Raw genomic sequence first — 53,940 nt, 5'->3', positions numbered from 1 at the left:
GCTTCTTCGCCATCATCATCGGAACCTGGCTCGGGATGGGGCAGGCCTCCTTCGGCGAGGGTGTGTGGCCCGTCATCGCAGCGATCCCCTACTGGGGCCTACCGGTCGCGTTCCTCATGATCATCGCGCTCCTGACGATGAGCTTCATCCGAAAGGGCCGCGCGTCTTCGCGTTCCTGAGGCCTCTGCCATGAGTACTCACGCGCGACCGCTGGCGGATTGGCTGGCCGCGGCGAGCGACGATGACCTCCGCCACCTCCTCGGCGCACGAAGCGTGCGACCGGATGCCGCGTGGCAAGACTTCTTCGATGCCGCTGAGGCACTGCTGGATCCGGTGTCGCTGGGTCGCGTCCTCCCGTCGCTGACGGCGTCCGAGGCCACAGCGCTGCTCGCTGCTGTGTCGGGCGAAGCGACCGGGCGCGAACTGCAGCAGCTGACGGCACTCGCTCTGCTGCGGCCTGACGGCACGCCCTACCCTCCAGTGGTGGCGGCGATCGCCGGACGCGCAGCACCCGTTACGCCCGTGGAGACCCCTGCGTCCCCGTCATCGGAGACCGCGTCGGCGCATGCCGCAGAGCGCGCTTTCACCACCGTCGCCGTCCTCGCGGATCTACTCCTGATAGCCAGGGAGAGCCCGTTCGCACTGCTCACAGGCGGCGGCGTCAGCGCCGGTGAGAAGCGTCAGCTCGCGGATGCGGGAGTTGCCGCAGAGATCGTCGACACCCTCGCCGCGGTCGCGCTCCAAGCCGGACTCGCCGTGGCCGCAGACCGCCGGCTGCGCTCGAGTCAGTCGGCAGAGGACTGGCTGCGCTCCTCCGCCGGGGATCGATGGTCGCTGCTGGCGACCTCGTTCCGCGACGCGCTCCCACGCGGCATCCGCTCGGCTTCCGGCGGATGGATCCCCCCGCAAGCGTGGGCTCTCGCGCACCCGTGGGACCCGGCGTGGCCGGACCGCTCGCGCACCTTGTACGAGGCTGCCCGACTCCTCGGCCTGATCGCCGAAGACGGGACCGAGCCCGAATGGGCTGTTGGCCTGCGCCGAGGGGAACAGGCCGCCGCCGCGAGCCTGGTTCGGCTGCTGCCGACCGAAGTCGACCGGATCTTCCTGCAGAACGACCTGACGGCGATCGCACCGGGCCCCCTGGAGCCCGCGCTGGATGTGCGGCTGCGCACGATCGCCGCCCGAGAGTCCGCGGCCCAGGCCTCCTCCTATCGCTTCACCTCGGAATCCGTCGCGCATGCGTTCGTCGCAGGTGAGACAGAGCAATCGATCCTCGACTTCCTGACCTCCGTCTCGCTCACCGGCATCCCCCAGCCCCTCAGCTACCTGATCGCGCAGACGGCCCAGCGACACGGACTGGTCCGGGTCTCCACCGATGAGGAGACCGGTCGTACCCGGATCGAGAGCACCGACACGCACCTCATCCAAGCGATGGCGGTGGACCAGTCGCTGCGTCCGCTCGCACTCACCGCGCACGTCGAGTCGCTCACGACCCGGGTCAGCCGAGAGACGGTCTACTGGGCGCTCACCGACGCACGGTACCCGGCGACCCTCGTGGGAGCCGACGGCGCCCTCCCCGTGCGCGAGAGGCACCCGGCACCCCCCGCCCCGATGCCGAGCGCGGATTCCACCGACCTCATGCCCCTGATCTCACGGCTCCGCTCGCACCAGGGTCCGGATGCCGACGCCGCGTGGCTCGACCGAGAGCTCGAAGCCGCCGTACGGGCGAAGTCCGTTCTCCAGGTCACCGTCGGGATGCCGGACGGGTCCACCAGAGAGCTCCTCCTCGAAGCGACCGGGATCGGCGGGGGCAGGCTTCGAGGACGAGACCGCGCTGCCGATGTGGAGCGCACGCTGCCGGTGTCGAGCATTCTGAACGCGACGATCGTCGCGCCGTAGGCCGAGCCCCTCATCCGACCGCTAAACTGGTGAGCTATGTCTGATGGCCCACTGATCGTCCAGAGCGATCGCACCGTGCTGCTCGAAGTCGCCCACGCCGACGCCGAGAGCGCCCGTCACGAGCTGGCGATCTTCGCCGAACTGGAACGCGCTCCCGAGCACATCCACACGTATCGGATCACTCGCCTCGGGCTGTGGAACGCCCGAGCTGCGGGGCACACCGCCGAAGACATGCTCGAGACACTCGACCGCTGGTCGCGCTTCCCCGTTCCGCCGTCGGTCTCGGTCGATCTGCGTGAGACCGTGAACCGCTACGGGCGGCTGGTCATCGAACGTGACGACGAGGGAACGCTGATCCTACGTTCTTCCGACCCCGCTGTCCTGGCGCAGGTCGCGAACAACAAGCGCATCCAACCGCTGCTCATCGGGCACCCTTCGCCTGAGACGTTCGTCGTAGACGCGTGGGCGCGCGGGCAGATCAAGCAGGAACTGCTGAAGATCGGCTGGCCTGCCGAAGACCTCGCCGGGTACACCCCGGGAACCCCGCACGAGATCGCCCTCGCCGAAGACGGCTGGCACATCCGCCCCTACCAGCAGGATGCCGTCGACGCCTTCTCGAAAGACGGCTCCGGCGTCGTGGTGCTCCCCTGTGGCGCAGGCAAGACGATCGTCGGCGCCGGCGCGATGGCCGCGACCAAGACGACCACGCTGATCCTCGTCACGAACACCGTGTCGGCGAGGCAGTGGCGCGACGAGCTGCTCAAGCGCACCAGCCTCACCCCCGAGGAGATCGGCGAGTATTCGGGACAGGCCAAGGAGGTCAAGCCGGTCACGATCGCGACCTACCAGATCCTCACAGCCAAGCGGAAGGGCGAGTACGCGCATCTGGCGCTGCTGGATGCTCTCGACTGGGGCCTCATCGTCTACGACGAGGTGCACCTGCTTCCGGCACCGGTGTTCAAGCTCACCGCCGATCTGCAAGCTCGACGCCGCATCGGACTCACCGCGACCCTGGTGCGCGAGGACGGGCGCGAAGGCGACGTCTTCAGCCTGATCGGGCCCAAGCGGTTCGACGCCCCCTGGAAGCAGATCGAGGCGCAGGGCTTCATCTCCCCCGCTGCCTGCTACGAGGTGCGCATCGACCTTCCGCCGAGCGACCGGCTCGAGTACGCCGCAGCGACGGACGACGAACGCTATCGGCTCGCGGCGTCCGCGCCCGCCAAGGTCCAGGCCGTGCGGGAGCTCATCGCGAAGCACGAAGGCGAGCGCATCCTCGTGATCGGACAGTACCTCGATCAGCTGGAGTCGCTGTCGACAGCCCTGAACGCGCCCCAGATCACGGGGGCCACCCCGATCGACGAGCGCGAAGAGCTGTACCGTGCGTTCCGTGAGGGCGACATCTCGCTGCTCGTGGTCTCGAAGGTGGCGAACTTCTCGATCGACCTCCCGGAGGCGTCCGTCGCCATCCAGGTGTCCGGTTCCTTCGGTTCACGTCAGGAAGAGGCTCAGCGTCTGGGTCGTCTGCTGCGACCGAAGCAGTCGGGGCATACCGCGAGCTTCTACACGCTGGTCGCCCGTGACACGATCGACCAGGACTACGCCCAGAACCGCCAGCGGTTCCTGGCCGAGCAGGGGTACAGCTACACGATCATGGACTCCGACGCGATCGCCGCCTGAGCACGCGGGACGCAGCCGTTCCGCTCAGCCGTGCAGAACGCGACCCAGATCATGGGTGCCGTTCGCTGCGCCCGTGACGCTCGCAGCGCGCGCTGTCCGTGCGATCCCGAGCTTTCCGGCCCAACGGTCGGCGAGCACGGCGTAGACGATCATCGCAAGAGCCGAGCCGATCAGATCGACGGGTGTTCCCGAGGTCGCGTTGGCGTCGACCAGGGTGACGGAGCCGAGCAGGAAGATCAGCACGTTGTTGACGATGTGCAGCGAGATCGCAGCTTCCAGACCGCCCGTGCGCCAGGTCAGCCAAGCGGCGACGATCGCGAACAGCCCCACACTCACCGCGCCCCAGATGTCGTACCCGTGACCGAGGACGAACAGCGGCACGGGCAGGAGGATCGCGAAGGCCGGATGACGAAGCCAGCTGCCGACCAGCTGCATCAAGTATCCGCGGAACACATACTCCTCGGCCGCGGCCTGGAACGGGATGAGCAGCAAGACGAGCAGCACCATGACCCACAGCCGGGGGTGGGAGAAGTCTGCGGCCACCGCCCCTCCGCTGAGGGCGGACCATCCCAGCAGCACGGCGAAGTAGACGATGAATACCCCGAGCGCCAGCAGCAGACTCTGCCCGAGCCATGCCATCCGCAGTCTCCCGGTGACGGATGAGAGCAGGCCGACCCCGCGGCCCTCGACGATGCGCGATGCCAGCAGCAGCGCGGGGATCATCAGGATCAGTGGCAGCACGAGCGCGACCAGGAGCCAGGGGCGGTCGAGGTCGAAATACTGCTGCGTCGTGAGGAGCGCCTGTGTCTCGACACCCCACGCAGGAACGAACATCGACACGATGATCAGCGGCACGAGCACGACCAGCAGGATCCCGATGTAGAGCGCTACCGCGAGGAGTCCCGTCAGCAGCATCCGCCACCAGCGATAGCGCGGCCGCAGGCGCGCCAGCCGGTGGTAGGCGATGTGCTCGGCGCGCAGCGGCGCCACGGGGGCGATGACAAATGCGGGGGCGGCGGTGTCGTCCTCGTTCGAACTCATGCATCGATCCTTCCGTGCACAGCTATGCAGCGCATCCGACTGCGGGGGGATCTCTGCGTCAGGATGCCGCACGAACCCGGTTGTGACCCGCCGTCGAGGGGTCGACTCCACGCCGTTCCGCACAATAGTCAGCATCCACATGGCCGAAGTCACCATAATGGGGACATGACTGCTCCGCGCATCCTGGTCGTCGACGACGAACCCAACATCCGCGACCTGCTCTCGACGGGTCTCAGCTTCGCCGGATTCCAGGTGAAGACGGTCGCCAACGGCGCCGCAACGATCTCGGCTGTCCTCGAAGAGGAGCCAGACCTCATCATCCTGGATGTCATGCTCCCCGACATGAACGGGTTCAGCGTGACCAAGCGCCTTCGCGGCGCAGGATTCACCGCTCCGATTCTCTTCCTCACGGCGAAGGACGGCACCGAGGACAAGATCGAGGGCCTCAACGCCGGCGGTGACGACTACGTCACCAAGCCCTTCAGCCTCGACGAGATCGTCGCCAGGGCGCAGGCGATCCTCCGCCGCACGATGCAGGCCGACGAAGAGTCGATCATCCGTGCCGGCGAACTGTCGATGGACCAGGACACGCATGACGTCCACGTCGGCAAGGAGCCGATCGAGCTGAGCCCGACCGAGTTCAAGCTGCTGCGCTACCTGATGCTCAACCCGAACCGCGTGCTGTCGAAGGCCCAGATCCTCGACCACGTGTGGGAGTACGACTTCAACGGCGACGCCGGCATCGTCGAGAGTTACATCTCCTACCTCCGCCGCAAGATCGACCCGCACACCGAGGAGTCGCTGATCCAGACCAAGCGCGGCTTCGGCTACATGCTCAAGGTCGGCAAGACGGTCTGACGACCACCGCACCACCATCGACGCCGCCCCGCGGCAGATTCGCCGCACCAGGGAGGGCCGCATGGCGCACAAGCCCGATGCGGTCACCAGCTGGTGGCGCCGCATCAGCCTTCGGGCGAAGGTCACCGGGGTCACGGTCGCGGTGCTCGCGCTCGGCCTGCTCGTCGCGGGCATCGGAACGGTGCCGATTCTGCGCAACGCCCTCGTCGCGAACATCGACGCGCAGCTGCCGGCACTGGTCTCCAGCGATCTGGTGGAGCGCTACTTCGACACCGCGACGGTCGACGGTGTCACCACCTACACCCCCCGCGAGGAGCAGCCTCGCGACTTCTCGTTCGCCATCTACGATGCGACAGGTGAGCTTCGTGCGACCGCGCGGGGAACCTCGGGCCAGGCACCCCTGTTCCCCGCTCAGTACTCCCTCGCGAAAGCGACCGCCAACACCGATCAGATCCCGCTCGAGATGATGGGGGCTGACGGCGAGGTATTCCACGCCGCTGTCGCGGTGGTTCCGGGAGAGGGCGGCGTCCTGCGCATCCAGCTGGTCGCCTTGCCGCTCGCTCCAGCCGATCGCATCATCAGCCAGTACTTCGGCATCTACATCACGATCGCACTGATCACCATCCTGATCGCCGCGCTCCTCACCCGCGGACTCGTCACCCTCACGTTCCGAAGACTCGGTCAGGTCGAAGCCACCGCGATGTCGATCGCTGCCGGCGATTTCCGGCAGCGACTCACCGACCTCGAACCGACCACGGAAGTCGGCCGCCTGAACGCCGCGATCAACACGATGCTCGACCGCGTGGACCGCTCGCTCGCGCAACGCGACCGCACTGTCCAGCACATGCGGCGATTCATCGGCGATGCCAGCCACGAACTGCGAACTCCCCTGGTCAGCGTCCGCGGCTACGCGGAGCTGTACCGGATGGGCGCGATCAAGGGCGAGGAAGACACGGCGCGAGCCATGGAGCGTATCGAGAAGGAAGCCATCAGAATGGGCGTCCTGGTGGAAGACCTCCTCGCCCTGGCGCGCCTGGATGAGGAACGCGAGCCCGAGATCGTGCCGCTCGATCTGAGGCCGATCGCGAGGGACGCAGCCCTCGATCTGCGTGCCGCGGCCCCCGGCAGGACGGTGACGGTGATCGACCGCACCGCGGACAGCAAGACCACGATCCCCGTGTACGAGGTGGCTCCCGTACAGCCGACGCCCCCTGCCCCGCGAGGGCTGTCGCGTGCCGCGCTCTCACGGCTGCGCCGACGCCCCCGACAGGCGGAACAGGCGCCGGCCATCGACTTCACCGAGGTGCCTGATCTTCCCGTGCGCACTCCACCGATCGTGCTCGGCGAAGAGAACAAGGTGCGTCAGGTGGTCACGAATCTGCTGGGCAACGCCCGCCGGTTCTCTCCCGAAGACGGCCCGATCGAGATCGTCGTCGACTCCGACAGGGTCAGCGGCACCGGGAGCATCGCGATCGTCGATCATGGCGAGGGCATCCCCCCGCAGATCCGGGAGCAGATCTTCGAACGCTTCTGGCGTGCCGACACCTCACGCGCACGCGAGACCGGTGGCTCCGGTCTCGGGCTCGCGATCGTGGCGTCGATCCTGAAGGCACTCCACGGCGGCGTCGATGTGACGGAGACCCCGGGCGGGGGTGCGACCTTCACGGTCACGCTCCCCCTCGCACCCGCCCGCGCCACCCCCGCGCATCTCCTCGAAGACACTCAGCCCCTGGACCGGCTCGATCTGCCCTAGGAAGGCCCGCTCCATGAGGCTCGTGACCTCGCTCGAGCTCCACGAGCGACGGGTGCTCATTCCTACGGCCGCTCGTAACTGCGTGCTGCACAGCGGGCTCAGGATGCAAGTTGCGCACAGCACGCGGCGCCCCTTGAGGCCACGTAAGACGCAGGCCTCGGCATCCGCCTAGCCTCGGAACCCCTACGAGAAGGAGTTCCCATGTCAGTCTTCACCGTCGACACCGAAGCCGTTCATGCAGCCAACGGAGCGACACGTGCCACCATCGAGCGGCTTCAGGGCGAGTCTGCGACGCTCATGACGCAGCTCCGGCAGCTGCAGTCGACTTGGTCCGGCACGGCGTCCAACGCCTTCCAAAGCTGCGCAGAGCAGTGGCAGGGCGCACAGCTTCATGTGGAGCAGGTGCTCGAATCGATCGGCACCTCACTCGGCTCTGTCGCCACTCAGTACGCAGATGCCGACCAGTACTCAGCCAGCCTGTTCCGCTGACACGTCCGAGGTGTCAACGCAGAACGCCCCCGGCCGGAGCCGGGGGCGTTCTGTCAGGAGGGTTGGATCAGAAGTCCATGCCGCCCGACGGGTCACCCATCGGAGCTGCAGCCTTCTCCGGCTTGTCAGCGACGACGACCTCGGTGGTGAGGAAGAGTGCCGCGATCGATGCTGCGTTCTGCAGCGCAGAGCGCGTCACCTTCGCCGGGTCGATGATTCCCGCAGCGAACATGTCGACGTACTCGCCCGTTGCCGCGTTGAGGCCCTGGCCCGAGGGAAGCTCGGAGACCTTGTTCGCGACGACGCCGGGCTCGAGACCCGCGTTCAGCGCGATCTGCTTGAGCGGAGCTTCGATCGCGACGCGAACGATGTTCGCGCCCGTCGCCTCGTCGCCCGTGAGCGACAGCGCGTCGAGAGCCTTGGTGCCCGACTGGATGAGCGCGACGCCACCGCCGGGGACGATGCCCTCTTCGACGGCTGCCTTCGCGTTGCGGACGGCGTCTTCGATGCGGTGCTTGCGCTCCTTGAGCTCGACCTCAGTGGCCGCGCCAGCCTTGATGACGGCGACGCCACCCGCGAGCTTCGCGAGGCGCTCCTGGAGCTTCTCGCGGTCGTAGTCGCTGTCGGTGTTCTCGATCTCGCGACGGATCTGGGTCACGCGACCCTCGATCTGCTCGGCCTCGCCTGCACCCTCGACGATCGTGGTCTCGTCCTTGGTGACGATGACCTTGCGGGCACGACCCAGAAGGTCGAGCGTGGCGTTCTCGAGCTTGAGGCCGACCTCTTCGGTGATGACCTGGCCGCCGGTGAGGATCGCGATGTCCTGCAGCTGCGCCTTGCGGCGGTCGCCGAAGCCGGGAGCCTTGACGGCGACCGACTTGAAGATGCCCTTGAGCTTGTTCAGCACGAGGGTGGCGAGAGCCTCGCCCTCGACGTCCTCGGCGATGATGACGAGTTCCTTGCCATCCTGGATCACCTTGTCGACGATCGGCAGAAGGTCCTTGATGCTGGAGATCTTCTGGTTCGCGATGAGGATGTACGCGTCCTCGAAGACCGCCTCCTGGCGCTCCGGGTCGGTGACGAAGTACGGGTTCAGGTAGCCCTTGTCGAAGCGCATGCCCTCGGTGAGCTCGAGCTCGGTGCCGAACGTCTGCGACTCCTCGACGGTGACGACGCCTTCCTTGCCGACCTTGTCGATCGCCTCGGCGATGAGCTCGCCGATCGCGGGGTCTGCAGCGGAGATGGATGCCGTGGCGGCGATCTGCTCCTTCGAGTCGATCTCCTTGGCGCTCGCGAGGAGCTCCTCGGTGATCGCTGCGACGGCCTTCTCGATGCCGCGCTTGAGCGAGATCGGGTCGGCGCCGGCTGCGACGTTGCGCAGACCCTCGCGGACCAGAGCCTGAGCGAGGACCGTGGCGGTGGTGGTGCCGTCACCCGCGACGTCGTCGGTCTTCTTGGCGACCTCCTTGACGAGCTCCGCGCCGATCTTCTCGTACGGGTCGTCCAGCTCGATCTCCTTGGCGATGGAGACACCGTCGTTCGTGATCGTGGGGGCTCCCCACTTCTTCTCGAGAACGACGTTGCGGCCGCGCGGGCCGAGGGTCACCTTGACCGCGTCGGCGAGAATGTTCAGGCCGCGCTCGAGGCCGCGGCGGGCCTCCTCATCGAAAGCAATGATCTTTGCCATGAGTTTTTTCGTCCCTCCTGGACGTAGACGTTGGGTTTAGCACTCAGAGTGAGAGAGTGCTAACGCCATTCTGGCACTCGACACCTTCGAGTGCAAGCCGCCCGATGCGGGAGGAGATCCCGATGTCAGGGGGCCGGAGTCTCCTCCGAGGTCTCAGGCGCCGAGGTCGATCGGTCGAGCCCGATCACGACCGTGAACTGCTTCTGCCCGTCCTCCGTCTGGCCGGAGTAGTAGTCGCTCTGCTGGACAGCCGCCCCTCCGAGAAGGTTCGCCAATCCGATCGCGGCGAGCTCGTCCTCGTCGTTGACATAGAAGACGGTGGTCGTGGCGAAGTCCTGGGAGGAGCTGTCGCCGGCGAAGGCCGCGTCCGACGCCCACCCGTTGTTGATGAGCACGTCGCGCATCTGCGTGTCGAGCCCCTCTTCGGGCGTCCCGTTGAGGATCATGACAGAGATCGAGGTGTCGACCACGCCTGTCTCCACCGGTGTCGGGACAGAGGTCGGCGCCGCCTCGGGGAAGAGCGAGACGCGCCCCATCACCACGAGAGAGCCGAAGATGCCGGCGATGATGAGCACGAGCGCGGCGACGAAAGACCACAGCAACACGACCCAGCCGTTCATCCCCGGGGCTTCGGCGCGATGCGCTCCCACTCGTCCGGAGGAACGGGGAACGTCATCGAAGCGATCGCGGGAGGGCTTGGACACCCCTCGATGCTAGCGGCACCTTCCTGTCAATCCCTTCCTCGGCGCGGGATCGGGCCGGCAAACGAGCATCCGCTCGGGCGTCAGCCGACGAAACCGGGTGTTCGTGCCGAGCGCCGTCGTGCCCGTGAATCTCGGATCCGACGCAGCCTGCGCACCAGCATCGGATCGTACTCGAGGGCTGCATCCGACTCGATCAACCTGTCGAGGAGCTGGTAGTAGCGGGCGGCGCTCATGCCCAGCTGGGCGCGGATGACCTCTTCCTTCGCTCCGCCGTGGCGCGGCCAGGCGACCTCGAGGGCGAGGATCGCGCGATCGCGCTCCGTGAGGTCTCCGAGCATGGCTCCAGGTTAGGGCGCATCCGCCGGAAGGGATGCTCGCCACTCCCACCAGCGCCCGAGCGGATCCGCTGCCGCACGCACGCGCCCGTCGAGCGCGACGACGAACCCCGGCCAGGCTCGCGCATCCACCGCCGGTTTCCAGACGTCGAGAACGCCCGGCGGGTCGATCGTGATCCATCGGGCATCCAGACGCGAGATCCGCTCGACCAGTTCGTTCCGATCTGCTCGAGGAACATGCACCAGCACGCCTGGCGTCGTGACCACGAGAGTCGCATCCTTCGGCGCGAGGGCCGCGACCGCGTCGACGCGCGCCAGAGCATCACCGGCCACGAGAAGCGGAGGGTCGGCTGCTGCGATGTCGAGCGCGGCGTCGATACGTTCCTCCCGTCCGCTCTCCCCCGGCCACACGAGCCCCCGCAACCATCGTCGGTCTCGCTCGTCGGTCGCATCGAGCGGCGCCAGATCGATACCGGCCCGCCAGACGATCTCCGGCATCCGCAGCGGCGGCAGGGGGCCGGTCACCCGGCTATTCAGCACAACGGTCGAGAGCCCGTCCGCCGGATCGAGCGCGAGGCGGAGTCCGCCGTCCTCGCCCCTGAACCGGTAGGAGTACCGGTCGGGATAGAGGCACAGCCCGGCGGACGCTCCGACCTCGAGCAACGCGATCGGGCCGTCGATCTCGGAGAGCACCGGGAGCAAAGCGGCGAGGCGGAGTGGCTCGTTCGTCTGCAGGCTGCGGCTCGCGCACTCCGCGACCACCTCTTCTGCGTTGCGAAGCACGAAGGCTCGCCACTGCGGATACCCGGAGAGCTCAGCACCGAGCATCCGGGTCACAGCGAATACCAGGGGCGGCTGCCTGCGCGTCTCGGGGATACGCCGCAAGATGCTTCGCACCTCCTCATCTGCGGCGACTCCGGCAGCCCACTGCGCATAGAGCGGGCTGCGGCCTGGGGCCTCGTCACGGGCGAAGCGCGCATAGCGCTCCTGCACAGCATCCGTCATCCGTCCATTCTGACCCGGCGCACCCGAGGTACCGCTGCAGGAGGGAGAATGGATGCGACTCAGGAGGACACATGTCGTACAGCGTGGACAAGACCGAAGACGAATGGCGCAGCGAGCTCGGCGATGAGCAGTACGCGGTGCTGCGCCAGGCCGCGACCGAGCGTGCCTGGACCGGCGAACTGCTCGACGAGGAGCGCGCCGGCCTCTACACCTGCGGCGCGTGCAACGCAGAGCTCTTCAAGAGCGGGACGAAGTTCGATTCCGGATGCGGATGGCCGAGTTTCTACGAGTCGATCCGTCCAGATGCGGTCGAGCTCATCGAAGACGACAGCCTCGGGATGGTGCGCACCGAGGTGCGCTGCGCCAACTGCGGCTCACACCTCGGCCATGTCTTCCCGGACGGGTTCGGCACGCCGACCGGCGACCGCTACTGCATGAACTCGATCGCGATGAACTTCACCCCCGACGCCTCGTGAGCGCCCTCGACGCCGTCCGCGCACGGCAGTCCTGGTCCAAGGTCGAAGACACGGCTCCCACGCGCGACGAGCTGCTCACGTTCGTCGCTGCGGCCGGTCGCGTCGCCGATCACTCGTCGCTCCGGCCCTGGCGGCTGATCGAACTGCGCGGTGCCGATCGTGAGGTGCTGGGTGCGGCCATCGCAAAGGCCCAGGACGATTCCTCCCCCTCGTCGAAACCGCTGCGCGCCCCGCTGCTCATCGCCGTCGTCGCCAGCTACCAGAAGAGCGACAAGGTCCCGCGGTGGGAGCAGGAAGCCGTGGCGTCCGGTGTCGCGCACACGCTGAGTCTGCTCCTCGACGAGGCCGGCTGGGGCGTCATCTGGCGCACGGGCCACTACACACGCGCGAAAGCCGTCGCGAAGGCTCACGGCCTCGGCAAGAACGAGGAGCTCCTCGGCTGGCTGTACGTCGGCGGCAAGCCCGAGGGGAAGAAGCCGGGGCGACGCAAAGCTGTCGACGCCCGCAAACTCGTCACGCGCATGCCCAAGGCGAGCGCGAAGAAGAGCAGCGAGAAGAAGACGAAGAAGAAGTAGTAGCTCGTCAGCGTCGTCGTCGACGCCATGGCACGGCGACGACGACGGACGCCACGGCGACGACGACCATGGCGAGCACCTGCCACAGCGCTGGCCCAGCGGCCGGCGGCCACATGAGGTCGATCACGACCGATGTGACCAGTTGCCCGAGCACCGATCCCAGGCCCATCAGCAGCACACCGGTCTGAGCCACGATAAACGTGCCGAGGAGGATGTACGCGGCGCCGAGGAAGCCTCCGATGTACAACCAGGGCTCAGCAGGCAGCGCCGCAGGCGCTCCGCGGAATGCGATGCTCACGCCGGACGCCAGCGCGAGGACCACGGTGCCTGCGATGAAGCTCATCAGGGTCGCGGCCAGCGGAGAGCGCGCACGCTGAGCCAGACGGCCGTTGGTCGCCGCCTGCCACGCGATGCCGACGCCCGCCGTGAAAGGCAGCAGCAGCATCCACAGGGGCGCGGAGGCCAGCACATCTCCCGAGAGCGATATGCCGACCGCCGCGAGTGCGAGCAGACCGCCGAGGACCCGCCCAGGCGTCACCGCGACGACTCCGGCCGGTCCGAACCCGATCCGATCGAGCACGAGGCCGTGAAGGGTCTGCCCCGCCACCACTCCGACGGTGAAGAGCGAGACGCCGAGAACACCGGCCGTGAGGCCTTGAGTGGAGACCGTTAGCGCGCCGCAGGCGCCACCGAGCAGCATCCAGAAGGGGATCGTCTGCTGCCGGATACCGCTCCAGAGCCGCGCCACTCCCCGCCGGGCCGAGGGGAGGCAGGAGATCACCAGCGCCAGCGCCAGGAGCCCTACCGAGAAGGAGATGAGACCCGCGACGATACCGTCGTCGACACGCACGCCGAGCACACCGTTGATCCGCGCCTGGATCGCCGTCATGACACCGATCGCGACTGCGCCGCCGAGCGCGACGGGGGCGGGAAGTCGGCGGGTCTCTGGCACCTGTCGACCCTACCCGAGCAGCAGCTCGCTCCTCGAAGCGCGGATGTCGGCGCCCGGGTCTACGCTGGCGGCATGTGCGCGAGCTACGGTCTCGATCCCCGGTTCACCGATGCGGAACTCCTCGCCGCCGCCGACGACGCGGTGCTCGAGGGCCTGCGCGTGTGGGCGCGCGAGAATGCGGGCGAGACCGTCCGCCCGACAGGTAAGAACCTGCGCAACCTCAATCCTCTGATCGTGCAGCCCGACGCGGCTCCGATTCTGGAGCCGGCGTGGTGGGGCTTCCTCGTCAACGGCGAGCCGGCGAAGTTCCCGTCGATCAACACCCGGTCAGAGCGCCTGCAGGAGCGTCCAGGCGGCGCGAAGACACGAGCGATCGTCCCGGCGACGAGCTGGTACGAGATGCAGAAGCCCTCGCGGCAGTGGAACGAATTCATCGTCGACGACGGCACCCTGTTCGGCATGGCAGCGGTCTCGCAGCGCGGACGCACTGCCGACGGCGAATGGTTCACGTGCTACTCGATCGTGATGCGCCCGGCCCCAGCCCACCTCGCCGATCTGCACGATCGCATGCCGCTGCTCGTCCCCGCCTCGCTGAGCCATGACTGGCTGACGGCGCCGCCCTCCAGAGAGATCGTCGACGAGGCGGTCCTCGCGTCGGACGAGATGGCGGCACGCGTGCGGGCCCGGCCTCGGCCTTGAACCGATATATCCGCCAGCAGGTGGATCTCTCTCCGGGATATGTGTACCTGAGGAGGACGCGCGGTTCGGGGGTCGGTCCGTAACGTTGACCCCATGATCACAGCAGAAGGCCTCACGAAGAGATTCGGAGACAAGACGGCCGTCGATGACGTGTCGTTCACCGTCAAGCCGGGCAGCGTCACCGGCTTCCTCGGCCCCAACGGCGCCGGCAAGTCGACCACGATGCGCATGATCGTCGGCCTCGACCGCCCGACGTCCGGGCGCGCCGCCATCGCGGGCCGCGAATACCGCAAGCTTCGCGCGCCGCTCACCGAAGTCGGCGTGCTGCTCGACGCGAAGGCAGTGCACACCGGCCGGAGCGCACGCAATCACCTTCGCGCGATGGCTGCGACCCATGGCATCCCCTCGTCCCGCGTCGATGAGGTCATCGACCTCGCGGGCATCACCTCCGTCGCTCGCAAGCGCGCGGGCGGGTTCTCGCTCGGTATGGGTCAGCGCCTCGGCATCGCTTCCGCCCTGCTCGGCGATCCGCACACGCTGATCCTCGACGAGCCGGTCAACGGCCTCGACCCCGAGGGCGTTCGCTGGGTGCGCCAGTTCGTCCGGCACGCGGCATCCGAAGGGCGCACCGTGCTCCTCTCGAGCCACCTGATGAGCGAGATGGCGCAGACCGCCGACCACGTCATCGTGATGGGTCGAGGCCGCGTGCTTGCGGACGCTCCGCTCGCCGACCTCGTGCGCTCCTGGACGCGGAACACCGTGCGGGTTCGCACTCCGCGACCGGCAGATCTGGCTGCTGCCATCGGCGGGCCGGATGTGGAGATCGTGAGCTCGGCTCCCGACCTGCTCGACATCGTGGGGCTGCCCGCCGCTCGCATCGGCGACCTCGCGGCAGATCGCGGCATCCCTCTGCACGAACTCACCCCGACCACCGGTTCACTCGAAGACGCGTATCTCGCCCTCACCGGCGACTCCGTCGAGTACCGCACCAAGGAGATCTCATGACCACGACACAGGCTCCCGCTCCCACGCGGCCTCGCGTCGACACCGGTCGACGGCTGACATTCGTGCGCGCGCTGCGCGGCGAGTGGATCAAGCTCGCCACCCTGCGCTCGACCTGGTGGTCGATCGGGATCGCGGCCGCCCTCACGATCGGCATCGCCGTGCTCATCGCCCAGGCGGTGGACATGCCGGGCTTCGACCCGATCCAGGCGGTCATCATGCCGATCCAGTTCACGATGCTGCTCGCCGGCATCATCGGGGCGATCTCGGTCACCGGCGAGTACTCGACCGGGATGATCCGCTCGACACTCACCGCGAACCCCGTCCGCGGTTCGGTGCTGGCCGCGAAGTCGACCGTGCTGGCCGTGTTCATGTTCCTGTCGTCCCTGGTGACCTTCGCCCTCGCTGCCGTGGCGGTATCGCTCATCGTGGCGCCCCGGGATCAGAGCATCGACTGGTCGGATCCGTCGGCATCGATCCTCCCGATCGTGGTGGCCTCGCTCGCCATGGCCGTGTTCGCACTGATCGGTGTGTCGTTCGGATTCATCCTGCGCTCGGGCGCCGGAGCGATCGCTGCGACCGTCGGAGTCCTGTTCGTGCTGCCCATCGTCGCGAGCTTCTTCTCCTTCGCAGGTGAGGCGTGGGCATGGGTTATCGAAGCCTCGGCCTACCTTCCGGTCGCGGCCGCACAGGCCGCGATCATGCCCAGCGAGACGGCGGCTCTCAGCGCTCCGGTCGCGTTCCTGACGCTGGCCTGCTGGGTCGCAGGTGGGGCACTCGCTGCCTGGGCCATGCTGCGTACCCGCGACGCGTAAAGTCGGCCTGTGAGCAGAACTCGAAGCCGCAGCGACTCGATCCGTGAGGACGAGGAGCTGCGGCTTCCGCGTGCGCCGGGCCTGTTCCGAAGGTTCTGGGCTCGGCACCCCCTTTTCGCCGATGTCCTGCTCACGGTGATCTGCCTCTTCCTCTCCCTCGCTCCGGCAGCGCCGTATCCCCTCACGTCGCTCCCCGAACCCACCTACATCGCACTCAACATCGCCACCCTCACCATGGTCGCGATCGGCTGCAGCACACTGCTGTGGCGCCGGCGGGCACCGCTCGGGCCCTTCATCGCGGCAGTCGTCCTGGGAACCGTCGGACTGTTCACCGGCATGTCGGGCGGCATCGTCCTCCTGCTCGTCGCCTGCTACGGCATCGCGGTCTACAGGTCAGCCCGCGCCGCGTGGATCTGCTACGGGATCGGCGCCGCATGGTTCCTCGGCCTCACGACACTGCTCATGCTGAGCGGCACGACTGTGCTGCAGGTCGGTCTCGACACCGCACTCGGCTACGTCGCGCTCGGTCTGATCGGCACACTCGTCGGAGTCAACATCGGCGACCGCAAGCGCTACCTCCTCGCCATCATCGATCGATCGCGCCAGTTGCTGATCGAGCGCGACCAGCAGGCACAGCTCGCTGCCGCATCGGAACGAGCCCGCATCGCTCGAGAGATGCACGACATCGTCTCGCACTCGCTCACTGTGATCGTCGCCCTGTCCGAGGGCGCAGCGGCCACCCCGGATCGCGAGCAGGCACGCAAGGCATCGACGTCGGTCGCCGATACTGCCAGGTCCGCCCTCACCGAGATGAGATCGATGCTCGGGGTGCTGAGGGACGACGAGTCGCCCCTCCCCCTGGCACCGATGCAGCCGGTGCCTCCGCGCGACACGATCGAAGCTGCGCAGCGCGCCGGCTACCCGGCGACGCTCACGGTCATCGGACAGGCAGAGGTCTCCCCCGCCGTCGCTCATGCGATCGGACGCATCGTGCAGGAAGGCGTGACCAACGCCATGCGCCATGCGTCCGCCAAGGCGATCACCGTGCGCGTGGAGTACACCGACACCACGGTGACGATCGAGATCGTGAACGACGGTGTCACCGGCGAGGTCGGATCCGACGGGTTCGGAGTGCGTGGGCTCTCCGAACGCGCCCTCCACGTGAACGGCACGGTGCGATCCGCGCCCGCCGATGGAGGACGATGGGTTCTGCGGGCGGTGCTGCCCGCGTCGGGGAGCGCGCCCGCTATTCAGGCTGAGACGACGGAGGACGACGGATGACACAGGCGATCAGGGTGCTCCTGGTAGACGATCAGGAGCTGATCCGCGTCGGCTTCCGGATGGTTCTCGAAGCGGAGGACGACATCGAAGTGGTCGGCGAGGCCGGCGACGGGAAGGATGCGATCGCGCAGAGCGCGAGGCTCGCTCCCGACCTGGTGTTGATGGACATCCGGATGCCCGAACTCGACGGCATCGCCGCCACCGAAGCGATCGTCCGCGACCAGCCACAGACCAAGGTGCTCGTTCTGACCACCTTCGACCTCGACGAGTACGCGTTCGGTGCGATCCGCGCAGGCGCGAGCGGATTCCTGCTGAAAGATGCGCAGCGCCACGAGATGATCTCCGCCGTCCGGGCTGTGCATCGCGGCGACGCGGCGCTGTCCCCTCGGATCACCAGGATGCTGCTCGAGCACGTGACGCCCCAGTTCGGAGCTCCCGCCGCCGTTCCGGCTCCCGCGGAGAGTGCCGCACTCGCATCCCTCACCGAGCGTGAGCGCGACGTGTTCCTGGCGATCGGCCGCGGCCTCACCAACGCCGAGATCGCCCAGACGCTCTACGTCGGCGAGTCCACGGTGAAGACCCACGTGGGTCGCGTGCTGTCGAAACTCGGCGCACGCGACCGGATCCACGCGGTCATCCTGGCCCACCGGCTCGGACTGGTCGGCGACTAGTCCTGCGGCGTCATGCGCGCGCGGGCGTCCACTCCGAGACGCGGTTGAGTCGCTGCACCTCTTCGCCCGAAAGCTCCAGGCGAGCGCCGGCGAGGAGGTCGGGCACCTGCTCGACCGTCCGTGCGCTCGCGATCGGCGCGACGACGGTCGGCTGCGCGCGAAGCCAGGCGATCGAGGTCGCAGCGATGGAAGCGCCATGCGCATCGCCGATCTCCTCGAGTGCGTCGATGATCTGCAGCCCGGCTTCCGTCGCGTACTTCGCCGCACCTTGAGCCCGCGGTGAGTTCTGCCCGCCGGCATCCGTCGACCGGTACTTGCCGGTCAGGAAGCCACTGGCCAGGGAGTAGTACGGGACGAGTCCGAGCTCGAACTCCTCCGCCACCGGAATGATCGTGTCCTCGACCTCGTTGCGGTGCACGAGGTTGTAATGCGGCTGCACCGCCACCGGCAGCGCCGCACCCGTGCGACGCGCGATCTCGATCCACTCCCGGATGCGGTCGGCGGAGTAGTTCGACACGGCGATGTGTCGCACCAGACCGTCGTCGACGAGCTGCCCGAACGCGGCGACCGTCTCCTCCAGCGGGACCGTCTCGTCGTCGAAGTGTGCGTAGTAGAGGTCGATCTCATCGACGCCCAAGCGTCCCAGTGAGGCCTCGGCGGCCTTTCGCACGTTGGAGGCTGCCAGCCCGCGGAACTGCGGGTGCTGGCTCACCTTGGTCGCGACGACGACGCCGGAGGGCTTGCGCGATGCCAGCCATTCCCCGACGATCGTCTCGCTCTCGCCGCCTTCGTTCCCGGGCGCCCAGGAGCTGTACGAGTCCGCGGTGTCGATGAAGTCGCCGCCACCGTCCACGAAGGAGTCTAGGACGGCGAAAGAGGCGTCGCGGTCGGCTGTCCAACCGAACACGTTGCCGCCGAGAGAGAGCGGGAGGACGTCAAGATCACTGGTGCCGATACGAGTCATGTCGAGAACAACCGCGGACGACGCCTCGGGCATTCCCGCATGACGCCGTGTTGCGGCAGCCCGCGCTAGTTCGGCGCCTCGCCCTCGTCGTAGATCTGCGAGGGGCGGCCGACGAGACGCGTGTCTGGATCGTGAGCGATCAGAGGGTCTTTGCCCGGGTAGTCGAAGCGCGCGAGAACGCATCTCATGGCTTCGAGCCGCGCACGCTTCTTGTCGTCCGACTTGATGACGATCCACGGAAGGGCGGGCGTGTCGGTATGGAGGAACATCGCCTCCTTCGCCGCGGTGTAGTCATCCCACCGATCGACGCTCGCCAGATCGGTCGGGCTGAGCTTCCACTGCTTGACGGGATCCTCGCCACGGCGTGTGAAGCGGCGTCTTTGTTCCGCCTCGCCGACCGAGAACCACAGCTTGATGAGGCGGATCCCCGAACCGACGAGCATCCGCTCGAACTCCGGTGCGGTCTGCATGAACTCCTCGTACTCGACGCAGGAGCAGTACCCCATGACGTGCTCGACTCCCGCGCGGTTGTACCAGGAGCGATCCATCAGGACGATTTCGCCCCCGGATGGAAGATGTGCGACATACCGCTGGAAGTACCACTGAGTCCGCTCGGCATCAGTCGGCTTGTCGAGCGCGACGACTCGTGCCCCTCGAGGATTGAGGTGCTCCATGAAGCGCTTGATCGCGCCACCTTTGCCCGCGGCGTCCCGTCCTTCGAACAGGATGAGCACCCGCTCGGATGACCGCTTGATGTGGGCTTGGAGCTTGAGGAGCTCGATCTGCAGGAGCCGCTTCTCTTGCTCGTACGCGGCTCTCGAGAGCTTGTCCGAATTCAGGTGGCCGTGCTGCCACTCCGGTGCGATCGTCTCGACATCCGACGTACTGCTCATCACGCGACCTCCGCGGCTGTACCGGACTCCCCGTTTCACAAGGCAAGCGCAGGTGGCCGCGGCGGGGAGTCGGCCACCTGCGCAGTCATCGACCCGGTGCGAATCCGCAGACCCACCAGGAAAACGTCGTTGCAAGTAACATATCACCATCTATAGCGATACTCTGGAATCCGCTTGATCCGGACCCGCGCCACCGCAGCGATGAAGCACCACCGGTCGCGGCTATCGTTCAGATATGGGAACGATCCAGTACGGCAACGGCGAAGAGATCCACATCGAAGACCGCGCGCTCGCGCACCTGAAAGTGGTCATCGCCACGAAGCTCCGACGCAATGAGAGCTTCACTCTGTCGTGGCGTCACCCCGAAGGCGACAATCCCGGACGTTCGACGATCTGGTTACACCCGTCGATCCCGCTCCGCTTCACCTTCGACGAGCCCGAAGCGCCCCAGCTGAACCCGAAGTGGATTCAGGACCTCATGCACTCGGCGAGCTCGACGGGCGGCATCAGCCTCATCGACGAGGTGCTCGACACTCCGCAGGACGACGAAGCGGACTGAGTTCTGCGAGCGGCGGATACGGGCAGGAGTCTCTGAAGAGCCACTCCGCGATCCTCTGCTCTCGCAAGGGATTGAAGAGCCGACTACGGGACTCGAACCCGTAACCCCCGTATTACAAGTACGGTGCGCTACCAATTGCGCCAAGTCGGCGGATGCCACCCATCAGCTTAGCGATGACATCGACCCCGTTTCGACTTACGGGGTAGGCGTGGAGGACGCCGTCGGCGTCGGTGTGGGCGTCGCGCGCGATGCGTCACTCGCCACACTGAGCACGAACTGCGAGAACTCGGCGGGATCGTCGAGAGCACCGACATAGGCTTCGCCGTTCGCGACGATCATGGGCGCCGTGTTGAGCACCAGATCCTTGGAACCGGCGAGCGGACCGTCCAGGGCGCGCGTGGTGGCTTCCTTCGCCCAGCTGACGAAGTCACCGTTCTCGATGCACGAACGGACGGCCTTGGTGTTGTCGGTGCCGACGGCGCCGGCGAGGTTCGCCAGCTCCTCGTCGGAGAGCCCGTCACTGCCGACCTCGGGCTGGTCGTTCAGCAGATCGTGGTTGAACGCATAGAACTGCGCGGGCGAGTGAGTCGCGACACAGGCGGCGGCCGCGGCGGACCGCAGCGAGTACTTGGTGCCGTTCGAGCTCGCAGTGAGCAGCGCGACGGGGTGGTAGCTGACCGTGACAGCGCCCTCGCTGATCCAACCGGCGAACTGACGGGCGTTGGCCCGCTCGAACTTTCCTGCGTCCGGCGAGAGATAGTCGACGTAGACATGGATGTCGACCTTCTCAGAGGCGGTCGCCTCGGGCGTCGGCTCCGTCGTGGCACCCGCATCGGTCGGCTCCGCCGAAGGTGTCGCCGGAACCTCGTCGGGTCCTGCGACGGCGGTGATGTCGGTCACGACGACGCCGTCCGACTCCATCCCGGTGGGGGTGAGCTTCGGCTTCGACACCTGCGCCGACACGGCAAGGGTCACCGCAGTGCCGATCGCCCCCACGGCGACGATCGCGACAGCACCGATGATGATCCGTCGCATGAGACGCGCCCTCGACTGCTGGGCGTGCACTTTCTGAGCCTTCTCCCGTACGACCTCGCGAGAATTGCGAGGCGTGGGGACGTTCGGCGTTTCGTCGCTCGACATCGTTCCTCTTGTGAGTCTTCGGGGGTCCGGGTTGGCCCCTACCGCCGCTTGGCGACGATCGCCGCTGCGCGCGGCCGAGTTCGATGCTAGCCATTGAGGCTGAGAAATACCCAGGTACCGCTGTTCATGTCATACTGATTCCGACCCAATGACGGGTCACGGTGACTCATCTCACCGCTTCATCACTACGGATCGTCCGGCACGTACCTGCCGGTGAAGGAGAAACAAAAATGGCATCTGTGACTTTCGACGACGCCACCCGCCTCTACCCCGGTGGAACTCGTCCGGCCGTCGACAAGCTGAACCTCGAGGTCGGTGACGGCGAGTTCCTCGTCCTCGTCGGCCCCTCCGGTTGCGGCAAGTCCACGTCCCTCCGCATGCTCGCCGGCCTCGAAGAGGTCAACGCCGGCCGCATCCTCATCGGCGACCGCGACGTGACCGACGTCCCGCCGAAGGACCGCGACATCGCGATGGTCTTCCAGAACTACGCGCTGTACCCGCACATGACCGTCGCCGAGAACATGGGCTTCGCGCTCAAGATCGCCGGCGTCGGCAAGGAAGAGCGCGCCACCCGCGTGCTCGAGGCCGCCAAGCTCCTCGACCTCGAGGACTACCTGACCCGCAAGCCGAAGGCACTCTCGGGCGGACAGCGTCAGCGTGTCGCGATGGGCCGCGCGATCGTCCGTCAGCCGCAGGTGTTCCTCATGGACGAGCCGCTGTCGAACCTCGACGCCAAGCTCCGCGTCCAGACCCGTACGCAGATCGCTTCGCTGCAGCGTCGCCTCGGCGTCACCACGGTCTACGTCACCCACGACCAGACCGAGGCTCTGACCATGGGCGACCGCATCGCGGTCCTCAAGGACGGTCTGCTCCAGCAGGTCGGCTCGCCGCGCGACCTGTACGAGAAGCCGAACAACCTGTTCGTCGCCGGCTTCATCGGCTCCCCCGCCATGAACCTGTTCGCCGCTGACCTGGCTGACGGCGGAGTGCAGTTCGGCACCGAGGTCGTGCCACTCGACCGCGACACCGTCGGCCGCGCGACCGGCTCGCAGGTCATGGTCGGCGTCCGCCCCGAAGACATCTCCGTCGGCCCCGCCGACGGCAAGGGTCTCTCGGTGACGGTCGACCTCGTCGAGGAACTCGGCGCCGACGGCTACCTGTACGGTCACACCGAGATCAACGGCAAGCGCGCCGACCTGGTCGCACGTGTCGACGGTCGCAGCCACCCGAACGCGGGCGAGACGGTCACTCTGGCCGCGAACGCCGGTCACGTACACGCGTTCGACGTCGAGTCCGGCGAGCGTCTGAACGACAAGCCGATCGTCTCCGCCTGATCGGATCCACAGACGCGGCGCAGGCTGACTTCGGTCGCCTGCGCCGCTTCTCTTTTTCGCCTTCCACACAACCAGGGAGCATCATGCAGGATTCTCTGCGGATCACCGCCAGCAAGATCGATCCGGGACTGCTCTCCCTGCCTTGGTCCACGACCCTCGCGAAGTGGCCCTCCGAGCACATCGTCTCGCTCCCCAAGGGTCTCTCACGCCACCTCGTGCGTTTCGCGGATCTCTCCGGACGCGTCGTCGCCGTCAAAGAGACCACCGCGGAGATGGCGCAGCGTGAGTACGACATGCTCGGCAACCTCACGCGCCTCGACGTGCCCTGCGTCGACCGGGTCGCTGTGATCGCCGGTCGCACGGATGCCCACGGCGAAGCCCTTCCTGCCGCGCTGGTCACCTCGCACCTGCGCTTCTCGATGCCGTACCGCGCCCTGTTCACGCGCGTCCTGCGACCGGACACCGCGAACCGCCTCGTCGACGCACTCGCCCTGCTGCTGGTGCGCCTGCACAACGTCGGCTTCTACTGGGGCGACGTCTCGCTGTCGAACACCCTGTTCCGTCGTGATGCCGGCGCCTTCGCCGCCTACCTGGTCGATGCCGAGACCGGCGAGCTGCATGAGGAGGGCCTGACCGACGGCCAGCGTGCCTACGACCTGGATCTCGCCCGTACGAACATCGCCGGCGAGATCATGGACCTCGCCGCGGGAGGACGACTCGAGCACGGAGTGGATGCCGTCGCGATCGCCGATGGCATCGTGTCGTCCTACCGGTCGCTGTGGGCAGAGCTCACCGCGCAGGAATCGTTCTCCGCCGCCGAGACGTGGCGCATCACCGAACGGGTCGAGCGCCTGAACGCCCTCGGGTTCGACATCGACGAGATGTCGATGTCGACCACCGCAGACGGCACCGTCGTCGAGATCCAGCCCAAGGTCGTGGACGCCGGACACCACCAGCGGCGCCTCATCCGCCTCACGGGCCTCGACGTCGAAGAGAACCAGGCGCGGCGCCTGCTGAACGATCTCGACGAGTTTCGCGCACGCTCCACGAAGCAGTGGGCGGACGAGGAGATGTACGCACACGAGTGGCTGACACGCGTGTTCGAGCCCGTCGTGCGTGCGATCCCCTACGAGCTGCGCGCCAAGCTCGAGCCGGCTGAGGTGTTCCACCAGGTGCTGGAGCACCGCTGGTACCTGTCGCAGGCCGAAGGGCGATCGATCCCGCTCGCCGAGGTGCTGACGAGCTACATCAACGAGGTGCTGCGGCACCGGCGCGACGAGGCGACCATCATGGGACCGCCGACCGAGACCATGAGCCTGCCGGTGATCACCGGCATGACACCGGTGGCGGACGATGACGACGACGTCGACTGGCGCGATCTGGTCTGACCGCTCCGACAGGTCGGGATCGGGAAGGCGTCAGTAACCGACGGTGAACCGTTCGCGGTGATGGTTGCCCTGCTCGATCTCGTCGACCACGGCGACGGCGAAGTCCGCGCCCGAGATGTACGACTTCCCATCCGCATCGCGAACGATCACGTCGCCACCGTCGCGGTAGTGCCCGGTACGCTCACCTTCGGCCCAGGGACCGAACACCTCGGCGGGGTGGATGAAGAACCAGTCGACGCCGGCATCCGTGGCCTCGAGGAGCGCGAGGGAGTCGATACCGACCTGCGCCTCGTGCTTGTATTCCTCGGGGAAGCCCTGGTCGAACAAGCGCGGTCCGCCGGGAGCCACCAGGCTGCCGCCGGCTCCGCCGACGACGCCCAGGCGTGTGGCCGTGCCGGCGATCTGCTCGACGACGTTCGACAGCGCTTCGAGCGCCCGGTCCTCCATGTCACCACGCGGCGAGAGGGCTGAGACCACGGCATCCGTCCCGACGAACGCTTCCGCGAGCGGCGCGAGGTCGAGAGCAGAGCCCTGCAGGTACGCGGCTCCCGCCACCGGATCGGTCGGCGCCGAACGCGAGATCGCGATCACCGCATGATCTCGGCTCACCGCCTCCGCGACGATGTGGCGTCCGGCGTAGCCCGTCCCTCCGAGCACGATGATGCGAGCCATGGTCTGCCTTCTCTCCGTGTGCTACTTCTTCGCGGCGCGGAGCGACGCGACCTGGTAGAGCGCGACAGAAGTCGCGATGCCGGCGTTCAGCGACTCGGTGGCCGCAGAGATCGGAATCGAGACGATCTGGTCGCAGGTCTCGGAGACCAGACGAGACAGGCCCTTGCCCTCAGAGCCGACCACGATCACGACGGGACGATCGGCCAGCTGCAGCTCGGGAAGCGACACATCGCCGTCGCCATCGAGGCCGAGCACGAACACGCCCTGCTTCTTGAACTCCTTGAGCTGCGTGGTGAGGTTGGTCGCCAGCGCCACGGGGGTGCGGGCGACGGCTCCGGCGCTGGTCTTCCAGGCGGCGGAGTTGACACCTGCAGAGCGACGCTGGGGAAGGATGATGCCGTGGCCGCCGAACGCCGCGGTGGAGCGGATGATCGCGCCCAGGTTGCGGGGGTCGGTGATCCCGTCGAGCGCCACGAACAGCGGCACCTCGCCACGGTCGATGACCTGCTCGAGCAGATCCTGCGGGTGCGCGTACTCGTACGGCGGTACCTTGATCGCGACACCCTGATGCACGCCGTCGAAGCCGGCCATGCGGTCGAGCTCCGGACGGGTGACCTCCATCACGGGGATGCCGCGATTCGTGGCGATCGCGAGCATCTCCTTCACACGGTCATCCATCTCGACGCGCTGCGCGATGTAGAACGCCGTCGCGGGGATCTTCGCCCGCAATGCCTCGAGCACGGAGTTGCGACCCGTGACGTTCTCGGTGTCGTCCCCGGCCTTGGCCTTGGGCGCTCGGTTCGAACCACCGCCGGATCCCGGACGGCTGCCGCCGGGACGCCCCTTGCCGCCGGACGCCGCGTAACGCTCGGCAGCGGCCTTGCGCTTGCCTGCCGGGTGCCAGGCGCGGTCCTCCGCCTTCGGCGTCGGTCCACGGCCTTCGAGCGCCTTGCGCCCGAGTCCGCCGGTGCCCTTGGTCGGGCCCTTCTTGTTTCCCTTGTTCGCGCCGGGGCGCTGTGGCTTAGCCATCGATACTCCAATGAGTTCCGGCCGGAGTGTCCTCCAGCGTGATTCCTGCGGCGGCGATCGCGTCTCGGATGCGATCCGCCGCCGCCCAGTCCTTGTCAGCGCGTGCCTGAGCGCGCTGGGTGATCATCGTCTGGACGAGGGCGTCCAGAGTCCGGTGCTCAGCGAGGTCTCCCCCACTGGACATGAGGTCGTCGAACCCGAGGAGACGGATCATCGCATCCACCTGGACGAATGCATCCCAGGCCTCCTCGTCTGCTCCGGTGTCGATCGCGGTGTTCCCGCGTCGCACCGTCTCGTGCAGCACGGCGAGCGCCTGCGGTACACCGAGGTCGTCATCCATCGCGACCGCGAACGCCTCGGGGATCTCGCCGATCCGTGCCTCATCCGGCGCGCCGGGGAGCGAGCGGCGAACTCGGGCGATGAACGTGCCGATGCGCCCGAGCGCAGCCTCCGCCTCCGTCCACGACGATTCGCCGAGGTCGAGGCTGGAGCGGTAGTGTGCGGCGGCGAGCGCGTAGCGGACCACCAGCGGATCGTGCGCGGAGAGCACATCGACAGCGAGGGTGAAGTTGCCGAGCGACTTCGACATCTTCTGCCCGTCGACGGTCACCAGCCCGTTGTGTACCCAGTATCGGGCGAATCCGTCGCCAGCCGCGGTCGACTGCGCGAGCTCGTTCTCGTGGTGCGGGAAGCGCAGATCGAGCCCACCGCCGTGGATGTCGAACTCGGCGCCGAGATAGCGCTTCGACATGGCGGAGCACTCGATGTGCCATCCAGGACGCCCGGCACCCCAAGGCGACGCCCAGGTCGCATCGGCCGGCTCCTCGGGCTTGGCACCCTTCCAGAGAGCGAAGTCCTGCGGGTTGCGCTTGCCTCGGGGGTCGGCGTCCTCCGCCGCCTCCATGGCATCGAGCGACTGATGGGTGAGCGATCCGTACTCGGACCAGGAGCGCACGTCGAAGTAGACGTCGCCTGACGCGTCGGGCGCGGGGTACGCGTGACCACGCTCGATCAGCAGCGCGATGAGTTCCTGCATCTGCGGGACCGATGCCGTGGCTCGGGGTTCGTACGTCGGTGCGAGGATGCCGACCCCGGCGTACGCCGCGGTGAATTCCTGCTCCATCCGGTAGGCGAGCGCCCACCACGGCTCGGATTCCGTCGCGTTGGCGAGCACCTTGTCGTCGATGTCCGTGACGTTGCGCACGAAGGTGACACGACCGTAGCGGTGCTCCAACCATCGGCGCAGCAGGTCGAAGCTCAGGGCGGCCCTGACGTGCCCGATGTGGGGGCCGGACTGCACCGTGGGTCCACACACGTACATCGTGATGTTCTCGGGATCGAGAGGCACGAAGTCGCGCAGCGAAGCAGCGCGGGTGTCGTAGAGGCGGAGTGTCACCGCTCAAGCCTACTCGGCGACTGCTGAGCGCCCGCCCTCTGGTGACGATTCCCGATCACGCGGCACCACCGACGCGACCGCTGTCACCGCGATGCCCTCTCCCCGACCGGGGAAACCGAGCCCATCCGTCGTCGTCGCCGTCACGGATACAGGGGCGGCGAGGACCGCCGACAGTGCCGCCTCTGCCTCCGCGCGCCGAGGGCTGAACCGCGGACGGTTGCCCTGTAGCTGCACCGACACGTTCCCGATCTCGAACCCGGCGTCGGTGAGCAGCTCACGGGTACGAGCGAGGAAGACGTCGGCGTGCGCACCCGCATACTCGGGATGAGCAGTACCGAAATGCTCTCCGATATCGCCGAGCCCCGCGGCCCCCAGCAGAGCATCGACGATCGCGTGAGCGACCGCATCCCCGTCCGAGTGGCCCGACAGCGGCTGCTCCCCCGGCCATTCGAGTCCGGCGAGCCAGAGGTTTCCCTCGCCCCCGAACGCGTGGACGTCGGTGCCGATGCCCACCCGCGGGATGCCGACACGGTGGGCGGATGGGGCGAGCAGATTTCTGGCGCGCTCGAGGTCTGCCGGAGTCGTGATCTTGAAGGCCCGCTCCGAGCCGGCGATATGCCGCACGGGATGGCCGGCTGCTGCGAACAGAGCCGCGTCATCGGTGTATTCGGTCCCGCTGGCCAAGGCCGTGGCGTACGCGGCTTCGAGCAGTGGCCGAGGAAAGCCCTGCGGTGTCTGGGCCGCGGCGAGCACCGAGCGGTCGACGGCGTCGATCACAGCGCCGTCGGCCACCTTCTTGAGTGTGTCGACGACGGGGAGCGCGGGGATGACGCCGGTCTGCGTCGTCACGGCAACAGCTACGGCATCGATCTGCGACGGAGGCGTGAGCGCACGGGCGGCATCATGGACGAGGACCGTCTCGACGTCACCCCAAAGCGCTGCGAGCCCTGCGGCCACCGACTGCTGCCTGGTCGCGCCGCCGGTCACCACACGGCCGAGATCGACTCGGTCACCTGCCGCCGCACGCAGCTCGGTCTCGGCATCTCCCTCGAGGCCTGCCGGCGCGACGACGACGACCTGGGCCGGGGCAGCGGCGAACACGCCGTCGAGCGCATGGCGAAGGACGGAGCGGGCGTCGATGCCGACGAAGGCCTTCGGAGCACCGGCTGCCAGGCGGGTGCCGGAGCCTGCGGCCACGACGATGATCGCTGTGTGCGGGACGGGGAGGATGGTCACAGCATCACGTTACCGGCGAAGACGACGAAAGGCGGATGCCGAAGCACCCGCCTTTCGTCGTGAAAGAACTCAGGAAGCGAGGACCTCGTCGAGCATTGCGCCCGCCTTGTCCTCGTCGGTCTTCTCAGCGAGCGCGAGCTCGGAGATCAGGATCTGACGAGCCTTCGCGAGCATCCGCTTCTCACCAGCGGAGAGGCCGCGGTCCTGATCGCGACGCCACAGGTCGCGGACGACCTCGCTCACCTTGATCACATCGCCGGAGGCGAGCTTCTCGAGGTTCGCCTTGTACCGGCGCGACCAGTTCGTCGGCTCTTCCGTGAAGGGGGCTCGCAGCACCTCGAACACATTGTCGAGGCCCTCTTTGCCGATGACATCACGAACGCCGACCAAGTCGACATTCTCTGCGGGAACCTCGATGATCAGGTCGCCCTGAGTGACATTGAGCTTCAGGTATTTCTTCGCCTCACCCTTGATGATGCGCTCCTTGACCTCGATGATGGTCGCAGCGCCATGGTGGGGATAGACGACGGTCTCGCCAACCTCAAAAAGCATAAAAACGTGTCCTTTCGGCAACCTCAAGGATACCACAGGGGGGATGCGCTAAGGTTCGCGCTCCTCGGGCCACGGGCGCCGTCACGACTTACCCATAGAATGGATGCGGATATCCCGCCGGACCTCAGGAGGACCCGTGAAATCGCGCCTTGTTGCGTCTGCAGCCCTCAGCGCCCTCGTTCTGCTCGGCGCCACCGGGTGCACGTTCATCACCCCGCAGTCGACGAAGATCGAGTACGCCGCCTCTGACGGCGTGAACATCTCTGATGCAGACGGTCCGATCGACGTTCGCAACGCCCTCGTCATCGCCAACGAAGACGGCTCCGTCGGCAACTTCATCGCGGCGATCGTGAACCCCACCGACGAGAAGGCGACTCTGACGATCACGGTCGAGGGCCTCGAGCCGTTCGCCGTCACCGTCCCCGCGGAGGGCAGGGTCAGCCTGGGCGCCGACGAGGAGCCGCTGCGCATCGTCGGCCTCGACACCAAGCCGGGCGCGACCGTCGAGATCCACTTCCAGTCGGGCGACTCCACCGGGGTCAAGAGCGAGGTTCCCGTCCTCGACGGATCGCTCCCCTACTACGCCGACCTGGTTCCTTCCGAGAAGGTCGAAACGCCCCGGCCGACGCCGCTGCCGACCGACACGGCCGCCCCGGCCCCCTCGAACTGACACCACACCGCACCACCGAGAAGAGGCCGGCACCCCGCGGGGTGCCGGCCTCTTCCGTGTTCGGACCGTGCGTCAGCCCTCGAAGCGGTATCCCAGACCGCGCACGGTGACGAGCATCACCGGCTCGCTCGGGTTCTCCTCGATGCGCGAGCGGATGCGCTTGATGTGGACGTCGAGCGTCTTCGTGTCACCGAAGTAGTCGCTCCCCCAGACCCGGTCGATGAGCTGACCACGGGTGAGGACTCGCCCGGAGTTGCGCATCAGGACCTCGAGCAGCTCGAATTCCTTCAGCGGCATGTTGATCTGGTCCCCGGCGACCGAAACCGTGTGCCGGTCGATGTCGAGTGACACGCGTCCGCCGTCGAGCACGCGCTCGTCGAGCTCGCTGTCAGCCTGCACGACTCGGCGCAGCACAGCGCGCATGCGGGCGAGCAGCTCACGCGACGAATACGGCTTCGTGATGTAATCGTCGGCCCCGAGCTCGAGCCCCACGACGATGTCCACCTCGGAGTCCTTGGCCGTGAGCATGATGATCGGCACCGCCGAGGTCGAACGGATCTGCCGGCACACCTCGGTGCCCGGCATCCCCGGCAGCATCAGGTCGAGCAGCACGATGTCGGCGCCGCGCTCCCGGAACGCTGCGAGCGCCCCAGGGCCGTCTTCGGCGATCTCCACCTCGTACCCCTCGCGGCGCAGCAGGTACGCGAGGGGATCGGCGAGGTCGGGCTCGTCTTCGACGAGAAGGATACGGGTCATGCTCTCTCTCCGTTTCGAACGCGTGCAGAGGCTGCGGCCTTGGCCGCCTTGCGCACACGCTTCTTCTTGCTCTTCTTGCCCGTGTCGACGTTGTCAGGGGCATCGATCCGAGGAAGCCGGATCGTGAACGTAGAGCCGCGCCCAGGACGGGACCACAGCCGCACCTCGCCACCATGACGCTGGGTGGCGTGCTTGACGATCGAAAGCCCGAGTCCCGTGCCCCCCGTGCGTCGGGAACGGGCCTCGTCGGCCCGGTAGAACCTCTCGAAGATGCGCTCACGGTCGGCCTCTGCGATGCCGATGCCCTGGTCGGACACCGCGATCTCGACGACGCCGTCCTCCGCTCGCACACCGACTCCGACGCGGGACCCCTTGGACGAGTACACGATCGCGTTGGCGATGAGGTTGCCGACCGCCTCGATCAGGATCTGCGCGTCTCCGCGCACCCAGACACCGCGGTCACCGCCCCTGGCGAGCTCGACGCCCGCGGAATCGGCCTGCACGACATGGGCTTCGATGGACGAGGCGATGACCTCGTCGATCGAGACGGGACCGACCTTGGTCAGGCCGTCCTCTGCCTGGAGCCGCGACAGACTCATGATGCGACCGGTGAGCTGTCCGAGCCGCCCGGCCTCCGCAGAGATGCGCGCCGCGAAGATGCGAACCTGGGCTGGGTCGTCGGCGGCGGACTCGATGGCTTCGGCGAGAAGACTCACCGCCCCGACCGGGGTCTTCAGCTCGTGACTCGTGTTCGCCACGAAGTCCCGCCGCATCTGGTCGAGGCGCTCCTGCTCGGTGACGTCGCGGATGATCAGCAGCACCAACCGGGCGCCGATCACGCTCGCCCTGGCTGAGACCAGACGCGGGTCGAGGCTCAGCCCACCACGGGTGATGCGCATCGATTCGGTGACGGAACCGCCGGCTTCCCTGACCCCACGCACGAGTTGGCGCAGCTCCGGGTTGTCGAGAGTCGAGCCGACCTCGATTCCGAAGCGGGTGGCGGCCTGCGATGCTGCCAGCACCTGACCGGAGGTGTCGACGATCGCGGCTGCGTCATCCATGCTGCGAAGGACATCGGTGATACCGGCCGGAATCGCCAGCGAGGTCTCTTCCTGCACGCGTGCCCTCGCCCGATACGCCCACACCACCAGCAGGGACAGGCCGACGCCGATCACCAGCCCGATGGCGAGCGAAGACAGCGCGAGCTGCGGCAAGGTCATAACCTAAGCGTAGAGTGCGTTCACCGTCTGTCCGGCGGGTTTCCGCGCCCTGGCGGCAACGGGAGAAGTACTATTCACGTGCTGGGCACCGTTCGTTAACCTTCGAAGCAGACAATCGCTTCGGGCTTGTGCGGGAGCACAGACCTGCTCTCGTGCGGACGACCCGCCGTCTCGTGCTGACACAGCCGAGATCCGAATGAAAGGTTGCGCCCCAACATGCGCGAAGTCTTCCACCAGTCCCTCGAGGACCTGCAGTCCCGCCTCGTCGAGATCGCAGACCTCGTCACGGTCTCGATCGACAAGGCGACCAGAGCTTTCGCGACCAGCGACGTCGCCCTGGCCGAAGAGGTCATCGCCGACGACGCGAAGATCGACGAACTGGCCGTCGCACTCGACGAGCAGGCCATCGAGATCCTCGCCCGCCAGCAGCCGGTAGCCCGCGACCTGCGCATCGTCGTCTCAGCGCTGCGCGTCAGCGCGTCGCTGGAGCGCATGGGCGACATGTCGGAGCACATCGCCCAGCTCGCCCGTCTCCGCTTCCCCGAGCGCGCCATCCCGAAGGGGCTCAAGGGCACCTTCGTGAAGATGGGCGAGCTCGACGTCGAGGTGGCTCGCACGCTCTCCGAGCTGCTGCGGACCCAGGACCTGCGCTACGCCGACGCGATCCGCAACGCGGACGACGACGTCGACGAGCTGCACGCCACGGTCTTCGAGAAGGTGCTCAGCGACAACTGGAAGGGCGAGGCGACGGCGACCGTCGACGCCACGCTCGCCAGCCGCTACCACGAGCGCTTCGCCGACCACGCGGTGGCCGTCGCCAAGAAGGTCGTCTACCTCGCGACCGGCGACTGGGCTGTCGGCGAAGACGACATCCCCCTCGCCGTCGAGCAGCAGGAGCTCGAGCAGCAGGAGCTCGGACACGCCTGACCCGCAGCACGAATGCAGAAGCCCCCGATGCTAGCGCATCGGGGGCTTCTCCGTTCGAGCGGAAGCTTCTACTTCTTGCCCTGGGCAGCGACTGCGGCGGCGCCGGCAGCAGCGGCCTCCGGGTCGAGGTAGCGGCCGGGGCCGGTGGGCACGTTGTTCTCATCCAGCTCGTAGATCAGCGGGATGCCCGTGGGGATGTTGAGCTCGGCGATGTCGTCGTCGCTGATGCCCTCGAGGTGCTTCACGAGACCGCGCAGCGAGTTGCCGTGCGCCGTGACGAGGACCGTCTTGCCGGCATCGAGGTCGGGAACGATCGCACTCTCCCAGTAGGGCAGCAGGCGGTCGATGACGAGCTTGAGGGACTCGGTGCGCGGCACCTCGCCGTCGATGTCCGCGTAACGGACGTCGTTCACCTGGCTGAACTCGCTCTCGTCGTCGAGCACGGGCGGCGGCACGTCGAACGAGCGACGCCAGAGCTGGAACTGCTCCGGACCGAACTCCTCGAGCGTCTGCGCCTTGTCCTTGCCCTGGAGCGCACCGTAGTGACGCTCGTTGAGCCGCCAGGAGCGGGTCACCGGAATCCACAGCCGGTCGGCGGCGTCCAGGGCGATGTTCGCCGTCTGGATCGCGCGGCTCAGCAGCGAAGTGTGCAGCACGTCGGGCAGGATGCCGGACTCTGCCAGCAGCTCGCCACCACGGCGGGCCTCCTTCTCGCCCTGCTCGTTGAGGCGGACGTCCACCCAACCGGTGAACAGGTTCAGTTCGTTCCACTCGCTCCGGCCGTGGCGGAGCAGGATGAGGGTGCGCGTCGCAGTCATGCCGTCAGTTTATCCGCCCAGGGCACGGAGCCAGAGTCGGATGCTGGGAGGATGGAGACATGGCGTCATCTCCCCTCGGTCGGCCGACCCGCGGCACCACGGGGACGAACCGGCTGCGGCGCAACGATCGCTGGATCGCCGCGAGCGATGCCCTGCGCCGAGCATCCGATCCCCTGGTCATCGACCTCGGATACGGGGCGAGCGGTGTGACCGCCTTCGAGCTCGCGACACGACTGGTACGGGTGCGCGGCGACGTCGAGGTGCGCGGTCTGGAGATCGACCCGGCGCGCGTCGCGACCGCCGACGCCCAACTGGCCGAGGTGCGTGCGGGGCGAACGTCCTTCGCTTCCGACCTTCCGGTCTCGTTCGCCCGCGGAGGATTCGAGGTACCGCTCCCCGACGGGCGGCGGGCCGCGGTGATCCGCGCGATGAACGTGCTGCGCCAGTATGACGAGAACGACGTTCCGGATGCCTGGTCGCGCATGGCCGCCCGGCTGGCACCGGGTGGCCTGCTGTTCGAGGGGACCTGCGACGAGATCGGTCGGGTCGCGAGCTGGATCGACGTCGATGCGCAGGCCTCGCCGCTGCGCTTCACCATCTCGCTCCGCCTCGCCGATCTCGAGCGTCCGAGCATCGTCGCGGAACGCCTGCCGAAAGCGCTGATCCATCGGAACGTCGCCGGCGAGCGTATCCACGCGCTGCTGGTCGACCTCGACCGAGAGTGGGATCGTGCGGCGCCGCTGTCGACGTTCGGTGCCACTCAGCGCTTTCTGGCCGCAGCGGCGGCTCTTCGCGATCAGGGGTGGCCGGTGCTCGGCGGACGCACTCGCTGGCGTCTGGGTGAGCTCACGCTTCCCTGGGCCGCTGTCGCGCCCCGCACCGATTGAGCTCAGCTGCCGATCGACCTCAGCCGTCGATCGAACTCAGTTGCCGGCGCTGCGCGGGTCTGGCGCCGAGGGACGCCGCGAAAGACGTGTGAGGCGCGGGATGTCGGCGGTGGCCCCGGCATCTGCCGGCACGATCACCTGCTGGGATGCCGCGATGTCGATGCCGTCGGCGCGCACCACGAGGTCGCCGATCGGAGCGCGTCGGGAGAGGATCGCGAGGGCGATCGGACCATCTTCATGATGACGCGCCACCGAGGTGAGGTGTCCGACCTCGTCGTCGCCGGCGAAGACCGGAGCACCGGGCTCCGGCAGGACCGCATCGCTGCCGTCGAGGTGGAGCGCGGCGAGACGGCGCGGAGGGTGCCCGAGGTTGTGCACCTTGGCGACGGTCTCCTGCCCGCGGTAGCACCCCTTGTTCAGGTGCACCGCGCTGCGGATCCAGTCGGACTCGTGCGGCAGGGAGCGCTCATCGACCTCTGTCGTCCAGCGAGGGCGCCAGGCGGCCACGCGCAGCGCCTCGGCGGCGAGCAGACCCGCCAGCGCATCGCGATCGAGCGAAGCGGCGAGCGCATCCGCCGCTTCATCGGTCAGGATCGCGACCCGCCACGCGAAGTCAGCGGCAGGATGCTCGGCGACCTCGGAGTACTGGTGTCCTCCGACGCTGATCCGCTGCCAGGGGTCGGCCCAGACGAGGGGCAGGCCGTTCGGTGCGAACGGCGCAGCGGATGCTGCCGACGCGACGGGCCCGCCATCGATGTAACCGACCAGCATGAGGTCTGATCGAATGCCGACCGTGGCCTGAGTGCGGAACTTCATCCGGGTCAGCCAACCGGCGAGCGCCTCGGCGTCGCCGGCGTCTGCGATGAGCCAGGTCGACGCACCGTCGTCGAGGACACCGGCTGCGTGTTCGACGCGGCCCTGTGGGTCGAGCACCAGGAGCTCGGTGCTCTCTCCGGGAGCCAGATGCCCCACCGCCTGCGAGGTGATCGAGTCGAGCCAGGTCAGTCGCTCGGGGCCCGCGACCTCGATCACGGTGCGGTCGCCGAGGGGGGCGAGAGCTGCGCCATCGGCGAGACGTCGCTGCTCGCGGAAGGCGTCGCCGAAGTGCATGATCAGATCGCCGTCGGAGACGACGCCGTCGATCTGGCTGAAGCGGGTCATGTCAGACCTTGGCCAGCCGCGCCGAGGCGTGCGAGCGCAGCGGGGTACCGAGGGCGGCGATGTCCCACGCCCACAGCAGGTGACCGTCGACGAGCCCGTACATGCGCGACGAAGCCGTGTGCACCTTGGCGCCGGCGCTACGCACGACGGCGTCGGAGCCGATATCGATGCGCGGACCGTTGATCTCGCCGATGTAGAGCTCGAGGGCACCGTCGGAGTGCGCGAGCGAAACCTCGATCGGGAATCCGCCACTCGGAGCGCGGAGCTCCTCGACATCGTCGACCGTGCGCGCGACTGCGGGGCCGGTGGCCGGGAGCAGGGCCGGACCGGGATCCGCTTGCGTCGCCGGCCGCGCGAGCCGCCAGAAGCCGGTCTCGGCGAGCAGCGCCGCAGCCGGGGCTCCGTCTTCGGAGAGGAACGTCGCGGTGCCCGAGTAGTTCAGGAAGGGGCCGCCGTCATGGCTGAAGCTGACCCGGTGCGTGAACTCCCCCTGCAAGCGCTCATCGCCGACGGGATAGTCGATGACGCCGGTGCCCTCCCAGACGCCGATCAGCCACGCGAAGGGGACGAGATCGGCCGGAAGGTCGACGGGCAGTTCGAGCACGATCGCGTCAGCGCTGGCCGCGGAAGAGGTTGCGCAGCACCACTGCCGAGACGAAGACGATAGCGAGGCTCGCAAGGCCCAGCAGGCCGATGAAGAACATTTCGAGCGCCATGAGGTCCATGTGCTCCACCTTACCGCGCCGCGCCGCACTCAGGTCGGGATCAGCGCCGCGAGGCCGAAACCGATCGAGACGAGCCCCATCAGCAGCAGGGCGCCGATCACACTGCCGGCCACCCGGAAGATGAAGCCCTGCGTGCGCCCGTACCGGAGCTGCACCGCGAACGACAGCAGCACAGCACCCCCGAAGCCCACCAGCAGCCACGGAACGCGCCATTCCTCCGGAACGAAGATGCCGATCGCGACGGTCGCGACGAACGCCGCGACCCACACGCCGGCCACACCGACGAACGCGTTGCGTGGTGCGAGTGCTGGATCCGTCATGTCACCATTGTTGCGCATCCGCTCCCGGTATCATGGCGGCACGGCGTCGATCCGCGTCGGTGAGGAGTGCGCGTGGCCCAGGTGCTGGTACTTACCAACGCTTCGCTCTCGGAGCAGGTGCTGCCCGCCCTTGAGTTGTTGAGCCATCGTGCTCGCCAGATCCCGGCGGAGCCGGCGCAACTGGTCAGCGCCCCGGACTACGACGTCGTGATCGTCGACGGCCGTCATGACCTCGTCGCCGCGAAGTCGCTGTGCCGCCTGCTGCGAACGGCCGGCCAGGACGCACCTCTGCTGCTGGTGGTCACAGAAGGCGGCATGAGTGCACTGTCCGGCGACTGGGGGATCGATGACGTCCTCCTCGCCACCGCGGGACCGGCCGAGATCGATGCCCGGCTCCGCCTCGCACTGGCCCGCCGCGACGAGGTCGCCGAACCCGCGCGGGTGCAGGCGTCCGGCGTCACGATCGACGAGCAGTCGTACTCGGCGAAGTTGCGCGGCAGAGCCCTGGATCTCACCTATAAGGAATTCCAGCTGCTGCATTTCCTGGCCACCCACCCTGCTCGCGTGTTCACGCGCGAGCAGCTGCTCAGCGAGGTCTGGGGTTACGACTACTTCGGTGGCACCCGCACCGTCGACGTGCATGTGCGAAGGCTCAGGGCGAAGCTCGGCGACCAGGAGCAGATCATCGGCACGGTGCGCAACGTCGGCTACCGCTTCAACGTCAACGAGGACGAGAGTCTCGTCAACGCCGGATGACGATCGGCTCCGTTCACACACGCGTCACCTCACGGTGATTAGATGTACCCCATGATCGATCCCGCACTCGCCGACGCCGGCCTCGGTGACGCCGAAGACGACGACTTCGACGCCATCGAGTCGCCCGACTCCCTGCTCCCCGACCACCGCTACCTGGATCGCGAGCTTAGCTGGCTCGCTTTCAACCAGCGTGTGCTGGAGCTCGCGGAGGATCCGTCACTGCCCGAACTCGAACGCGCCAACTTCCTGGCGATCTTCGCGAGCAACCTCGACGAGTTCTTCATGGTGCGCGTCGCCGGCCTCAAACGTCGCATCATGACCGGTCTCGCGGTGCCGACCAACATCGGCCGCTCCCCCGTCGACGCGCTCGCCGACATCTCCCGCGAGGCCCACGCGCTGCAACTGCGCCACGCGGATGCCTGGATCTCGCTGGTACGCCCCGCCCTGGCCGAGTCCGGCGTCGAGATCACCGACTGGTCCGAGCTCACCGACGGCGAGCGCTCGGCGCTCTCCGAGTACTTCCAGGCTCAGGTCTTCCCCGTGCTCATGCCGCTCGCGGTCGACCCGGCGCACCCGTTCCCCTACATCTCGGGCCTGTCGCTGAACCTCGCGATCCGCATCCGCAATGCCCGCACCGGTCGCCAGGAGTTCGCACGCCTCAAGGTGCCGCCCATGCTCCCGCGGTTCGTCGAGGTGCCGGGAGGCGGCGAGATCAAGCGCTTCCTGCGGCTGGAAGAGCTCATCGCCAACCATCTGGGCGATCTGTTCCCCGGCATGGAGGTGCTCGACCACCACGCCTTCCGCCTCACCCGCAACGAAGACGTCGAGATCGAGGAAGACGAGAGCGAGAACCTCATCCAGGCGCTCGAGGCCGAGCTCCTGCGTCGACGTTTCGGGCCGCCGATCCGCCTCGAGATCACCGACGACATGGACGACGTCACGATGGACCTGCTGGTCCGCGAACTCGACATCACCGACCTGGAGGTCTATCGCCTCCCCGGGCCGCTCGACCTGCGGGGCCTGTTCGATCTTTCGCGCATCGACCGCCCCGACCTGCGCTACCCGCCGCATCTGCCGACCACCGCCGTGGCCTTCCAGCCGGCAGGATCGAGCACTCGAGCCGACATCTTCAAGGCGATCCGCAAGTCGGATGTGCTCGTGCACCACCCGTACGAGTCGTTCACCACGAGCGTGCAGGCCTTCCTCGAGCAGGCCGCGCGCGACCCGCACGTGCTCGCCATCAAGCAGACCCTGTACCGCACCTCCGGCGACAGCCCGATCGTGCAGGCTCTGATCGACGCGGCGGAAGCAGGCAAGCAGGTGCTGGCCCTCGTCGAGGTCAAGGCCCGCTTCGACGAGGCCAACAACATCGTCTGGGCGCGCAAGCTCGAGAAGGCCGGCGTGCACGTGGTCTATGGCCTCGTCGGCCTGAAGACCCACTGCAAGCTCGCCCTCGTGATCCGCGAAGAAGACGGCAAGCTGCAGCACTACTCCCACGTGGGCACCGGCAACTACAACCCGAAGACCAGCCGCATCTACGAGGACTTCGGGCTGTTCACCGCCGACGCGCAGGTGGGCAAGGACCTGACGCGACTCTTCAACGAACTCAGCGGCTACGCGATCGAGAAGAAGTTCAAGCGTCTCCTGGTCGCACCCCTGCACCTGCGCAAGGGCCTCGTCCGACAGATCGACGCCGAACGCAAGAATGCCGAAGCCGGGATCCCCGCGCACATCCGCATCAAGGTGAACTCGATGGTCGACGAGGAGATCATCGACGCGCTCTATCGTGCGAGTGCGGCCGGAGTGAAGGTCGACGTCTGGGTGCGTGGCATCTGCAGCCTTCGTACCGACCTCGACGGCATCAGCGACAACATCACGGTGCGCAGCATCCTCGGTCGATACCTGGAGCACTCGCGCATCTTCGCCTTCGAGAACGGCGGCGACCCGCAGGTGTACATCGGCAGCGCCGACATGATGCACCGCAACCTCGACCGCCGTGTAGAGGCCCTGGTGCGCGTCACCGACCCCGCCCACCTCAAGGAGCTCGAGGCCTTCTTCGACCTGGCGATGGATGCCGGAACCACCTCGTGGCATCTCGGCGCCGGCGGCGTCTGGGAGCGCCACGCCGTCGATGCGGAAGGCAAGCCACTGATCGACCTGCAGGATAAGACCATGGGGTTGATCCAGCGGCGCCGTCGCGCACGGGCCGTTCGATGAACACTCGGCAGCTGCAGCTCCCCGCCGACACGACGACGAACTCGAAGTGGACGGACAAGGCCGTGTACGCGGCGGGGGCCGTCGTGTGGCGCCTCGTGGAGGGCAAGCTGCGGATCCTGCTGATCCACCGCACCAAGTACCGCGACATCACCCTCCCCAAGGGCAAGGTCGATCCCGGCGAGATGCTCGCCGAGACGGCCGTGCGGGAGGTGCACGAGGAGACCGGCATCCGGGTCTCGCTCGGAGTGTCGGTGGGCGTGAGCCGCTATCACCTCGCCTCGCAGAAGCAGAAGGTCGTGCACTACTGGGCGGCTGAGGCCACCGATGCCGCGATCCGGGAGTCGACGTTCGTCCCCAACCGCGAGATCGCCGCGCTCGAATGGGTCAGCGTGAAGAAGGCGCGTTCGCGTCTGAGCTACCCCGTCGACCTCGAGATCCTCGACTTCTTCTCCAACCTCGTCGACGACGGCGTGCTGCGCACCTTCCCGGTGATCGCGCTGCGGCATGCGAAGGCCACGCCCCGCTCGGAGTGGGACGGGTCGGATGCCTCCCGGCCACTCACCGAACGCGGACGGAAGCAGGCGAAGTCGATCGTCGGACCGCTGCGTGCCTTCGGTGTGCGCCGGATCGTGACGAGTGACGCCGTGCGCTGCGTCGAGACGATCACTCCTCTCGCGCGTGCGCTCGATCGCAAGCCCGTGAAGACCGAGAAGATCAGCCAGGACGCGTGGGAGGACGGCGAGTCCGACCTGCGATCGGTCGTCGGCCGCCGCATCCGCGCCGGCAAGCCGACCGTGCTGTGCAGCCACGGCCCGGTGCTGCCCGGCCTGCTTTCGGAGATCGCGCTGGCCACCGGCACCATCCAGGGGTCGTATCTCAGCAGTGCGTCGGACCTCGAACCGGCGGCGTTCTCGGTCGTGCATCTCTCTGCCACCAACCCCGGATCCGGCATCATCGCGATCGAGACGCACATCCCCAAGGTCTGACGCACCCTTGATTTCTCGCGGGAGCACCCCAGAGAGTCGCCCGTCGTTCACCTGCCGTTCACCTGCTCGGGAGAGTCTCGTTAACCGTCGCCCATAGCGTCACTGTGTGCCCTGCACCGGGCCCCACCCATTCCAGATCGAAGGATCCACAGTGAAGATCTCCCGAATCGCACGAATCGGCGCCATCGGCGCCGTCGCCGCTCTCGCCCTCGCCGGCTGTGCCGCGAACGAAGCCGGCACCGGTTCCACCGACGAGCCCGCCTCCAGCTCCACGGCCGTCAGCGGCTCCCTGGTCGGCGCGGGCGCCTCCTCGCAGCAGGTCGCCATCCAGGCCTGGACCGCCGAGTTCCAGAAGACCAACCCCGACGCCCAGGTCGAGTACGACCCGCAGGGCTCGGGCGGCGGCCGCGAGTCGTTCCAGCAGGGCGCAGTCAACTTCGCCGGCTCCGACCGCGCGTTCAAGACCGACGAGATCGCAGCCGGCGGCTTCGGCGCGTGCGTCGACGGCTCCGACCTCATCGAGATCCCGGCCTACGTCTCGCCCATCGCCATCGTCTTCTCGCTCGACGGCGTGGACGAGCTGAACCTCGACGCCGAGACGGTCGCGTCGATCTTCGCCGGCAAGATCAGCAACTGGAACGACCCGGCGATCGCCAAGGACAACCCCGACGCCAAGCTCCCCGACCTCGCCATCACGCCGGTGCACCGCTCCGACAAGTCGGGCACCACGGGCAACTTCACCGACTACCTCGCCCAGACCGCGGGTGACGTGTGGACCGCCGGCAGCGTCGAGGAATGGCCTGCCGACCTCGCCGGCGAGTCCGCCGAGAAGACTTCGGGCGTCGCCAACGCCGTCAAGGGCGGACAGGGCCTCATCGGCTACATCGACTCCTCGCAGGCCGCCGACTTCTCGGCCGTCAACGTCAAGGTCGGCGACAAGTTCGTGCCGCACTCGGCCGAGGGCGCTGCGGCAACGCTCGACGCGTCGAAGATCGAGGAAGGCCGCACCGATGGCGACCTCGCCTTCGCGATCGACCGCACCACGACCGCTGACGGCGCGTACCCCGTGCTGCTCGTCAGCTACCTCATCGGCTGCGCCGAGTACGAGGACGAGAACGTCGCCGCACTGACCAAGGCGTTCTTCACCACCGCGATCAGCGCAGAGGGCCAGGACGTCGCCGCGACCAACGCCGGCAGCGCTCCGATCTCGGACGACCTGCGCACGCAGGCCCAGGCTGCGATCGACCTCATCAAGTGAGCCAGTGACGGTCTCCGGGATGCCTCGCGGCATCCCGGAGACCGTCTGCTCGCGTCAGACACCCGATCTCCACTGAGCAGGAAGCAGCTCCCATGACAGCCACGACCTCGCCGGCGTCGACGCGCATCGTCGCGAAGAAGCGCGCCGGTGACCTCTGGTTCTCCGGAACGGCGGTCGCCGCCGGATCCATGATCATGATCACGCTGGCCGCGGTCGCGATCTTCCTCATCGTGCAGTCGGTCCCGGCTTTCACCGCCACGGCCGAGGATGCCTCGCTCCTCAAGACGAACTTCTGGGACTACGTCGGCCCCCTCCTCTTCGGCACCGTCTGGGCGGCCTTCCTGGCTCTCCTCCTGGCCGTGCCGCTCTCGCTCGGCGTGGCGCTGTTCATCACGCACTACGCACCGCGGCGCCTCGCCCAGGGCCTCGGGTATGTCGTCGACCTGCTCGCCGCCGTCCCCTCGGTCGTGTTCGGCCTCTGGGGCATCCTGGTCCTCGCCCCCGCTGTTCAGCCCATCTACGTCTGGCTGAACACGAACGCCGGCTGGATCCCCTTCTTCGGCGGTGTCGTCTCGCCGACCGGGCGCACGATCCTCACCGCCGCCATGGTGCTCGCGGTCATGGTCGTCCCGATCATCACCGCCATCTGCCGCGAGATCTTCCTGCAGACCCCTCGCCTCCACGAAGAGGCCGCCCTCGCGCTCGGTGCCACCCGCTGGGAGATGGTGCGGATGGCCGTGCTGCCCTTCGGCCGCTCCGGCATCGTCTCCGCCTCCATGCTCGGCCTCGGCCGCGCGCTCGGTGAGACCATGGCCGTCGCGATGGTGCTGTCGGTGAGCAAGGCCGTCACGTTCGAGCTGCTCACCTCCACGAACCCCTCCACGATCGCGGCGAACATCGCGCTGACGTTCCCCGAGGCGTACCAGGTCAACATCAACATCCTCATCGCGACCGGTCTGATCCTGTTCGTCGTGACGTTCGTGGTGAACGCTCTCGCACGCTGGTTCGTGAACCGCCGCAAGGAATTCTCGGGAGCGAACTGACATGACCGTTACCGCCCCTGAATCCGCTCGCACGGCGAGCGCGGCTCCTTCCAGCCTCTCGCTCAGCTCGGGACACCTCCCCCGCTGGTCGCCCTGGGCTCTTCTCGGCCTCTCTCTCCTCATCGGATTCACGCCTTTCGCCATCACGGCGCTCGCCAGCGGCTCCGACCTCAACATCGCCGGCTCCGTCGTCTTCGGGGCCATCATCTACCTCGTGCTCATCTACGTGATGTCACGCATCATCGAGAGCCCCCGCAAGGCGCTCGACCGCCTGATCACCGGAATCGTCACCTCGGCATTCGCGATCGCGATGGTGCCGCTGGTCTCCGTCGCCGTCACTGTGGTCGCCAACGGCCTGGCCCGCTTCGACGGACTCTTCTTCTCGTCATCGATGCGCGGAGTGCTCGGCGAAGGCGGCGGCGCACTGCACGCCATCATCGGCACGCTCCTGGTCACCCTCGCCGCAGCGGTCATCTCGATCCCGATCGGCCTGATGACGGCCGTCTACCTGGTCGAGTACGGCAAGGGCGGGCGCATGGCCCGCACCATCACCTTCCTCGTCGACGTGATGACGGGGATCCCCTCGATCGTCGCCGGCCTGTTCGCCTACGCCGTGTTCGCACTGATCTTCGGCCCGGGTGTGCGGATGGGCATCGCAGGCTCCGTGGCCCTGGCCGTGCTCATGATCCCGGTCGTCGTGCGCTCCACCGAGGAGATGCTGCGCCTCGTGCCCAACGAGCTGCGCGAAGCGGCTTACGCGCTCGGGGTGCCGAAGTGGCTCACGATCGTCAAGGTGGTCCTTCCCACCTCGATCGCCGGAATCACGACGGGCGTGATGCTCGCCATCTCCCGCGTGATCGGCGAGACGGCGCCACTGCTTCTCACGGCGGGATTCACCGACGCCATGAACTACAACCTGTTCAGCGGACGCATGCAGACGCTCCCGGTGTTCACCTACTCTCAGTACGCGTACCAGGGCATCCCCGCTGAGGCGTACGTGGAACGGGCCTGGGCCGCCGCCCTGACACTCATCATCATCGTCATGCTGCTCAACCTGATCGCGCGGCTCGTCGCGAAGATCTTCGCCCCCAAGTCCGGCCGCTGAGCCCTCGATCCGACAAGCAAGGAACTGCAGTGTCCAAGAGCATTGAAGTCAACGACCTGAACGTCTACTACAGCGACTTCCTCGCAGTGGAGGGCGTCTCCCTCGACATCCAGCCGCGCAGCGTCACCGCGTTCATCGGCCCCTCCGGCTGCGGCAAGTCCACGTTCCTGCGCACGCTCAACCGCATGCACGAGGTCATCCCCGGCGCCCGCGTCGAGGGAGAGGTGCTGCTCGACGGCAAGGACCTCTACGGCCCCGGCATCGACCCCGTGCTCGTGCGCCGCCAGGTGGGCATGGTGTTCCAGCGCCCGAACCCGTTCCCCACGATGTCGATCAAGGAGAACGTCCTCGCGGGCGTGAAGCTCAACAACAGCCGCATGTCCAAGAGCGATCAGGACGCCCTCGTCGAGAAGTCGCTCACCGGCGCGAACCTGTGGAACGAGGTCAAGGACCGTCTCGACAAGCCGGGCTCCGGTCTCTCCGGCGGCCAGCAGCAGCGTCTGTGCATCGCCCGCGCCATCGCCGTGTCGCCCCAGGTGCTGCTGATGGACGAGCCGTGCTCCGCCCTCGACCCCATCTCGACCTATGCGATCGAGGAGTTGATCGGCGAGCTCAAGAACGAGTTCACCATCGTGATCGTGACGCACAACATGCAGCAGGCGAGCCGCGTGTCCGACAAGACCGCGTTCTTCAACATCGCCGGCACCGGCAAGCCCGGCAAGCTCATCGAGTACGACGACACGACCTCGATCTTCACCACGCCCTCCGTGCAGGCCACCGAGGACTACGTCTCCGGCCGCTTCGGTTGATCTGAAGCGCACGCGAAGCGGGCCCGGGAACTTCGGTTCCCGGGCCCGCTTCGCGTTTCGGCGGCGTCGAGGCCTCAGTCGCGGGGTGAGAGCAGGTAGCGGTTCAGGTCGGCCGTGAGGGTGTGGTCGACCGGGAGGGAGACGCCGTCGAGGGCGGTGATCGCCGCGGCGAGGCGGACACTCGACACCAGCCAGGCCGCATCCGCGCGGGCAAGATCCGTCGCCGGAATTCGGTCGTAGCCCACCTCGAAACCCTGGGCGGCGAGGTGCTCGTACACGCTGAGCTGCGTCGTGCCGTGCAGGATGCCGCCGTTCGGTGCCGGTGTGACGAAACGGTCGCCGAAGCGGAGGATCAGCGACGCCGTCGGCGCCTCCAGCACGAAGCCGTCGCTCGAGAGGAAGATCGCGTCGTCCGCCCCACGGCGGTGCGCCTCGCGCAGTGCGGCCATGTTCACGGCGTACGAGAGGGTCTTCGCCCCCAGCAGCAGCCACGGTGCCCGCTCGGCCGCACCCAGGTCGTACCCCCGGTCGAGGGTGACGACGCGCACACCGTTCTCGCGCACTGCCGAGAAGTCGGATGCCGGTGCCGCCGTCACCCACGCGGTCGGGGTGGGCCCGTGCTCGACGCCACGGCTGAGGATGAGCTTGATCACGGACTCGCCCGCACCGAGCTGCTCTGCCGCCCGATCGACAGCCTGACGCCACTGCACGAGATTAGGGGCCGGCAGGTCGCAGAGCCGAGCCGAGTGCGCGAGCCGTTCGAGGTGCGCGACGACCTCCTGCGCGTGTGCGTCGACCACGCCGATCGATTCGAACACCCCGTCGCCGCGCTGCGTGCTCAACTCGCCGACACTGAGCGCCGGGGCCGCCGCATCCACCTGCGTGAAGGTGTCGCCGTAGTCGGTGCGCTGCTCGTCGGCAGCGACAGGATCGATCATCAGGGCAAAGCGCCGGGTCATGATCCGAGCCTAGAGGGCGGGAATACCCACGGCCGCATCGCGTTACAATTGAACGGCCGGGCCGCATAACCCCGGGCTCCATTTTTTGCCGCTTTGAGCGGCCTTCCGCCGTGAGGCGTTTTTGCGGCCCGGTCTTCTCATACCTGGGCGCTTCTCATACCCAGGCGACGCCGCAAAGCTCCCTCAGGCTCAGGACAGGGCGTCCGTCCGCCAGAGCACGGCAGCGGCCGCGAGGTCCTGCCCGTAGCTGCTCAGTCGCAACGCCCTCGTCGTCAGCTCGCTGGCTCGTGCGGGTTCGGTCAGCTCGTAGTCGTCAGCGGTGTGAGTCGCCCCCGAAGCCTGCACGCGGCAGAATGCGGCGGCCCGGTCGAGCGCCACGGCGAAGTCACCGCGGAAAGCGCCGCGCAGGATCGTGTCGATGAGCGCGACGAGTTCGTCCGGGCTCGCGGGCACAGGTGCCCCGGCGATGACCGCATCCGCCGACCTCAACTCGACGCGCCCCCGGTCGTACAAGAGCGCGGCCGTGTGCGGATCACCATGGATCGCGAGCTGCAGCACGTAGAGGCGCCAGAGCGCACCGGGCAGCGTACGCGAAGGCGCTTTCGACCACAGCTCGGCGATCTCGTCGATCCCGTGTTCGGAGGTGAAGGCCACGAGCCGCTCGGCACTCGCCCCACTCTCGTCGGCGCGGACGCGAGCGAGCAGCGCGGATGCCGTGGCATGCGCGATGCGTGTCTCCTCGGCAGGATCATGCGATCCCACGATGTTGTCGAAGGCACTCGTCGGACGGCGCACAGGTCGGTGGTACTGCTCGGGCATCACACCAGGCTACGCGCGATCCGTGATGCTCACGCCGTGGGGATGACGATGACCGGATCGGAGGTGGGCTGTCCCGTCGGGGAGCCGCCGTCCTGCTCGACGGTCACCGCGATCGCGTCACCGGCCTGCATTTCGCCGGCGAGCAGCGCGGTCGCGTCTCCCCCATCGACGTCGAAGACGCCGGCAGAGACCGGGGTGTCTCCCCGCACGAACCAGAGTTCGTAGGTCTCGCCCTCACCCGGGCTCGGGATGCCGTCGGCGACCAGTACGACCTTGCCTGTCGAAGGAGACCAGTGCGCCGTCGCGGTTCCGCCGTCGAGGGCGACAGTTGCCTGTGCGGCGTCTCCCGCTGCTTCGATCTCCTGCAGAGCGACCACGCTCGCGGGACGATTCAGCTGTTGGTTCAGGGCGACGGCACCGACTCCGACGCCGACCAGCACGGCCAGGCATGCCGCGAGGGCGAAGACGGTACGCGCCCAACGGCGCTGCTTCGGCTTCGGAGTGGATTCGGGTTCGGAGTGGCTCGAAACGGCCGGGCTCTCGTCGACCGAAGAAGCCTCTGCCCCGGCGATGCCATCGGTGCCCTCGCTGCCATCCTGCGGCGTGCCGGCGATCTGCGCGAGCAGGGCGGAACGGATGTGCGCCGGAGCGACCACGGGCTCGATCGGATCGGCGAGCAGCGCTGCCGCAGCGGCATCCGTCTCGGTCACGGTCAGCCACTGCGGATGCGCGGCGAGGGCCGCACGATAGCGGCGCTCGTCTTCTGCGGAGAGCGAGTTCAGCGCGGCACCTGCCGCGAGCTCCGCGAACTCCTTTTCGTTCATGCCGTCACCCCCATCGCCGTGCGCAGACGGGTGAGCCCGTCTCGCATCCGTGTCTTGATAGTCCCCAGCGGCGCTCCCACGAGGGCCGCGATCTCGTTCTGACTGTAACCGCCGTAGTACGCGAGGACGAGTGCTTCGCGCTGCGCCTCGGGAAGCCCCGAGAGCGCTTGCACGACCTTCCCTCCCTCGATCCCCAACTCGACCTGCTCCGCGACACTGTCGTGCGCGACGCCGATGTCCTTGAAGCCTGCTCTCACGTCTCGGTCAGCGCTCGACTGCGATGCTCGCACCCGATCGATGGCCCGGCGATGAGCGATCGTCATGATCCACGCTCGTCCCTGACCTCTGTTCGGAGCGAAGCGCGAAGCGGATTGCCAGATCTCGAGAAAGACCTCCTGGAGCACCTCTTCGCTCTGGGCGCGGTTGACCAGCACCCGGAGGATGAGACCGAAAACGCGGGAGGAGAGCGTGTCGTAGAGAGCCGCGAAGGCAGCCTGGTCACCGGAGGCGACGCGGACGAGGAGGTCGGCGACAGCATCCTGCGTCGCCCCGTCCTCTGGAACGTCAAACCCATCGATGACCATCTCCACCAGCATGCCGCATCTCCTCCCCGATCACATGCAGACGTCACCCGAATGTGAAGGAATAGACCTCGAGACCGGTCTACTCCGGTGGTGCGATCGGATCGTTTCGAAGATTTCTCAGATTCCCTCCATCCGATCCCGGGAGTGCTCCGAACAGATGTCGACGCCACGGAGAGGCCGTGGCTCAGTTCTGAAGGAGCTCGACATGTTCAGCACCAAGAAGAAGGTCACCGCGGCAATCACCCTCGGCCTGGCGAGCGCATTCCTGCTCTCCGCCTGTTCCATGGGCAGCACCACCGCGGACGAGTCGACCGAGCCCAAGGCTCCGGAGACGTCGGAGTCGACGCCCACGGAGATGGACCCGGCGGCCAACCTCGTCGGCCCCGGCTGCGCGGCATACGCCGACGCCGTGCCGGACGGCGCAGGATCCGTCCAGGGCATGTCCCAGGACCCGGTGGCGGTCGCCGCATCGAACAACCCGCTGCTGACCACGCTGGTCGCGGCAGTGAGCGGAAAGCTCAACCCCGACGTCGACCTGGTCGACACGCTCAACGGCAGCGAGTTCACCGTCTTCGCACCGGTGGATGACGCCTTCGCGAAGATCGACCCCGCGACCATCGAGGCGCTCAAGACCGACAGCGCCACGCTGAGCTCGATCCTGACGTACCACGTGGTCCCCGGCCAGATCGAGCCCGCTGACATCGACGGCATGCACACGACCGTGCAGGGTGCCGACCTCGAGGTCACCGGCAGCGGCGACGACCTGAAGGTCAACGGCGTCAGCGTCATCTGCGGTGGAGTCCAGACCGCGAACGCGACCGTGTACCTGATCGACTCGGTCCTGATGCCCCCGGCATCCTAAGCCGGGACTGCCGGGTGGAGGACCCGGCACGCGCCCTTCACGGAGGCAGGGGGAGGAACTCCGGGAAGGATTGGGGCCGTCGGCGGTGCTGTGTCGCCGACGGCCCCTCGTCGTGCGCACTAGACTTTGATGAGGGGCCTCTAGCTCAGTTGGCAGAGCATCGGACTTTTAATCCGCGGGTCGTGGGTTCGAGCCCCACGGGGCCCACCGCATAGGCAGCATCTCGTCAGCCATGGCAGGAGTTCAGCGGACCCACCAGCTGGCGTTCGGCGCCAGGTTTCGGGTCTTCTCTGCTGTCCCACCGGCTCATCCCTGTACCACCGGCTCCTCGCATCGGCCACCCCCTTCACACCCGGCACGGCTCGGGAGAGTGTCGAGTCACCCCCCGCACAGCGGGCGACTCTCCACGAAAGGACGAACGATGGCTCTCACCGGAAACCGAGTGGCATTCCTGGCGACGGACGGATTCGAGGACAGCGAGCTCACCAGCCCCTGGGATGCCGTGACCGCCCAGGGCGCGAGCGCCACCATGATCGCCCCGGCCGGCGCGGCCATCACCGGTAAGAACGGCCACGAACAGGCCGTCGATCTACTGGCCTCCGACACGACCGCTGACCAGTTCGACGCGCTGGTGCTTCCGGGAGGCGTCGTCAACGCGGATCATCTGCGCCTCGACAAGGCATCCATCGACCTCGCTCGCGCCTTCTTCGAGCAGCACAAGCCCGTCGGTGTGATCTGCCACGGTGCCTGGATCCTCATCGAGGCCGATGTCGTCGACGGACGCACGCTCACCAGCTATCCGAGCCTGACCACCGACCTGCGCAATGCAGGCGCGACCTGGGTGGATGAAGAGGTCGTCGTCGATGACGGCCTCGTGTCCAGCCGCACACCAGAGGATCTGCCCGCGTTCAACGCGAAACTCGTCGAGGAGATCGGCGAGGGGAAGCACGCCGGTCAGACCGCCTGAGATCGATGCTCAGGCACGCGCCCGGTGCCGACGGACAGCCGCGCGATTGGCGCAGCGCACGGAGCAGAAGCGCTGGCGACCGTTGCGGGTCACATCTGCCACGACGTTCGTGCACGGCGCGGCCTGGCAGCGTCCGAGCCTGCTCATCCCCCGCGTGACGAGATGCAATGACGTGCCGAGGCTGATGATCGCCCTGAGCACATAGGGCAGCGACGGGACGTCGTCGCGATAGTGCAGGTGCCAGCCTTCGCCGTCGTGGTTGGTCAGGCGCGGGTAGGCGGCCGCGCCGGCGAGCTGCGCGTTCAGAAGCTGCGCCCTCGCGTCGGGATCGGCTTCATCGACGATCAGGAGCCAGTCGTCGATGACGGCCCTGACCTTCTCGTGGTCGTCAGCGGCCGGCGGGAAGGTCTGCGTCATGCCGAGCTCGAGGGTGCGTTCCTCGATCCCGGCGCGATCTCCCGGCCAATCGTTGGCCAGTGATGCGGCGAGCAACACCGCATATTCACCGTAAGGGTTGAGATGCATAAGACCATTACATCACGCTGGACACATGACATCGTCGAACACGCTTCCGATCCCCCGCGTCCACTCCGCCACGAAGACGCACGAGCACGCTTGGCTCGTGGAGTCGCGGCATCCGACGAGCGAGGGCATCGTGCTCTATGTGCAGTGCTCCGGCTGCAGCACCCGTCGTGTCGATCTGCAGCCGCACCCGAACATGCCGCCTCGGGCACTGAGCGCCGAGTCGGGAGGAGTCACTTCGTGAGTTCGATGAGTTTGCGGGTCGTGCGGAGGTTGCGAGCAGTGCCCGCGACACCCAGCGCACGGTCCAGCACGGCCTTGGTGAGCTTGGTCGAGTGCACGCCGCCGCTGCCGTAATCGATCCACAGATCATTCCCGATGAGGGCGAGACGCTCGTCCGGGAGGAGTCGCTGCTCCAGCGCCTCCAGCGCGCCGGCCGACGGTGTTCCTGCCAGGAACATCGCGTGCACGAACTTCACATCCCCTTCGGGAAACGGCTGTGCGGACTCGGACGAGACCAGCTGCGCATGGGTCCGATGGATGACGGGGGTGTCGACGCCGAACTCCTCGTGGATCGCGGCACGAACACCGGCGCACGCGACTTCCGGATGCTTCGGCGTCTCGCAGATGATGTTGCCGCTGGCGATATACGTGGAAACGCCGGCCACAACAGTCTCGGCCGCCAGCACCTCGCGGAGCCGAGCCATGGGCACGCTGTTGCGCCCGCTGACGTTCACGGCCCGCAGCAGCAGCACGCTGCGACTCATGCGCCTGCGCTCTCGGCAAGCTCCGCTCCCGCATGGACGAGCTCCGCCAGCGCCGCCTCACTCGGATCCTTCGCGACGCCTGCCACGAGGTCGGTCAAGATGCGGACGTGGACTCCGTGCGCGATGGCGTCGAGTGCAGAGGCACGGACACAGTGGTCTGTGGCGAGCCCCACGACATCGGCACTGAGCACGCCCGCAGCGGTCAGGATCGCGCCCACGGTCTCTCCTGCCTCCGTCTCGCCCTCGAACATCGAATAGGCGGGTCTTCCCTGCCCCTTGCGGACGTGATGCGTCACGGCAGCAGTCACCAGGAGCGGATCGTATGCGGCCCCTTCGGTTCCCGCGACGCAGTGCACCGGCCAGGAATCGACGAAGTCCGGTGTCTCGGCGAAGTGCCCTCCGTTGTCGCCGTCCGCATCATGCCAGTCACGCGAGGCGATGATCACCTCGTAGTCGGCGGAGTTCGCAGCGAGGAAAGTGGTGATGGCGGTGGCGACCGCGTCACCGCCCGCGACGGCGAGCGCGCCACCCTCGGTGAAGTCGTTCTGCACATCGACGATGAGAAGTGCTCTGCTCATACTCCGAGCGTACGCCGCGGGGAACGGGAAAGGCCCCGTGATGTTCTTCACATCACGGGGCCTTCGGAGCCGCCTGTCAGAATCGAACTGACGACCTTCTCATTACGAGTGAGATGCTCTGCCGACTGAGCTAAGGCGGCGTGCGACGCGTGAGCGGCACGATCACCGATATTACCCTGTCTCGTGCTCGCTCGCGAATCGAGCCCGCCTCACTCGCAGCGGAGGCCGTCTTCGGGCACCACGTCATCGAGCAGGAACGCTTCGACGGCGTCATCGACGCAGGCGTTGCCCTTGTTGTAGCCCGTGTGTCCTTCGCCGACACGAGTGATGAGGACACCCTCCTCGAGCTGCTTCGCCAGCGATTCCGACCACTCATAAGGCGTCGCCGGGTCGTTCGTGGTGCCGATCACCAGGATGGGCCCGGCGCCCTCGGCCTTGATCTCGCCGCGGGTGCCCGTCGGCGGGTATGGCCAGACCGAGCAGGAGTCGGGGCCGGTCCAGTACGGCGCGATGGTCGGGGCTCCCGCGGCGATCTTCGCATTCGTCGCGGCCTCGGCGGCCGGGTCGTTCTCCACCGGGTAGTCCATGCAGTTGTACGCGCGGAAGGCCTCGGCGGAGTTGTCGGTGTAAGCCCCGTTCTCACGGCCGTTGTAGAAGTCGGCGAGGAAGAACGCCGAGGTGGGGTCGCCCTGGAGCGCCTCATCGAGCGCCTGGGTGAGATAGCCCCAGCTGTCCTGCGAGTAGAGCGCGGCGATGATGGCCGTCATCAGTGAATCCGCACCCAGCATGCGCCCGTCACCGCTCTTCAACGGCGTGCTGTCGACGCTCGCGAGCAGCGCACCCAGGTCGGCCATTGCTTCATCGACCGTGCCGTTGAACGGGCACTCCCCGGAATCGAGGCAGTCCTGCATATAGGCGCGCAGCGCCGATTCGAACCCGAGCGCCTGAGTCGCGCCCACCTCGAGTCCGGGAACGGCGGGATCGATGGCACCGTCGAGGACCAGTCGACCGGCCTTCTCGGGGTACAGCTTCGCGTACGTCGCCCCGAGGAACGTGCCGTACGAGTAGCCGAGGTAATTCAGCTCCTTGTCACCCAGCACCGCGCGGATCAGATCCATGTCGCGGGCGGCGTTGATCGTGGTGATGTACGGCAGGATGCCGTCGCTGTTCGCGTCGCACGCCTCGGCGAAGGACTTGTGCGAGTCGAGCAGCTCCGATTCCCACTCCGCCGTGCCGCGGGCGGCCGACGGGATGCCGTAGAGGTAGTCGTCCATCTCAGGGGCGTCGTAGCAGGTCACTGCGGTCGACGCACCGACTCCGCGCGGGTCGAAGCCGATCACGTCGAAGTTCTCGATGAGGTCGGCGCCGACCGCGAAGTCGAGGCTGTTGAGGATCAGGTCGACGCCGCTGGCTCCCGGGCCACCCGGGTTCGTCAGCAGCGAGCCGACGGGGGTGCCCTCGGCGCGGTGCCGAACCACGGAGAGCGTGATCTCGCCCTTGCTCGGATCTTCCCAGTCGAGAGGCGCAGTGACATCGGTGCAGTCGAAGCCGACACCGCACTCCGTCCACTCCAGCTCCTGCGAGTAGAAGGGCAGTAGGTCTTCGGCAACACCCTCGGTGTCGGGGGCGCTGGTCGTCGCCGGCTTCGACGACTGCTCGGGGATCATCGCATACAGACAGCCCGAGAGGGCGACGGATGCAGCGGCCAGGCCCGCAACCACTGCGGCGGCGCGACGGAAGCGGGAAGTCGGTCGATTGTTCACGGTTTCCTCCCGCTCGTGATCGTCACGAGCAAGCTCTCCAGTGCGAGCAGAGGGGCGACGTTGCGCTCCAGTGACTGCCGCGTCTCGGCAAGGTGGTCAAGTACGACAAGAGTACGGGTCTCGGGCCAGGCGGATGCGAGGTCGGCCAGCTCGGGGCGCAATTCGCTGTTGATCAGGTCATCGCCCTGGCCGAACTGCAGCATCACGACGTCTCGGAACAGCGATTGCAAGTCGGTGAGCACACGGTCGATGCCGTCGCGAAGGCTGCGCGTCGCCCGCTTCTTCTGGTCATCTTCGAGCACGGACAGCTGCGTGCGCAGTGCCGGTGGAACAGCCTGCCCCTCGGCGATGCCGATCGTGCGCAGCAGCGATGCCCGCTCCTGCGCGTCGCGCTCGGCCGTGAGCGCCTTCGCATCCTCCGTCGCTGCCTGGATGATGCGCCCTGCGACATCGACCGCGTCTCCGACGCCACGGACCCCGAGAACCGAGCGCAGGGTCTCGTCTCGCCGACGCCGAGCCGCGTCGTCGGTGGCGAGCCGCTGGGCCATGCCGATG

General features: G+C 67.4%; 58 protein-coding genes and 3 tRNA genes (2 of these 61 running past the window's edge). 30 read left to right on the top strand and 31 right to left on the bottom strand.

The features are described 5' to 3' along the window. The 3 genes in view from ACIQTX_RS07430 to ACIQTX_RS07420 are tightly spaced (at most 36 nt apart) and all read left to right on the top strand, a layout consistent with a single transcriptional unit that may run on beyond the window. Nucleotides 1–179 carry the 3' portion of a multidrug ABC transporter ATPase gene (locus ACIQTX_RS07430; protein ID WP_105527042.1) on the top strand. It extends 97 nt beyond the left edge of the window, so 179 of the gene's 276 nt are visible here — the last part of the coding sequence; the start codon falls outside the window, past its left edge; the stop codon is at nt 177–179. A gap of 10 nt (nt 180–189) precedes the next feature. Further along, nucleotides 190–1,899: a helicase-associated domain-containing protein gene (locus ACIQTX_RS07425; protein ID WP_402970711.1), complete on the top strand. Its 1,710-nt coding sequence runs from the start codon at nt 190–192 to the stop codon at nt 1,897–1,899. 36 nt (nt 1,900–1,935) lie between these two features. Continuing rightward, entirely contained in the window at nt 1,936–3,576 is a 1,641-nt protein-coding gene (locus tag ACIQTX_RS07420; protein ID WP_028503315.1) for a DNA repair helicase XPB, read from the top strand. A 24-nt stretch (nt 3,577–3,600) separates the two neighbouring features. Here the strand turns inward: ACIQTX_RS07420 and ACIQTX_RS07415 are convergent, their stop codons facing one another. Further along, nucleotides 3,601–4,617, bottom strand: a complete 1,017-nt coding sequence (locus tag ACIQTX_RS07415; RefSeq protein ID WP_402970708.1) for a lysostaphin resistance A-like protein — start codon at nt 4,615–4,617, stop codon at nt 3,601–3,603. A gap of 165 nt (nt 4,618–4,782) precedes the next feature. On the opposite strand from ACIQTX_RS07415, the gene ACIQTX_RS07410 reads away from it, so the two are divergent. The 3 genes from ACIQTX_RS07410 to ACIQTX_RS07400 all read left to right on the top strand — a co-directional run bounded on the left by ACIQTX_RS07410 (nt 4,783) and on the right by ACIQTX_RS07400 (nt 7,717). Continuing rightward, entirely contained in the window at nt 4,783–5,475 is a 693-nt protein-coding gene (locus tag ACIQTX_RS07410) for a response regulator transcription factor (RefSeq protein ID WP_021199050.1), read from the top strand. Between the two features lie 61 nt (nt 5,476–5,536). Beyond that, nucleotides 5,537–7,228 (top strand): sensor histidine kinase, encoded by a 1,692-nt coding sequence (locus tag ACIQTX_RS07405; protein ID WP_402970703.1) that lies wholly within the window; start codon nt 5,537–5,539, stop codon nt 7,226–7,228. Between the two features lie 201 nt (nt 7,229–7,429). Then, nucleotides 7,430–7,717 (top strand): WXG100 family type VII secretion target, encoded by a 288-nt coding sequence (locus ACIQTX_RS07400; RefSeq protein WP_028503317.1) that lies wholly within the window; start codon nt 7,430–7,432, stop codon nt 7,715–7,717. A gap of 67 nt (nt 7,718–7,784) precedes the next feature. Here ACIQTX_RS07400 and groL read toward each other — a convergent pair whose 3' ends face one another. The 4 genes from groL to ACIQTX_RS07380 form a co-directional block, all read right to left on the bottom strand. Next, nucleotides 7,785–9,404, bottom strand: a complete 1,620-nt coding sequence (gene groL / locus ACIQTX_RS07395; RefSeq protein ID WP_028503318.1) for a chaperonin GroEL — start codon at nt 9,402–9,404, stop codon at nt 7,785–7,787. 125 nt (nt 9,405–9,529) lie between these two features. Then, nucleotides 9,530–10,108 carry a LytR C-terminal domain-containing protein gene (locus ACIQTX_RS07390; protein ID WP_258131539.1) on the bottom strand — a complete coding sequence of 193 codons (579 nt, stop codon included), beginning with the start codon at nt 10,106–10,108 and terminating at the stop codon, nt 9,530–9,532. Nucleotides 10,109–10,188: 80 nt separating this feature from the next. Continuing rightward, nucleotides 10,189–10,446: a DUF3263 domain-containing protein gene (locus ACIQTX_RS07385; RefSeq protein ID WP_028503320.1), complete on the bottom strand. Its 258-nt coding sequence runs from the start codon at nt 10,444–10,446 to the stop codon at nt 10,189–10,191. A gap of 9 nt (nt 10,447–10,455) precedes the next feature. Further along, the gene (locus ACIQTX_RS07380; protein ID WP_402970698.1) at nt 10,456–11,448 is read right to left on the bottom strand and encodes a DUF2332 family protein; all 993 of its coding nucleotides are present in this window, start codon (nt 11,446–11,448) and stop codon (nt 10,456–10,458) included. 71 nt (nt 11,449–11,519) lie between these two features. On the opposite strand from ACIQTX_RS07380, the gene msrB reads away from it, so the two are divergent. Both msrB and ACIQTX_RS07370 read left to right on the top strand, forming a co-directional pair. Further along, a complete protein-coding gene (gene msrB, locus ACIQTX_RS07375; protein ID WP_028503322.1) occupies nt 11,520–11,924 on the top strand; it encodes a peptide-methionine (R)-S-oxide reductase MsrB in 405 nt (134 codons plus the stop codon). Further along, complete coding sequence (locus ACIQTX_RS07370; protein ID WP_402970693.1) at nt 11,921–12,499, top strand: nitroreductase family protein; 579 nt, start codon at nt 11,921–11,923, stop codon at nt 12,497–12,499. The genes msrB and ACIQTX_RS07370 overlap by 4 nt, the downstream gene beginning before the upstream one ends. Nucleotides 12,500–12,506: 7 nt before the next feature. Here the strand turns inward: ACIQTX_RS07370 and ACIQTX_RS07365 are convergent, their stop codons facing one another. After that, nucleotides 12,507–13,451, bottom strand: coding sequence for a DMT family transporter (locus ACIQTX_RS07365; RefSeq protein WP_402970690.1), 945 nt, complete (start codon nt 13,449–13,451; stop codon nt 12,507–12,509). Nucleotides 13,452–13,523: 72 nt separating this feature from the next. On the opposite strand from ACIQTX_RS07365, the gene ACIQTX_RS07360 reads away from it, so the two are divergent. The 5 genes from ACIQTX_RS07360 to ACIQTX_RS07340 all read left to right on the top strand — a co-directional run bounded on the left by ACIQTX_RS07360 (nt 13,524) and on the right by ACIQTX_RS07340 (nt 17,919). Next, nucleotides 13,524–14,150 carry an SOS response-associated peptidase family protein gene (locus tag ACIQTX_RS07360; protein ID WP_402970687.1) on the top strand — a complete coding sequence of 209 codons (627 nt, stop codon included), beginning with the start codon at nt 13,524–13,526 and terminating at the stop codon, nt 14,148–14,150. Nucleotides 14,151–14,243: 93 nt separating this feature from the next. Beyond that, complete coding sequence (locus ACIQTX_RS07355; RefSeq protein WP_028503325.1) at nt 14,244–15,155, top strand: ATP-binding cassette domain-containing protein; 912 nt, start codon at nt 14,244–14,246, stop codon at nt 15,153–15,155. Further along, nucleotides 15,152–15,967 carry an ABC transporter permease gene (locus tag ACIQTX_RS07350; protein WP_402970683.1) on the top strand — a complete coding sequence of 272 codons (816 nt, stop codon included), beginning with the start codon at nt 15,152–15,154 and terminating at the stop codon, nt 15,965–15,967. Before ACIQTX_RS07355 ends, ACIQTX_RS07350 begins: the two co-directional genes overlap by 4 nt. Nucleotides 15,968–15,976: 9 nt before the next feature. Continuing rightward, complete coding sequence (locus ACIQTX_RS07345; protein WP_402970680.1) at nt 15,977–17,248, top strand: sensor histidine kinase; 1,272 nt, start codon at nt 15,977–15,979, stop codon at nt 17,246–17,248. Further along, a complete protein-coding gene (locus ACIQTX_RS07340; RefSeq protein WP_402970677.1) occupies nt 17,245–17,919 on the top strand; it encodes a response regulator in 675 nt (224 codons plus the stop codon). The genes ACIQTX_RS07345 and ACIQTX_RS07340 overlap by 4 nt, the downstream gene beginning before the upstream one ends. A 10-nt stretch (nt 17,920–17,929) precedes the next feature. Here ACIQTX_RS07340 and ACIQTX_RS07335 read toward each other — a convergent pair whose 3' ends face one another. Further along, the gene (locus ACIQTX_RS07335) at nt 17,930–18,883 is read right to left on the bottom strand and encodes an aldo/keto reductase (protein WP_402970674.1); all 954 of its coding nucleotides are present in this window, start codon (nt 18,881–18,883) and stop codon (nt 17,930–17,932) included. Nucleotides 18,884–18,948: 65 nt separating this feature from the next. Beyond that, nucleotides 18,949–19,776, bottom strand: coding sequence for a polyphosphate kinase 2 (gene ppk2, locus ACIQTX_RS07330; RefSeq protein WP_402970671.1), 828 nt, complete (start codon nt 19,774–19,776; stop codon nt 18,949–18,951). Nucleotides 19,777–20,011: 235 nt separating this feature from the next. Between ppk2 and ACIQTX_RS07325 the strand changes: the two genes are divergently transcribed. Further along, on the top strand, nt 20,012–20,335 hold the full coding sequence (locus tag ACIQTX_RS07325; protein ID WP_402970668.1) for a hypothetical protein: 324 nt from the start codon (nt 20,012–20,014) through the stop codon (nt 20,333–20,335). A gap of 77 nt (nt 20,336–20,412) precedes the next feature. Here the strand turns inward: ACIQTX_RS07325 and ACIQTX_RS07320 are convergent. Both ACIQTX_RS07320 and ACIQTX_RS07315 read right to left on the bottom strand, forming a co-directional pair. Beyond that, nucleotides 20,413–20,485 (bottom strand) — tRNA-Thr (locus ACIQTX_RS07320). 45 nt (nt 20,486–20,530) lie between these two features. Next, nucleotides 20,531–21,475, bottom strand: coding sequence for a DsbA family protein (locus tag ACIQTX_RS07315; RefSeq protein ID WP_402970665.1), 945 nt, complete (start codon nt 21,473–21,475; stop codon nt 20,531–20,533). A gap of 230 nt (nt 21,476–21,705) precedes the next feature. On the opposite strand from ACIQTX_RS07315, the gene ACIQTX_RS07310 reads away from it, so the two are divergent. Together ACIQTX_RS07310 and ACIQTX_RS07305 are read left to right on the top strand one after the other, a co-directional pair. Beyond that, nucleotides 21,706–22,809, top strand: coding sequence for an ABC transporter ATP-binding protein (locus ACIQTX_RS07310; protein ID WP_028503333.1), 1,104 nt, complete (start codon nt 21,706–21,708; stop codon nt 22,807–22,809). An 83-nt stretch (nt 22,810–22,892) separates the two neighbouring features. After that, complete coding sequence (locus ACIQTX_RS07305; RefSeq protein WP_402970662.1) at nt 22,893–24,197, top strand: DUF4032 domain-containing protein; 1,305 nt, start codon at nt 22,893–22,895, stop codon at nt 24,195–24,197. A 30-nt stretch (nt 24,198–24,227) separates the two neighbouring features. On the opposite strand, the gene ACIQTX_RS07300 is transcribed toward ACIQTX_RS07305, so the two are convergent. The 5 genes from ACIQTX_RS07300 to ACIQTX_RS07280 all read right to left on the bottom strand — a co-directional run bounded on the left by ACIQTX_RS07300 (nt 24,228) and on the right by ACIQTX_RS07280 (nt 29,082). Next, nucleotides 24,228–24,869 (bottom strand): NAD(P)-dependent oxidoreductase, encoded by a 642-nt coding sequence (locus tag ACIQTX_RS07300; protein ID WP_402970659.1) that lies wholly within the window; start codon nt 24,867–24,869, stop codon nt 24,228–24,230. A gap of 21 nt (nt 24,870–24,890) precedes the next feature. Beyond that, nucleotides 24,891–25,898, bottom strand: coding sequence for a 23S rRNA (guanosine(2251)-2'-O)-methyltransferase RlmB (rlmB, locus tag ACIQTX_RS07295; RefSeq protein WP_402970657.1), 1,008 nt, complete (start codon nt 25,896–25,898; stop codon nt 24,891–24,893). After that, entirely contained in the window at nt 25,891–27,294 is a 1,404-nt protein-coding gene (gene cysS / locus ACIQTX_RS07290) for a cysteine--tRNA ligase (protein WP_402970654.1), read from the bottom strand. Before cysS ends, rlmB begins: the two co-directional genes overlap by 8 nt. Before the next feature lie 9 nt (nt 27,295–27,303). After that, nucleotides 27,304–28,530, bottom strand: coding sequence for a 2-C-methyl-D-erythritol 4-phosphate cytidylyltransferase (ispD, locus tag ACIQTX_RS07285; protein ID WP_402970651.1), 1,227 nt, complete (start codon nt 28,528–28,530; stop codon nt 27,304–27,306). Nucleotides 28,531–28,599: 69 nt separating this feature from the next. Continuing rightward, nucleotides 28,600–29,082, bottom strand: a complete 483-nt coding sequence (locus ACIQTX_RS07280) for a CarD family transcriptional regulator (protein WP_028503338.1) — start codon at nt 29,080–29,082, stop codon at nt 28,600–28,602. A gap of 136 nt (nt 29,083–29,218) precedes the next feature. On the opposite strand from ACIQTX_RS07280, the gene ACIQTX_RS07275 reads away from it, so the two are divergent. Further along, the gene (locus ACIQTX_RS07275; RefSeq protein ID WP_105528053.1) at nt 29,219–29,752 is read left to right on the top strand and encodes a DNA modification methylase; all 534 of its coding nucleotides are present in this window, start codon (nt 29,219–29,221) and stop codon (nt 29,750–29,752) included. Nucleotides 29,753–29,824: 72 nt separating this feature from the next. On the opposite strand, the gene ACIQTX_RS07270 is transcribed toward ACIQTX_RS07275, so the two are convergent. Both ACIQTX_RS07270 and ACIQTX_RS07265 read right to left on the bottom strand, forming a co-directional pair. Then, entirely contained in the window at nt 29,825–30,508 is a 684-nt protein-coding gene (locus ACIQTX_RS07270; RefSeq protein WP_028503340.1) for a response regulator transcription factor, read from the bottom strand. Further along, a complete protein-coding gene (locus ACIQTX_RS07265) occupies nt 30,505–31,728 on the bottom strand; it encodes a cell wall metabolism sensor histidine kinase WalK (protein ID WP_105528052.1) in 1,224 nt (407 codons plus the stop codon). The genes ACIQTX_RS07270 and ACIQTX_RS07265 overlap by 4 nt, the downstream gene beginning before the upstream one ends. 216 nt (nt 31,729–31,944) lie before the next feature. Here ACIQTX_RS07265 and phoU point away from each other — a divergent pair, with 216 nt between their 5' ends. Beyond that, a complete protein-coding gene (gene phoU, locus ACIQTX_RS07260) occupies nt 31,945–32,655 on the top strand; it encodes a phosphate signaling complex protein PhoU (RefSeq protein WP_028503342.1) in 711 nt (236 codons plus the stop codon). A 68-nt stretch (nt 32,656–32,723) separates the two neighbouring features. Here phoU and ACIQTX_RS07255 read toward each other — a convergent pair whose 3' ends face one another. Then, the gene (locus tag ACIQTX_RS07255) at nt 32,724–33,473 is read right to left on the bottom strand and encodes a phosphoglyceromutase (RefSeq protein ID WP_028503343.1); all 750 of its coding nucleotides are present in this window, start codon (nt 33,471–33,473) and stop codon (nt 32,724–32,726) included. A gap of 59 nt (nt 33,474–33,532) precedes the next feature. Between ACIQTX_RS07255 and ACIQTX_RS07250 the strand changes: the two genes are divergently transcribed. After that, a complete protein-coding gene (locus tag ACIQTX_RS07250; RefSeq protein ID WP_402970645.1) occupies nt 33,533–34,360 on the top strand; it encodes a class I SAM-dependent methyltransferase in 828 nt (275 codons plus the stop codon). Between the two features lie 36 nt (nt 34,361–34,396). On the opposite strand, the gene ACIQTX_RS07245 is transcribed toward ACIQTX_RS07250, so the two are convergent. From ACIQTX_RS07245 to ACIQTX_RS07235, 3 genes are all read right to left on the bottom strand, one after another. Further along, on the bottom strand, nt 34,397–35,521 hold the full coding sequence (locus ACIQTX_RS07245) for a YgfZ/GcvT domain-containing protein (protein ID WP_402970642.1): 1,125 nt from the start codon (nt 35,519–35,521) through the stop codon (nt 34,397–34,399). 1 nt (nt 35,522) lies between these two features. Continuing rightward, on the bottom strand, nt 35,523–36,125 hold the full coding sequence (locus tag ACIQTX_RS07240; RefSeq protein ID WP_028503346.1) for an FABP family protein: 603 nt from the start codon (nt 36,123–36,125) through the stop codon (nt 35,523–35,525). A gap of 150 nt (nt 36,126–36,275) precedes the next feature. Further along, a complete protein-coding gene (locus ACIQTX_RS07235) occupies nt 36,276–36,566 on the bottom strand; it encodes a hypothetical protein (protein WP_028503348.1) in 291 nt (96 codons plus the stop codon). Between the two features lie 72 nt (nt 36,567–36,638). Between ACIQTX_RS07235 and ACIQTX_RS07230 the strand changes: the two genes are divergently transcribed. The 7 genes from ACIQTX_RS07230 (at nt 36,639) to pstB (ending at nt 44,740) form a co-directional block, all read left to right on the top strand. Next, entirely contained in the window at nt 36,639–37,322 is a 684-nt protein-coding gene (locus ACIQTX_RS07230; RefSeq protein ID WP_028503349.1) for a response regulator transcription factor, read from the top strand. 51 nt (nt 37,323–37,373) lie between these two features. Further along, complete coding sequence (locus tag ACIQTX_RS07225) at nt 37,374–39,539, top strand: RNA degradosome polyphosphate kinase (RefSeq protein WP_105528074.1); 2,166 nt, start codon at nt 37,374–37,376, stop codon at nt 39,537–39,539. After that, on the top strand, nt 39,536–40,525 hold the full coding sequence (locus ACIQTX_RS07220; protein ID WP_105528048.1) for an NUDIX hydrolase: 990 nt from the start codon (nt 39,536–39,538) through the stop codon (nt 40,523–40,525). The genes ACIQTX_RS07225 and ACIQTX_RS07220 overlap by 4 nt, the downstream gene beginning before the upstream one ends. A 151-nt stretch (nt 40,526–40,676) precedes the next feature. Further along, on the top strand, nt 40,677–41,783 hold the full coding sequence (pstS, locus tag ACIQTX_RS07215) for a phosphate ABC transporter substrate-binding protein PstS (protein ID WP_402970636.1): 1,107 nt from the start codon (nt 40,677–40,679) through the stop codon (nt 41,781–41,783). A 92-nt stretch (nt 41,784–41,875) separates the two neighbouring features. Beyond that, the gene (pstC, locus tag ACIQTX_RS07210) at nt 41,876–42,826 is read left to right on the top strand and encodes a phosphate ABC transporter permease subunit PstC (RefSeq protein WP_028503353.1); all 951 of its coding nucleotides are present in this window, start codon (nt 41,876–41,878) and stop codon (nt 42,824–42,826) included. Between the two features lies 1 nt (nt 42,827). After that, entirely contained in the window at nt 42,828–43,931 is a 1,104-nt protein-coding gene (pstA, locus tag ACIQTX_RS07205; RefSeq protein WP_105528047.1) for a phosphate ABC transporter permease PstA, read from the top strand. Between the two features lie 29 nt (nt 43,932–43,960). After that, complete coding sequence (gene pstB / locus ACIQTX_RS07200; RefSeq protein ID WP_028503355.1) at nt 43,961–44,740, top strand: phosphate ABC transporter ATP-binding protein PstB; 780 nt, start codon at nt 43,961–43,963, stop codon at nt 44,738–44,740. Nucleotides 44,741–44,814: 74 nt separating this feature from the next. Here pstB and ACIQTX_RS07195 read toward each other — a convergent pair whose 3' ends face one another. The 4 genes from ACIQTX_RS07195 to sigK all read right to left on the bottom strand — a co-directional run bounded on the left by ACIQTX_RS07195 (nt 44,815) and on the right by sigK (nt 47,938). Further along, on the bottom strand, nt 44,815–45,699 hold the full coding sequence (locus ACIQTX_RS07195; RefSeq protein WP_028503356.1) for an aminodeoxychorismate lyase: 885 nt from the start codon (nt 45,697–45,699) through the stop codon (nt 44,815–44,817). 189 nt (nt 45,700–45,888) lie between these two features. Beyond that, nucleotides 45,889–46,518 carry a DNA-directed RNA polymerase subunit beta gene (locus ACIQTX_RS07190; protein ID WP_105528045.1) on the bottom strand — a complete coding sequence of 210 codons (630 nt, stop codon included), beginning with the start codon at nt 46,516–46,518 and terminating at the stop codon, nt 45,889–45,891. A gap of 29 nt (nt 46,519–46,547) precedes the next feature. Further along, complete coding sequence (locus tag ACIQTX_RS07185) at nt 46,548–47,342, bottom strand: anti-sigma factor domain-containing protein (protein WP_402970631.1); 795 nt, start codon at nt 47,340–47,342, stop codon at nt 46,548–46,550. After that, nucleotides 47,339–47,938 carry an ECF RNA polymerase sigma factor SigK gene (sigK, locus tag ACIQTX_RS07180; RefSeq protein ID WP_028503359.1) on the bottom strand — a complete coding sequence of 200 codons (600 nt, stop codon included), beginning with the start codon at nt 47,936–47,938 and terminating at the stop codon, nt 47,339–47,341. Before sigK ends, ACIQTX_RS07185 begins: the two co-directional genes overlap by 4 nt. Before the next feature lie 193 nt (nt 47,939–48,131). Here sigK and ACIQTX_RS07175 point away from each other — a divergent pair, with 193 nt between their 5' ends. The 3 genes from ACIQTX_RS07175 (at nt 48,132) to ACIQTX_RS07165 (ending at nt 49,755) form a co-directional block, all read left to right on the top strand. Further along, nucleotides 48,132–48,788 carry a fasciclin domain-containing protein gene (locus tag ACIQTX_RS07175; RefSeq protein WP_028503360.1) on the top strand — a complete coding sequence of 219 codons (657 nt, stop codon included), beginning with the start codon at nt 48,132–48,134 and terminating at the stop codon, nt 48,786–48,788. Between the two features lie 134 nt (nt 48,789–48,922). Beyond that, nucleotides 48,923–48,995, top strand: a tRNA-Lys gene (locus ACIQTX_RS07170). A gap of 214 nt (nt 48,996–49,209) precedes the next feature. Next, nucleotides 49,210–49,755, top strand: a complete 546-nt coding sequence (locus ACIQTX_RS07165; protein ID WP_402970626.1) for a type 1 glutamine amidotransferase domain-containing protein — start codon at nt 49,210–49,212, stop codon at nt 49,753–49,755. A 9-nt stretch (nt 49,756–49,764) separates the two neighbouring features. Here ACIQTX_RS07165 and ACIQTX_RS07160 read toward each other — a convergent pair whose 3' ends face one another. Beyond that, nucleotides 49,765–50,280 carry a CGNR zinc finger domain-containing protein gene (locus ACIQTX_RS07160; protein ID WP_105528040.1) on the bottom strand — a complete coding sequence of 172 codons (516 nt, stop codon included), beginning with the start codon at nt 50,278–50,280 and terminating at the stop codon, nt 49,765–49,767. 25 nt (nt 50,281–50,305) lie between these two features. Here ACIQTX_RS07160 and ACIQTX_RS07155 point away from each other — a divergent pair, with 25 nt between their 5' ends. Beyond that, nucleotides 50,306–50,521, top strand: a complete 216-nt coding sequence (locus tag ACIQTX_RS07155) for a hypothetical protein (protein ID WP_402970623.1) — start codon at nt 50,306–50,308, stop codon at nt 50,519–50,521. Here the strand turns inward: ACIQTX_RS07155 and ACIQTX_RS07150 are convergent. The 5 genes from ACIQTX_RS07150 to ACIQTX_RS07130 form a co-directional block, all read right to left on the bottom strand. Beyond that, a complete protein-coding gene (locus ACIQTX_RS07150) occupies nt 50,511–51,044 on the bottom strand; it encodes a DUF1697 domain-containing protein (protein WP_402970620.1) in 534 nt (177 codons plus the stop codon). The two genes, ACIQTX_RS07155 and ACIQTX_RS07150, sit on opposite strands and share 11 nt — an antisense overlap. Beyond that, nucleotides 51,041–51,622, bottom strand: coding sequence for an isochorismatase family protein (locus tag ACIQTX_RS07145; protein ID WP_105528037.1), 582 nt, complete (start codon nt 51,620–51,622; stop codon nt 51,041–51,043). The genes ACIQTX_RS07150 and ACIQTX_RS07145 overlap by 4 nt, the downstream gene beginning before the upstream one ends. 67 nt (nt 51,623–51,689) lie before the next feature. Further along, nucleotides 51,690–51,762 (bottom strand) — tRNA-Thr (locus ACIQTX_RS07140). A 69-nt stretch (nt 51,763–51,831) separates the two neighbouring features. Then, nucleotides 51,832–53,385, bottom strand: coding sequence for an alpha/beta hydrolase (locus tag ACIQTX_RS07135; protein ID WP_402970617.1), 1,554 nt, complete (start codon nt 53,383–53,385; stop codon nt 51,832–51,834). Then, nucleotides 53,382–53,940: the 3' end of a DNA polymerase III subunit delta' gene (locus tag ACIQTX_RS07130; protein ID WP_402970615.1), read on the bottom strand. It continues 599 nt past the right edge of the window; only the last 559 of its 1,158 coding nucleotides appear in the window; its start codon lies off the right edge, out of view — the gene reads right to left on this strand; its stop codon occupies nt 53,382–53,384. Before ACIQTX_RS07130 ends, ACIQTX_RS07135 begins: the two co-directional genes overlap by 4 nt.

Origin of the sequence: Microbacterium sp. NPDC090281 (assembly GCF_044769635.1) — a bacterium.
Lineage (GTDB): Bacteria > Actinomycetota > Actinomycetes > Actinomycetales > Microbacteriaceae > Microbacterium.
The sequence above is the reverse complement of the archived record's forward strand: the minus strand, read 5'-3'. Positions and strand labels throughout refer to the sequence as shown.

What these genes read in the sequence shown, in the direction of transcription:
- ACIQTX_RS07165 (WP_402970626.1), top strand. Translation starts at nt 49,210, where the DNA reads ATGGCTCTCACCGGAAACCGAGTGGCATTCCTGGCGACGGACGGATTC.
- ACIQTX_RS07410 (WP_021199050.1), top strand. Translation starts at nt 4,783, where the DNA reads ATGACTGCTCCGCGCATCCTGGTCGTCGACGACGAACCCAACATCCGC.
- ACIQTX_RS07425 (WP_402970711.1), top strand. Translation starts at nt 190, where the DNA reads ATGAGTACTCACGCGCGACCGCTGGCGGATTGGCTGGCCGCGGCGAGC.
- ACIQTX_RS07385 (WP_028503320.1), bottom strand. Translation starts at nt 10,446, where the DNA reads ATGCTCGGAGACCTCACGGAGCGCGATCGCGCGATCCTCGCCCTCGAG.
- ACIQTX_RS07360 (WP_402970687.1), top strand. Translation starts at nt 13,524, where the DNA reads ATGTGCGCGAGCTACGGTCTCGATCCCCGGTTCACCGATGCGGAACTC.
- ACIQTX_RS07220 (WP_105528048.1), top strand. Translation starts at nt 39,536, where the DNA reads ATGAACACTCGGCAGCTGCAGCTCCCCGCCGACACGACGACGAACTCG.
- ACIQTX_RS07265 (WP_105528052.1), bottom strand. Translation starts at nt 31,728, where the DNA reads ATGACCTTGCCGCAGCTCGCGCTGTCTTCGCTCGCCATCGGGCTGGTG.
- ACIQTX_RS07315 (WP_402970665.1), bottom strand. Translation starts at nt 21,475, where the DNA reads ATGTCGAGCGACGAAACGCCGAACGTCCCCACGCCTCGCAATTCTCGC.
- sigK (WP_028503359.1), bottom strand. Translation starts at nt 47,938, where the DNA reads ATGCTGGTGGAGATGGTCATCGATGGGTTTGACGTTCCAGAGGACGGG.
- ACIQTX_RS07340 (WP_402970677.1), top strand. Translation starts at nt 17,245, where the DNA reads ATGACACAGGCGATCAGGGTGCTCCTGGTAGACGATCAGGAGCTGATC.
- ACIQTX_RS07415 (WP_402970708.1), bottom strand. Translation starts at nt 4,617, where the DNA reads ATGAGTTCGAACGAGGACGACACCGCCGCCCCCGCATTTGTCATCGCC.
- ACIQTX_RS07245 (WP_402970642.1), bottom strand. Translation starts at nt 35,521, where the DNA reads ATGACCCGCTTCAGCCAGATCGACGGCGTCGTCTCCGACGGCGATCTG.
- phoU (WP_028503342.1), top strand. Translation starts at nt 31,945, where the DNA reads ATGCGCGAAGTCTTCCACCAGTCCCTCGAGGACCTGCAGTCCCGCCTC.
- ACIQTX_RS07145 (WP_105528037.1), bottom strand. Translation starts at nt 51,622, where the DNA reads ATGAGCAGAGCACTTCTCATCGTCGATGTGCAGAACGACTTCACCGAG.
- ACIQTX_RS07270 (WP_028503340.1), bottom strand. Translation starts at nt 30,508, where the DNA reads ATGACCCGTATCCTTCTCGTCGAAGACGAGCCCGACCTCGCCGATCCC.
- ACIQTX_RS07225 (WP_105528074.1), top strand. Translation starts at nt 37,374, where the DNA reads ATGATCGATCCCGCACTCGCCGACGCCGGCCTCGGTGACGCCGAAGAC.
- ACIQTX_RS07400 (WP_028503317.1), top strand. Translation starts at nt 7,430, where the DNA reads ATGTCAGTCTTCACCGTCGACACCGAAGCCGTTCATGCAGCCAACGGA.
- msrB (WP_028503322.1), top strand. Translation starts at nt 11,520, where the DNA reads ATGTCGTACAGCGTGGACAAGACCGAAGACGAATGGCGCAGCGAGCTC.
- rlmB (WP_402970657.1), bottom strand. Translation starts at nt 25,898, where the DNA reads ATGGCTAAGCCACAGCGCCCCGGCGCGAACAAGGGAAACAAGAAGGGC.
- ACIQTX_RS07185 (WP_402970631.1), bottom strand. Translation starts at nt 47,342, where the DNA reads ATGAACGAAAAGGAGTTCGCGGAGCTCGCGGCAGGTGCCGCGCTGAAC.
- ACIQTX_RS07150 (WP_402970620.1), bottom strand. Translation starts at nt 51,044, where the DNA reads ATGAGTCGCAGCGTGCTGCTGCTGCGGGCCGTGAACGTCAGCGGGCGC.
- ACIQTX_RS07160 (WP_105528040.1), bottom strand. Translation starts at nt 50,280, where the DNA reads ATGCATCTCAACCCTTACGGTGAATATGCGGTGTTGCTCGCCGCATCA.
- ACIQTX_RS07335 (WP_402970674.1), bottom strand. Translation starts at nt 18,883, where the DNA reads ATGACTCGTATCGGCACCAGTGATCTTGACGTCCTCCCGCTCTCTCTC.
- ACIQTX_RS07300 (WP_402970659.1), bottom strand. Translation starts at nt 24,869, where the DNA reads ATGGCTCGCATCATCGTGCTCGGAGGGACGGGCTACGCCGGACGCCAC.
- ACIQTX_RS07280 (WP_028503338.1), bottom strand. Translation starts at nt 29,082, where the DNA reads ATGCTTTTTGAGGTTGGCGAGACCGTCGTCTATCCCCACCATGGCGCT.
- ppk2 (WP_402970671.1), bottom strand. Translation starts at nt 19,776, where the DNA reads ATGAGCAGTACGTCGGATGTCGAGACGATCGCACCGGAGTGGCAGCAC.
- ACIQTX_RS07310 (WP_028503333.1), top strand. Translation starts at nt 21,706, where the DNA reads ATGGCATCTGTGACTTTCGACGACGCCACCCGCCTCTACCCCGGTGGA.
- ACIQTX_RS07250 (WP_402970645.1), top strand. Translation starts at nt 33,533, where the DNA reads ATGGCGTCATCTCCCCTCGGTCGGCCGACCCGCGGCACCACGGGGACG.
- ACIQTX_RS07175 (WP_028503360.1), top strand. Translation starts at nt 48,132, where the DNA reads ATGTTCAGCACCAAGAAGAAGGTCACCGCGGCAATCACCCTCGGCCTG.
- ACIQTX_RS07155 (WP_402970623.1), top strand. Translation starts at nt 50,306, where the DNA reads ATGACATCGTCGAACACGCTTCCGATCCCCCGCGTCCACTCCGCCACG.
- groL (WP_028503318.1), bottom strand. Translation starts at nt 9,404, where the DNA reads ATGGCAAAGATCATTGCTTTCGATGAGGAGGCCCGCCGCGGCCTCGAG.
- ACIQTX_RS07255 (WP_028503343.1), bottom strand. Translation starts at nt 33,473, where the DNA reads ATGACTGCGACGCGCACCCTCATCCTGCTCCGCCACGGCCGGAGCGAG.
- ACIQTX_RS07195 (WP_028503356.1), bottom strand. Translation starts at nt 45,699, where the DNA reads ATGACCCGGCGCTTTGCCCTGATGATCGATCCTGTCGCTGCCGACGAG.
- ACIQTX_RS07305 (WP_402970662.1), top strand. Translation starts at nt 22,893, where the DNA reads ATGCAGGATTCTCTGCGGATCACCGCCAGCAAGATCGATCCGGGACTG.
- pstA (WP_105528047.1), top strand. Translation starts at nt 42,828, where the DNA reads ATGACCGTTACCGCCCCTGAATCCGCTCGCACGGCGAGCGCGGCTCCT.
- ACIQTX_RS07325 (WP_402970668.1), top strand. Translation starts at nt 20,012, where the DNA reads ATGGGAACGATCCAGTACGGCAACGGCGAAGAGATCCACATCGAAGAC.
- ACIQTX_RS07355 (WP_028503325.1), top strand. Translation starts at nt 14,244, where the DNA reads ATGATCACAGCAGAAGGCCTCACGAAGAGATTCGGAGACAAGACGGCC.
- ACIQTX_RS07350 (WP_402970683.1), top strand. Translation starts at nt 15,152, where the DNA reads ATGACCACGACACAGGCTCCCGCTCCCACGCGGCCTCGCGTCGACACC.
- ACIQTX_RS07405 (WP_402970703.1), top strand. Translation starts at nt 5,537, where the DNA reads ATGGCGCACAAGCCCGATGCGGTCACCAGCTGGTGGCGCCGCATCAGC.
- ACIQTX_RS07190 (WP_105528045.1), bottom strand. Translation starts at nt 46,518, where the DNA reads ATGCCCGAGCAGTACCACCGACCTGTGCGCCGTCCGACGAGTGCCTTC.
- pstC (WP_028503353.1), top strand. Translation starts at nt 41,876, where the DNA reads ATGACAGCCACGACCTCGCCGGCGTCGACGCGCATCGTCGCGAAGAAG.
- ACIQTX_RS07420 (WP_028503315.1), top strand. Translation starts at nt 1,936, where the DNA reads ATGTCTGATGGCCCACTGATCGTCCAGAGCGATCGCACCGTGCTGCTC.
- ACIQTX_RS07380 (WP_402970698.1), bottom strand. Translation starts at nt 11,448, where the DNA reads ATGACGGATGCTGTGCAGGAGCGCTATGCGCGCTTCGCCCGTGACGAG.
- ACIQTX_RS07235 (WP_028503348.1), bottom strand. Translation starts at nt 36,566, where the DNA reads ATGACGGATCCAGCACTCGCACCACGCAACGCGTTCGTCGGTGTGGCC.